This window comes from Streptomyces daliensis (genome assembly GCF_054782395.1).
On record NZ_BAAGSO010000136.1, the window covers coordinates 15965 to 71363 of the forward strand.

44 protein-coding genes and 1 riboswitch are annotated in these 55399 nt (G+C 72.3%); of the genes, 16 read left to right on the forward strand and 28 right to left on the reverse strand.

Annotation, left to right across the window (positions count from 1 at the left end):
- Positions 1-400: 400 nt before the first annotated feature.
- Both ACYVOO_RS38930 and ACYVOO_RS38935 read right to left on the reverse strand, forming a co-directional pair.
- Positions 401-2002, reverse strand: coding sequence for a Na+/H+ antiporter (locus ACYVOO_RS38930; protein WP_461020455.1), 1602 nt, complete (start codon positions 2000-2002; stop codon positions 401-403).
- A gap of 2 nt (positions 2003-2004) precedes the next feature.
- Positions 2005-2946 carry an RluA family pseudouridine synthase gene (locus ACYVOO_RS38935; protein ID WP_461020456.1) on the reverse strand — a complete coding sequence of 314 codons (942 nt, stop codon included), beginning with the start codon at positions 2944-2946 and terminating at the stop codon, positions 2005-2007.
- Positions 2947-3085: 139 nt separating this feature from the next.
- Between ACYVOO_RS38935 and ACYVOO_RS38940 the strand changes: the two genes are divergently transcribed.
- Entirely contained in the window at positions 3086-4411 is a 1326-nt protein-coding gene (locus ACYVOO_RS38940) for a metallopeptidase domain-containing protein (protein WP_461020457.1), read from the forward strand.
- 62 nt (positions 4412-4473) lie between these two features.
- Here ACYVOO_RS38940 and lspA read toward each other — a convergent pair whose 3' ends face one another.
- Both lspA and ACYVOO_RS38950 read right to left on the reverse strand, forming a co-directional pair.
- A complete protein-coding gene (gene lspA / locus ACYVOO_RS38945; RefSeq protein ID WP_453351095.1) occupies positions 4474-5130 on the reverse strand; it encodes a signal peptidase II in 657 nt (218 codons plus the stop codon).
- A gap of 33 nt (positions 5131-5163) precedes the next feature.
- Complete coding sequence (locus tag ACYVOO_RS38950) at positions 5164-6051, reverse strand: TraR/DksA family transcriptional regulator (RefSeq protein ID WP_461020458.1); 888 nt, start codon at positions 6049-6051, stop codon at positions 5164-5166.
- Between the two features lie 464 nt (positions 6052-6515).
- Here ACYVOO_RS38950 and ileS point away from each other — a divergent pair, with 464 nt between their 5' ends.
- Positions 6516-9656, forward strand: a complete 3141-nt coding sequence (gene ileS, locus ACYVOO_RS38955; protein ID WP_461020459.1) for an isoleucine--tRNA ligase — start codon at positions 6516-6518, stop codon at positions 9654-9656.
- A gap of 159 nt (positions 9657-9815) precedes the next feature.
- On the opposite strand, the gene ACYVOO_RS38960 is transcribed toward ileS, so the two are convergent.
- The 16 genes from ACYVOO_RS38960 to rsmH all read right to left on the reverse strand — a co-directional run bounded on the left by ACYVOO_RS38960 (position 9816) and on the right by rsmH (position 28602).
- A complete protein-coding gene (locus ACYVOO_RS38960) occupies positions 9816-11036 on the reverse strand; it encodes a DivIVA domain-containing protein (protein WP_461020460.1) in 1221 nt (406 codons plus the stop codon).
- 52 nt (positions 11037-11088) lie between these two features.
- A complete protein-coding gene (locus tag ACYVOO_RS38965) occupies positions 11089-11373 on the reverse strand; it encodes a YggT family protein (RefSeq protein WP_453346343.1) in 285 nt (94 codons plus the stop codon).
- Between the two features lie 77 nt (positions 11374-11450).
- Entirely contained in the window at positions 11451-12089 is a 639-nt protein-coding gene (locus tag ACYVOO_RS38970) for a cell division protein SepF (protein ID WP_453346344.1), read from the reverse strand.
- Positions 12090-12247: 158 nt separating this feature from the next.
- Entirely contained in the window at positions 12248-12976 is a 729-nt protein-coding gene (locus tag ACYVOO_RS38975) for a YggS family pyridoxal phosphate-dependent enzyme (RefSeq protein ID WP_461020461.1), read from the reverse strand.
- Between the two features lie 3 nt (positions 12977-12979).
- On the reverse strand, positions 12980-13723 hold the full coding sequence (gene pgeF / locus ACYVOO_RS38980) for a peptidoglycan editing factor PgeF (protein ID WP_461020462.1): 744 nt from the start codon (positions 13721-13723) through the stop codon (positions 12980-12982).
- Positions 13720-14958, reverse strand: coding sequence for a cell division protein FtsZ (gene ftsZ, locus ACYVOO_RS38985; RefSeq protein WP_461020463.1), 1239 nt, complete (start codon positions 14956-14958; stop codon positions 13720-13722). Before ftsZ ends, pgeF begins: the two co-directional genes overlap by 4 nt.
- A gap of 390 nt (positions 14959-15348) precedes the next feature.
- Positions 15349-16206: a cell division protein FtsQ/DivIB gene (locus ACYVOO_RS38990; protein ID WP_461020464.1), complete on the reverse strand. Its 858-nt coding sequence runs from the start codon at positions 16204-16206 to the stop codon at positions 15349-15351.
- Positions 16207-16222: 16 nt separating this feature from the next.
- Positions 16223-17317, reverse strand: coding sequence for an undecaprenyldiphospho-muramoylpentapeptide beta-N-acetylglucosaminyltransferase (murG, locus tag ACYVOO_RS38995; protein ID WP_461020465.1), 1095 nt, complete (start codon positions 17315-17317; stop codon positions 16223-16225).
- A gap of 6 nt (positions 17318-17323) precedes the next feature.
- Entirely contained in the window at positions 17324-18961 is a 1638-nt protein-coding gene (gene ftsW / locus ACYVOO_RS39000) for a putative lipid II flippase FtsW (protein ID WP_461020466.1), read from the reverse strand.
- A gap of 50 nt (positions 18962-19011) precedes the next feature.
- Complete coding sequence (gene murD / locus ACYVOO_RS39005) at positions 19012-20448, reverse strand: UDP-N-acetylmuramoyl-L-alanine--D-glutamate ligase (RefSeq protein WP_461020521.1); 1437 nt, start codon at positions 20446-20448, stop codon at positions 19012-19014.
- A 38-nt stretch (positions 20449-20486) separates the two neighbouring features.
- Positions 20487-21551 (reverse strand): phospho-N-acetylmuramoyl-pentapeptide-transferase, encoded by a 1065-nt coding sequence (mraY, locus tag ACYVOO_RS39010; protein WP_461020467.1) that lies wholly within the window; start codon positions 21549-21551, stop codon positions 20487-20489.
- On the reverse strand, positions 21548-22951 hold the full coding sequence (locus ACYVOO_RS39015; protein ID WP_461020468.1) for a UDP-N-acetylmuramoyl-tripeptide--D-alanyl-D-alanine ligase: 1404 nt from the start codon (positions 22949-22951) through the stop codon (positions 21548-21550). Before ACYVOO_RS39015 ends, mraY begins: the two co-directional genes overlap by 4 nt.
- A gap of 5 nt (positions 22952-22956) precedes the next feature.
- Positions 22957-24651, reverse strand: a complete 1695-nt coding sequence (locus tag ACYVOO_RS39020; RefSeq protein ID WP_461020469.1) for a UDP-N-acetylmuramoyl-L-alanyl-D-glutamate--2,6-diaminopimelate ligase — start codon at positions 24649-24651, stop codon at positions 22957-22959.
- A gap of 24 nt (positions 24652-24675) precedes the next feature.
- The gene (locus tag ACYVOO_RS39025) at positions 24676-27117 is read right to left on the reverse strand and encodes a peptidoglycan D,D-transpeptidase FtsI family protein (protein WP_461020470.1); all 2442 of its coding nucleotides are present in this window, start codon (positions 27115-27117) and stop codon (positions 24676-24678) included.
- Positions 27114-27491, reverse strand: a complete 378-nt coding sequence (locus ACYVOO_RS39030) for a septum formation initiator family protein (protein WP_453346354.1) — start codon at positions 27489-27491, stop codon at positions 27114-27116. The genes ACYVOO_RS39025 and ACYVOO_RS39030 overlap by 4 nt, the downstream gene beginning before the upstream one ends.
- A gap of 133 nt (positions 27492-27624) precedes the next feature.
- Complete coding sequence (gene rsmH, locus ACYVOO_RS39035) at positions 27625-28602, reverse strand: 16S rRNA (cytosine(1402)-N(4))-methyltransferase RsmH (RefSeq protein WP_461020471.1); 978 nt, start codon at positions 28600-28602, stop codon at positions 27625-27627.
- 382 nt (positions 28603-28984) lie between these two features.
- On the opposite strand from rsmH, the gene ACYVOO_RS39040 reads away from it, so the two are divergent.
- From ACYVOO_RS39040 to ACYVOO_RS39055, 4 genes are all read left to right on the forward strand, one after another.
- Positions 28985-29590, forward strand: a complete 606-nt coding sequence (locus ACYVOO_RS39040) for a beta-class carbonic anhydrase (RefSeq protein WP_453346356.1) — start codon at positions 28985-28987, stop codon at positions 29588-29590.
- Between the two features lie 88 nt (positions 29591-29678).
- On the forward strand, positions 29679-30776 hold the full coding sequence (locus tag ACYVOO_RS39045) for an AAA family ATPase (protein ID WP_461020472.1): 1098 nt from the start codon (positions 29679-29681) through the stop codon (positions 30774-30776).
- Positions 30776-32173 (forward strand): DUF58 domain-containing protein, encoded by a 1398-nt coding sequence (locus ACYVOO_RS39050; protein WP_461020473.1) that lies wholly within the window; start codon positions 30776-30778, stop codon positions 32171-32173. Before ACYVOO_RS39045 ends, ACYVOO_RS39050 begins: the two co-directional genes overlap by 1 nt.
- Positions 32170-34638: a transglutaminase TgpA family protein gene (locus ACYVOO_RS39055; RefSeq protein WP_461020474.1), complete on the forward strand. Its 2469-nt coding sequence runs from the start codon at positions 32170-32172 to the stop codon at positions 34636-34638. The genes ACYVOO_RS39050 and ACYVOO_RS39055 overlap by 4 nt, the downstream gene beginning before the upstream one ends.
- A gap of 311 nt (positions 34639-34949) precedes the next feature.
- On the opposite strand, the gene ACYVOO_RS39060 is transcribed toward ACYVOO_RS39055, so the two are convergent.
- From ACYVOO_RS39060 to ACYVOO_RS39070, 3 genes are all read right to left on the reverse strand, one after another.
- Entirely contained in the window at positions 34950-35378 is a 429-nt protein-coding gene (locus tag ACYVOO_RS39060) for a DUF3040 domain-containing protein (RefSeq protein WP_461020475.1), read from the reverse strand.
- 279 nt (positions 35379-35657) lie between these two features.
- A complete protein-coding gene (locus ACYVOO_RS39065) occupies positions 35658-36422 on the reverse strand; it encodes a methyltransferase (RefSeq protein WP_453346361.1) in 765 nt (254 codons plus the stop codon).
- Positions 36423-36614: 192 nt separating this feature from the next.
- Positions 36615-37139 (reverse strand): SAV_6107 family HEPN domain-containing protein, encoded by a 525-nt coding sequence (locus ACYVOO_RS39070; protein WP_461020476.1) that lies wholly within the window; start codon positions 37137-37139, stop codon positions 36615-36617.
- Positions 37140-37948: 809 nt separating this feature from the next.
- Here ACYVOO_RS39070 and ACYVOO_RS39075 point away from each other — a divergent pair.
- The 4 genes from ACYVOO_RS39075 to ACYVOO_RS39090 all read left to right on the forward strand — a co-directional run bounded on the left by ACYVOO_RS39075 (position 37949) and on the right by ACYVOO_RS39090 (position 43446).
- A complete protein-coding gene (locus ACYVOO_RS39075; protein WP_461020522.1) occupies positions 37949-38764 on the forward strand; it encodes an ATP-binding cassette domain-containing protein in 816 nt (271 codons plus the stop codon).
- Positions 38736-40832: a YhgE/Pip family protein gene (locus tag ACYVOO_RS39080; RefSeq protein WP_461020477.1), complete on the forward strand. Its 2097-nt coding sequence runs from the start codon at positions 38736-38738 to the stop codon at positions 40830-40832. Before ACYVOO_RS39075 ends, ACYVOO_RS39080 begins: the two co-directional genes overlap by 29 nt.
- 16 nt (positions 40833-40848) lie before the next feature.
- The gene (locus tag ACYVOO_RS39085) at positions 40849-41490 is read left to right on the forward strand and encodes a TetR/AcrR family transcriptional regulator (protein ID WP_461020478.1); all 642 of its coding nucleotides are present in this window, start codon (positions 40849-40851) and stop codon (positions 41488-41490) included.
- A gap of 486 nt (positions 41491-41976) precedes the next feature.
- On the forward strand, positions 41977-43446 hold the full coding sequence (locus ACYVOO_RS39090; RefSeq protein ID WP_461020479.1) for a phytoene desaturase family protein: 1470 nt from the start codon (positions 41977-41979) through the stop codon (positions 43444-43446).
- 25 nt (positions 43447-43471) lie between these two features.
- On the opposite strand, the gene ACYVOO_RS39095 is transcribed toward ACYVOO_RS39090, so the two are convergent.
- The 5 genes from ACYVOO_RS39095 to ACYVOO_RS39115 all read right to left on the reverse strand — a co-directional run bounded on the left by ACYVOO_RS39095 (position 43472) and on the right by ACYVOO_RS39115 (position 48151).
- The gene (locus ACYVOO_RS39095) at positions 43472-44545 is read right to left on the reverse strand and encodes a hypothetical protein (protein ID WP_461020480.1); all 1074 of its coding nucleotides are present in this window, start codon (positions 44543-44545) and stop codon (positions 43472-43474) included.
- 43 nt (positions 44546-44588) lie between these two features.
- Positions 44589-45512, reverse strand: coding sequence for a methylenetetrahydrofolate reductase [NAD(P)H] (gene metF / locus ACYVOO_RS39100; protein ID WP_453346367.1), 924 nt, complete (start codon positions 45510-45512; stop codon positions 44589-44591).
- A gap of 170 nt (positions 45513-45682) precedes the next feature.
- On the reverse strand, positions 45683-46345 hold the full coding sequence (thiE, locus tag ACYVOO_RS39105) for a thiamine phosphate synthase (RefSeq protein ID WP_461020481.1): 663 nt from the start codon (positions 46343-46345) through the stop codon (positions 45683-45685).
- Between the two features lie 140 nt (positions 46346-46485).
- Positions 46486-46851 carry an Rv2175c family DNA-binding protein gene (locus ACYVOO_RS39110; protein ID WP_461020482.1) on the reverse strand — a complete coding sequence of 122 codons (366 nt, stop codon included), beginning with the start codon at positions 46849-46851 and terminating at the stop codon, positions 46486-46488.
- 112 nt (positions 46852-46963) lie between these two features.
- Entirely contained in the window at positions 46964-48151 is a 1188-nt protein-coding gene (locus ACYVOO_RS39115) for an NAD(P)/FAD-dependent oxidoreductase (RefSeq protein WP_461020523.1), read from the reverse strand.
- 189 nt (positions 48152-48340) lie between these two features.
- Positions 48341-48452: riboswitch (TPP riboswitch) on the forward strand.
- Between ACYVOO_RS39115 and thiO the strand changes: the two genes are divergently transcribed.
- The 6 genes from thiO (at position 48450) to ACYVOO_RS39145 (ending at position 55097) form a co-directional block, all read left to right on the forward strand.
- Positions 48450-49664: a glycine oxidase ThiO gene (gene thiO, locus ACYVOO_RS39120; RefSeq protein ID WP_461020483.1), complete on the forward strand. Its 1215-nt coding sequence runs from the start codon at positions 48450-48452 to the stop codon at positions 49662-49664. It overlaps the preceding riboswitch by 3 nt.
- The gene (gene thiS, locus ACYVOO_RS39125) at positions 49661-49906 is read left to right on the forward strand and encodes a sulfur carrier protein ThiS (protein WP_461020484.1); all 246 of its coding nucleotides are present in this window, start codon (positions 49661-49663) and stop codon (positions 49904-49906) included. The genes thiO and thiS overlap by 4 nt, the downstream gene beginning before the upstream one ends.
- Positions 49907-49912: 6 nt before the next feature.
- On the forward strand, positions 49913-50710 hold the full coding sequence (locus ACYVOO_RS39130) for a thiazole synthase (RefSeq protein ID WP_461020485.1): 798 nt from the start codon (positions 49913-49915) through the stop codon (positions 50708-50710).
- A 154-nt stretch (positions 50711-50864) separates the two neighbouring features.
- Positions 50865-53105 carry a Stk1 family PASTA domain-containing Ser/Thr kinase gene (locus tag ACYVOO_RS39135; protein WP_461020486.1) on the forward strand — a complete coding sequence of 747 codons (2241 nt, stop codon included), beginning with the start codon at positions 50865-50867 and terminating at the stop codon, positions 53103-53105.
- Positions 53106-53511: 406 nt separating this feature from the next.
- Positions 53512-54228, forward strand: coding sequence for a transglycosylase SLT domain-containing protein (locus ACYVOO_RS39140; RefSeq protein WP_453346373.1), 717 nt, complete (start codon positions 53512-53514; stop codon positions 54226-54228).
- Between the two features lie 5 nt (positions 54229-54233).
- Positions 54234-55097 carry a deoxyribonuclease IV gene (locus ACYVOO_RS39145; protein WP_461020487.1) on the forward strand — a complete coding sequence of 288 codons (864 nt, stop codon included), beginning with the start codon at positions 54234-54236 and terminating at the stop codon, positions 55095-55097.
- The last annotated feature ends 302 nt before the right edge of the window (positions 55098-55399 follow it).

Sequence of the window (55399 nt, forward strand, 5' to 3'; positions counted from 1 at the left end):
ACGGCACCGACCCCCACCACACACGGGCCCCATATCCACGGTCCGAGCCATGAATCACGCGGCGCCAGCCGCGTCGTACCGGTCCATACGCCGCACCGAAGCCACCGGCCAGGCAGCCGAACACGGCGCCAAGCCACACGACGGCACCCCACCGGGCGACGGCGCCAAAACTGTTGTGGGCAAGCGTCCCGCTCGGCGGGACGGGTGGGCACAACCCGTGCCACCGGCCCGCACCACGCGAACGAAACCCCAAAGGGCACCCACACCAGGCGCACCCCCTGAGGGCGCACGGTCCAGGAGGGGCCCGCCTCGGGAAAGGGTCGCCCCGCAGGGGCTGGGCGCAGCCCCACTAGGCGGAAGGCTGACCCCGAAACGGAAAGGGAACGCCTCAAACGCGGCGTCAGCCGCGAAAGCTGCGGAGGTCCAGTTGATGCAGCACCCGGTCGCAGACCTCGGGGTCAACGCCTGGCTCGCCGCGCGCGGCCAGCACCTCATGCCGCGCCGCCGACAACAGCTCCCCGTTCAACCGGTGCACCTTCTTCATCCGCTTCACGCGCTTGGCGTGCGCCTCCCGCCGCTCGTCGTCGACGATGTCGGGCGAGATCCGCGCCCCCACGTCCCACGCCCGCCGGGCCAGCAGCTCGGAGACCTCTTCGGGAAGTTCCTCGACCTCCTCGATCTCCTTGAGCCGCCGTTTCGCGGCCTTCGCGACGCGGACGGCGAGCTGTCGCTCCAGCTCGCGCTCGGCCGCGCTGTCGGCCTGTACGTTCAGCCGCTTGACCAGCCATGGCAGCGTCAGCCCCTGGAAGACGAGGGTGACGAGGACGACGGCGAAGGCGATGAAGAGGATCGCGGCGCGCTCGGGGAAGGGCCCGCCGCCCGCCGAGGCGTCGACGGTGAGGGGGACGGCGAGGGCCAGCGCGACGGAGGCCACCCCGCGCATTCCTGACCACCAGACGACGAGGGTCTCGCGCCAGTTGACGGGGATGTCCTCGTCCAGGTCCTTGTGCCGGTGCAGCCGCTTGGCCAGCCACGCGGCGGGGAGCAGCCAGGCCAGCCGTACGACCACGACGGCGGCGACCACGGCGACGGCCGCGGGCAGCAGCTCGTTCCAGCGCCCGCTGACGGGTCCGATGACGGCGGCGAGTTCGAGCCCGATGAGGCCGAACGCGATGCCCGTGACGAGGGTGTCGACGATGGACCAGAAGGTCTGTCCGGCGAGCCGCCCCTGCACGTCGTCCGCGTCGACCGCGCGCCCCGAGCCGAGGTAGAGGGCCGTGGTGAGGACGGCGAGCACGCCGGAGCCCATCAGTTCCTCGGCCAGTACGTAGGAGGCGAAGGGCACCAGCAGCGAGAGGCCGGTCTGGAGGGTGGCGTCGCCGAGGTAGACGGCGAGCTTGTTGGCCGCCCAGCCCAGCGCGAGTCCGACGGCCACGGCGACGACGGCGGAGAGGACCAGTTCCCCGGCCGCGCCCGGCCACGAGAAGCTGCCGGTCACGGCGGCGGCGATGGCCACGTGGTAGAGGGTGATCGCGGTGACGTCGTTGAAGAGGCCCTCGCCCTCCAGGATGGAGACGAGCCGTCGCGGCAGCCCGAGCTTGCCCGCGACGGTGGTCGCGGCGACCGGGTCGGGCGGCGCGACGAGGGCGCCGAGCGCGACGGCGCCCGCGATGCCGAGCCCCGGCACCAGCGCGTTGGCGACGAACGCGACGACCGCCGTGGTCACGAAGACCAGGGCGACGGCGAGCAGGAAGATGGGCCGTTTGTTCGCGGCGAACTGCCGCCAGGAGGTGCGCTGGACCGTCGCGTAGAGCAGGGGAGGCAGCACCAGCGGAAGGATGAACTCCGGCGGCACCTGCACGTCGGGCACGAACGGCAGCAGTGCCAGCAGCCCGCCGAAGAGGGTCATGAGCACGGGCGAGGGCAGCCCGAGCCGGTCACCCAGCGGCACCATCACCACGGCAGCGAGCAGCAGGGCGAAGAGCAGGGCGAGCTGGTCCACGCTTACGCACTCTCCGCACGCACCACGTCCAGCGCTCGCTGGAGGTCGTCAGGGTAGCCGCTCTCGTACTCGACCCAGCTTCCGTCGGAGGGGTGCTCGAAGCCGAGCCGGAGCGCGTGGAGCCACTGCCGCTCCAGCTTCAGCCGTTTGGCGAGCGTGGGGTCGGCGCCGTAGGTGAGGTCGCCGACGCAGGGGTGCCGGTGCGCCGACATGTGCACCCGGATCTGGTGGGTGCGCCCTGTCTCCAGCTTGATGTCGAGGAGGCTGGCGGCGCGGAACGCCTCGATGAGGTCGTAGTGGGTGACGGAGGGCTTGCCCTCGGCGGTGACGGCCCACTTGTAGTCGTGCTGCGGGTGGCGTCCGATGGGCGCGTCGATGGTGCCGCTGAGCGGGTCGGGGTGGCCCTGGACGAGCGCGTGGTAGCGCTTGTCGACGGTGCGCTCCTTGAACTGGCGCTTGAGCAGCGTGTAGGCCCGCTCGGACTTGGCGACGACCATCAGGCCCGACGTGCCCACGTCCAGCCGGTGCACGATGCCCTGGCGCTCGGCGGCGCCGGAGGTGGCGATGGTGTAGCCGGCGGCGGCCAGGCCGCCGATCACGGTGGGCCCTGACCAGCCGGGGCTGGGGTGCGCGGCGACGCCGACGGGCTTGACGATCACGACGATGTCCTCGTCGTCGTGGATGATCTCCATTCCCTCGACCGGTTCCGCGACGATCCGCACGGGCGCGGGTGGCGCGGGCATCTCGACCTCGATCCAGGCGCCGCCGTGGACCCGGTCGGACTTTCCGGCCTCCGCCCCGTCCAGCAGGACCTTTCCTTCCGCGGCCAGTTCGGCCGCCTTGGTGCGGGAGAAGCCGAACATCCGGGCCAGGGCGGCGTCTATACGCTCGCCTTCCAGGCCGTCCGGTACGGGCAGGGTGCGGATCTCGGGAAGCGTGCTCACCTGATCGAGTATGCCGGACGTGGCCCGTTCACCCTCACTCGCGCGGACCGCCCCGGGGTGCGACGGCCTCTCCCGCTGGCGACGGTGTCACTACCCACGGGCGCCGACGGCGCTGTGCCGACCTCGCGAGGGAGCACGTATGCGTGGCACGAATCCGGCGTCCGGGAGCCATCCGATACCGGGCCGGGGCACCGGGCGGTCAGCGCGCCCGGGGTCCCGGCGCCCGCGCCGCGGCCCGCACAGCCGCAGTCCGCTCCGTCGCGGCCCGTACAGCCGTCGCGCCGTCACCCTCGCGGGCGCCACGGCCCTGGCCACCGCGGCCCTGGCCCTGATGCCCGTCGACCACGCGGGGGCCTCGGTGATGTCGGGCCCGTGCGCCGTCGTGCCTGGGCCCGGCTTCGACGAGGGCCCGCCTGGGCCCGGCTTCGTCCGGCCGCAGGGCGACCGCAAAGCCGTCATGATCATGGTCGACTTCCCCGACCTCCCGGCGCGCGGCTCCCCCTCCCGCCGCGCGTCCTTCTTCTCGGACTTCACGGACGACTACCTCGCGCAGGCGTCCCACGGCAGGTACCGGCTCGATCTGGAGCCCACGAGCGGCTGGGTGCGGATGCCGCGCGCCTGGGCCTCGTACGGCATCGGACGCGGCGTCCCGACGGCCACCATGCGCGCCTACGTGCAGGACGCGCTGGACGCGGCCGAGCGCCGGGGCACCGACTTCACCGGCACCGAGATGGTCTACGTCGTCGCCGACGACAACGTCCCGGCGCCGCCCACCGTCTCCCAGGCCAACACCTTCACGGGCCTGCGCGCGGGGCAGGGGCTGACGGGCACGTCCATACGGGGGGCCGCGCTCGTCTTCGGCAGGAGCCAGGACGCGGCCGTCTGGCAGCGGGGCAACTTCGTCCACGAGGCCAACCACCTCTACGGGCTGCCCGACCTCTACGACACCGGCGAGGACGCCTCGGTCCGCCACGCGGGCGGCTGGGACACCATGAGCATGGCGGGGATCTCGGACCTCATGGGCTGGCACAAGTGGAAGTTCGGCTGGCTCGACACCGACCAGGTCGGCTGCGTCAGCTCCCCCGGCACCTCGGAGCACGAGCTGCGCCCCGTCGCCTCGCCCGGAGGCGGGAGCATCGCGGTCGTCCGTACGGGCCCGAGCCGCGCCGTCGTCGCCGAGGCCCGCACCAGGACGGGCCTGGACCGGGGCATCTGCGCCGAGGGGGTGCTGCTCTACACCGTGGACTCCCGCGTCCCCACGGGCAGCGGCCCGGTGCGCGTCGTGGACGCCACACCGCGCAGCGGCGGCGGCCCCGCCTGCTCGGGCCGCGACCCCGGCGAACTGGCCGAACTGGCGGACGCGCCGTTCCGGCCCGGCGGGAGCCACACCTTCCCCGACGGCGTCCACGTCCGGGTGACCGGGGTGACGGCCGACGGGTACGCGGTGCGCGTCACCCGAAGGTGATCCGGAGGTGAGGCGTGGGGCGGGTGCCTCCCGGGGAGTCCTCGGAAGGCGGCGAGGAGCCGTCAGTCCCGGTGGACGGTTCCGTCGGGGTCGAGGCCGCGGAAGGAGAGGATGACGATCAGGACACCGCCGCACACGATCGCCGAGTCCGCCAGGTTGAAGACCGCGAAGTGACTGGGCGCGATGAAGTCCACGACCGCGCCCTGGAAGACGCTGGGCGCGCGGAAGATCCGGTCGGTCAGGTTGCCGAAGGCACCGCCCAGCAGCAGCCCGAGCGCGATGGCCCAGGGCGTGCTGTAGAGCTTGCGCGCGATCCGCGCGATGACGACGATCACCGCCGCCGCGATCACGGTGAGGACGATCGTCAGCGCCTCGCCGATCCCGAAGGCGGCGCCCCTGTTGCGGATGACATCGAGCTGGAGCAGCGTGCCGATCACCTGGATCGGCGCGTGGTGCTCCAGCTTGGCGACGACGATCAGCTTGGTGGCGAGGTCCAGCGCGTACGCGAGGAGCGCGACGCCGACGAGCACACCGATGCGCCTGCTCCCGCGGCCCGCCGCGGTCTCGCCCGGTGCTTCGTCGCCGGAACTCTCACCCGGCGTCTCCTCGCCGGGGCGCTCGTCCCGTACGTCCTCGCCGGAACGCCCGCTCCGCGCGTCCTCGTCCGGCTCTTCCGCGGCCCCGTCCGGAGTATCGATGCCCCGCTCCACCTCTGTCACGCAACGAGGGTACGACACCACGGTACGGGGCGTTCAGCGGCGCTCCTGCTTCTGCTTGCACTCGACGCACAGCGTGGCCCGGGGGAACGCCTGCATCCTGGCCTTGCCGATCGGGTTGCCGCAGTTCTCGCAGAGTCCGTACGTCCCGGCGTCGAGCCGTTCCAGGGCCCGCTCGGTCTGGTAGAGCATCTCGCGGGCGTTAGCGGCCAGCGACATCTCGTGCTCGCGGGTGATGTTCTTGGTGCCGGTGTCGGCGTCGTCATCGCCCGCGCCGTCGCCCGAGTCCCGCATCAGGCCGTTCAGCGCCTCCTCGGAGGCCGCGATCTCGCTCTTCAGCCGTTCGGCCTCGGTGCCGAGCCCGGTCCTGGCCTCCTCGACCTCTTCCGGGGTCCACGGGTCCTCGCCCGGCCGTACGGCCAGCTCGCCGGGCGGAACGGGCGTCCCCGACGCCGCACGAGCGGTGGGTACCTTCTCGGCCTTCGCCACCGGAGTCTTCTTCGCAGCCACCGTCTGGGCTCCCGTCGTCTTCGCGGCGTCCGCTTCCGCGGGCGCCGCCTTCTTGGCGGCTTTCTTCGCGGGGGCCTTCTCCGCCTTACGGGCGGTCGGCTCCGCGGCTGCCGCCTCGGCCGGTGCGGCGGCCTTCTTGGCCGCCGCCTTCTTCGTCGTCGCTTTCCTCGCCGGAGATCCGTCGGCGCTCTTCTTGGCCGCCGCCTTCTTTCCAGCCGCGGTCTTCTTCCCCGCGTTCCGCTTGGTCACGCCCTTCTTGGCCGTGGCCTTCGTCGCCTTTTCCCCCGTCACGGCCTCGTCGGCCCTGTTCCCGCCGTCGGCCCCGTCCTCACCCACGGCCTTCCCGGGCGCGGCCTTCTCCGTGGACTCGTCGCCGGCCGCCGTCTTCTTACCGGCAGTCTTTCTCGCCACCATTGGCCGCGGCCCCTTCACATATTGTGATCTTGCTCGCGAAACGTGACCGGAACGATAAATCGACTTCGGGCGCGCGGCAACGGGGCACGCCGGTCTGCAAGCGTTGTGCCCCGCCCGGCCCTGCGAAAACCGCTCGGTCCCCGCACGCGGAGCCCCGTACACTGGGGGGTGGCGACAGGCGATGAAGGGGACGAGTAGCGTCCGTGAGCGGCCAGGAGCGACCCGGGGACGGTGAGAGCCCGGGGGCGAGCGCGAACGTGAAGATCACCCCCGAGCCGCCGGAAGAAAACCCGCTCCTCGCAGCGGGCGAGTAGAACCGGCAGCGCTGCCCCAATGAGGGGACGGTGGGCCCGGCCCGCCGTCAAGGAGGGTGGTACCGCGGGTCCGCTGCCGTCAGGCCGCGCGCTCGTCCCTCCGACGGAAGATGCCTGCTTCTTGTCTGTCCGCCGGAGGAAGTCCCGCCGATGCCATACCGTCAGGTGCCAGCCCAGGTCGACCTGCCCGCCCTTGAGCACGCCGTGCTCGATTTCTGGCGGGAGAACAAGGTCTTTTCGCGCACCCTTGAGCAGTCCGAGGGCCGCCCCGAGTGGGTGTTCTACGAGGGCCCCCCGACCGCCAACGGCATGCCGGGCGCCCATCACATCGAGGCCCGCGTCTTCAAGGACGTCTTCCCCCGCTTCCGCACCATGCGCGGCTACCACGTCGCGCGCAAGGCGGGCTGGGACTGCCACGGGCTGCCGGTCGAGCTGGCCGTCGAGAAGGAGCTGGGCTTCAGCGGCAAGCAGGACATCGAGGACTACGGCATCGCGGCCTTCAACGCCAAGTGCCGCGAGTCCGTGACGCGCCACACGGACGCGTTCGCCGCGCTGACGACCCGCATGGGCTACTGGGTCGACATGGACGACGCCTACCGCACGATGAACCCCGAGTACGTCGAGTCGGTCTGGTGGTCGCTGAAGGAGATCTTCAAGAAGGGCCTCCTCGCCGAGGACCACCGCGTCTCCCCCTGGTGCCCCCGCTGCGGCACGGGGCTCTCGGACCACGAGCTGGCGCAGGGGTACGAGACGGTCGTCGATCCCTCCGTCTACGTCCGCTTCCCCCTCACCTCGGGCCCCCTCGCGGGCGAGGCGGCGATGCTCGTGTGGACGACCACGCCCTGGACCCTCGTGTCCAACACCGCCGTCGCGGCGCACCCCGAGGTCACCTACGTGGTGGCCACCGACGGCCGGGAGAAGCTGGTCGTCGCCGAACCGCTGCTGGAGAAGGCGCTCGGCGAGGGCTGGGAGGCCACCGGGCAGCGCTTCACCGGGGCCGAGATGGAGCGCTGGGCCTACCAGCCGCCCTTCGAGCTGGTGGACGTCCCCGAAGCGCACTTCGTCGTCAACGCCGAGTACGTCACCACCGAGGACGGCACGGGCCTCGTCCACCAGTCCCCCGCCTTCGGCGAGGACGACATGCGGGTGTGCCGCGCGTACGGCCTGCCCGTGGTCAACCCCGTCCGGCCCGACGGCACCTTCGAAGCGGAGTTGCCGCTGGTGGGCGGGCAGTTCTTCAAGAAGGCCGACGAGGACCTCGTCGCCGACCTGGACGCGCGCGGCCTCCTCTTCCGGCACGTGGCCTACGAGCACAGCTATCCGCACTGCTGGCGCTGCCACACCGCGCTGCTCTACTACGCGCAGCCGTCCTGGTACATCCGCACGACGCGGGTCAAGGAGGCGCTGCTGCGGGAGAACGAGCGGACGAACTGGTTCCCCGAGTCCGTCAAGCACGGCCGCTTCGGCGACTGGCTCGACAACAACGTGGACTGGGCGCTCTCCCGCAACCGCTACTGGGGCACCCCGCTGCCCATCTGGCGCTGCGCCGAGGGCCACCTGACCTGCGTCGGCTCGCTGGCCGAGCTGAGCGAGCTGACCGGAACCGACCAGTCGGGCCTGGATCCGCACCGCCCCTACATCGACGAGGTCACCTTCGGCTGCACCGCCGAGGGCTGCTCGCTGGAGGCGGCGCGCGTCCCCGAGGTCATCGACGCCTGGTACGACTCCGGCTCGATGCCCTTCGCGCAGTGGGGCTACCCGTACAAGAACAAGGAGCTGTTCGAGAAGCGCTATCCGGCGCAGTTCATCTCGGAGGCCATCGACCAGACCCGCGGCTGGTTCTACACGCTCATGGCCGTCGGCACCCTCGTCTTCGACAAGTCGAGCTATGAGAACGTCGTCTGCCTCGGCCACATCCTCGCCGAGGACGGCCGCAAGATGTCCAAGCACCTGGGCAACACTCTGGAGCCCATCCCCCTGATGGACCAGCACGGGGCCGACGCGGTGCGCTGGTTCATGGCCGCGGGCGGCTCCCCGTGGGCGGCGCGGCGCGTGGGCCACAACACGATCCAGGAGGTCGTGCGCAAGACCCTGCTGACGTACTGGAACACGGTCGCCTTCCAGGCCCTGTACGCGCGTACGTCGGACTGGGCCCCCAGCGAGGCCGACCCGGCGCCCGCCGATCGCCCGCTGCTGGACCGCTGGCTGCTGAGCGAGCTGCACGCGCTGGTCGATCTCGTCACCATCGCGATGGAGAACTACGACACGCAGCGCGCGGGCAAGCTGCTCTCCACCTTCGTCGACGACCTCTCCAACTGGTACGTGCGCCGCTCGCGCCGCCGCTTCTGGCAGGGCGACGCGGCGGCGCTGCGCACGCTGCACGACGTCGTGGAGACCGTCACCCGGCTCATGGCCCCGCTCGTCCCCTTCATCACGGAGCGGGTCTGGCAGGACCTGGTCGTGCCCGTCACCCCGGGCGCGCCCGACTCGGTGCACCTGGCGTCCTGGCCCGAGGCCGACCTCGGCAAGATCGACCCCGAGCTGTCGCAGGACATGCTGCTGGTGCGCCGCCTCGTCGAGCTGGGGCGCGCCACGCGCGCCGAGTCCGGCGTCAAGACCCGGCAGCCGCTGTCCCGCGCGCTGGTGGGGGCGCAGGGCTTTGAGACGCTCTCCCCCGATCTGCGCACCCAGATCACGGAGGAGCTGAACGTCTCCGACCTCGCCTCGCTCTCCGACGTGGGCGGCTCCCTCGTCGACACCTCGGCGAAGGCCAACTTCCGCGCCCTGGGCCGCCGCTTCGGGAAGGGCACCCAGGCCGTGGCGAAGGCCATCGCCGAGGCGGACGCGGCGGAACTGTCGGCCGCGCTGCGCCTGGGGACGGCCTCGGTGGAGGTCGACGGCGAGACGGTGTCCCTCGCGCCGGAAGAGGTCATCATCACGGAGACCCCGCGCGAGGGCTGGTCCGTCGCCTCCGACTCCGGTGCGACGGTAGCGCTGGACCTGGAGATCACCCCGGAGCTGCGCCGGGTGGGCCTCGCGCGGGACGCGATCCGCCTGATCCAGGAGGCCCGCAAGAACTCCGGGCTCGACGTCGCTGACCGGATCGCCCTGCGGTGGGCTTCCGCGGACGAGGAGGTCGAGCTGGCGCTCACGGAGCACGCCTCGCTGATCGCCGAGGAGGTCCTCGCGTCGGACTTCGCCCTCGTGGACGAGCCCGGCGCGGACGGCTCCTTCGGCGAACCGTTCCGGGACGAGTCCCTCCCCCTGACGTTCACCCTCCGCAAGGTGTAACCGCTTCTCTGCCCTCCGACGCCGAGCCGGGTCCCATGGTGGGGCCCGGCTCGGCGTCGTCACCAGCAGAGCGCAAAAGGGCCGGGCCCGGGAGCTTGTGCTCCCGGGCCCGGCCCTTGTCGTGGCTCACGCAGCCTCAGCCGCGCCCCGTGAGGGGAATCAGTTGTCGTCCTCGTCGATGAGGAAGCCCCGCATCGGCGAAGGCGCCTGCTGCGTCGGCTGGGGCCCGCCCTGGGGACGGACCGGGGCCATGGGCTGGGTCATCGCCGGGGACATCTGCTGCTGGCCGCCGCCGTACGACTGGCCACCGCCCTGCGTGTGACCGCCGTTGGCCGGACCACCGTGACCACCCATGGTGTGGTTGTTGCCACCCATGGACTGGTGGCCGCCACCCATCCCGGCGGAGGCACCCGCACCGGCGGGCGCGCCGGCCGAGGCCATCGAGGGGGACGGCGGCAGCGAGGCCGTGGCGGGAGTACGCGGCGGGGCGAGCGAGTCGTCCGCCTGGTTCTCCAGCTGGCGGAGCTGGCTCTCCAGGTACGACTTCAGACGCGTGCGGTACTCACGCTCGAAGCCGCGCAGGTCCTCGACCTTCCGCTCAAGAGTCGCCCGCGCGGACTCCAGGGAGCCCATCGCGACACGGTGCTTCTCCTGCGCGTCCCGCTCCAGCGCGTCGGCCTTGGCACGGGCGTCCCGCTCCAGACCCTCGGCGCGGCTGCGGGCCTCGCCGACGATCTTGTTGGCCTCGGAACGGGCCTCCGCGATGGCCTGGTCGGCGGTCTGCTGGGCAAGCGACAGGACGCGCGCGGCGCTGTCGTTGTTCTGCCCGCCGCCACCCGGCATCTGGAGCTGTCCACCGGGGCCGCCGGGACCGCCCGGGCCGCCCATGGGGCCGCCCTGCTGCTGGGGACCGGGGCCCTGCGGACCGCCGGGGCCCTGGGGACCGTGACCCATCGGGCCCGGGCCCTGGGGGCCGCCGGGACCGGAGGGAAGCTGCGGCTGGCCGCCGGGCAACTGGGGCGGGCCACCCATGGGACCGCCGGGGCCCTGCGGACCACCGGGGCCGCCCTGCTGCTGGCCGGGCTGTCCGTGCTGGCCGGGCGGCACAGGCTGCGGTCCCGATATGGCGGCGGGGACGGGTGCCCCGCCCTGCCGGTCCTGCGGTTCCTGCTTGCGCATACCGCCCTGCTGCTGGTTCTGCGCGGCGGCACGGGTGGCCGCGGCCAGTTTGGCGCGCAGATCCTCGTTCTCACGCAGCAAGCGCGTCAGTTCGGCTTCGACCTCATCGAGGAAGGCATCGACCTCGTCCTCGTCATAGCCTTCTCGGAGGCGGACGGTCGTGAACTGCTTGTTCCGCACGTCCTCGGGGGTCAGTGGCATCTCTTCACCTCAACGTAAGTCGTCGGCATATCGGCAAGACCATTTCGATCGTTCACAGCCCGGCCACGACGTTGATCAGGATGTAGACGATGATCATGAGCACGAAGAAGGACAGGTCGAGCGCCACGCCCCCGAAGCGCAGCGGCGGGATGAACCGCCGCAGAAGCTTGAGTGGCGGATCGGTGACAGTGTAGGTGGCCTCCAGAACGACCACCATCGCCTTGCCGGGTTGCCATGAGCGGGCGAACTGGAAGACGTAGTCCATCACCAGCCGGAAGATCAGCACGAGCATGAAGCAGTACAGCGCGATTTGGACCACGTCGAATGCGGTTCTCATCTGCGCTGCCCTCTCCCCTTGCCTGTTGGCTCTCGTGCGGCCTCACGGCCCGTTCCCTTGATCCTGCGTCCTGCGTCTCAGCTCTGGTTGAAGAACCCGCCCTCTGCGATGCGGGCCTTGTCCTCCGCCGTGACATCGACGTTAGCAGGAGACAGCAGGAACACCTTCTGCGTCACGCGCTCGATGCTGCCATGCAAACCGAAGACTAGACCGGCCGCGAAGTCGACAAGTCGCTTCGCATCTGTGTCATCCATCTCGGTGAGATTCATGATCACCGGCGTGCCCTCACGGAAGTGTTCCCCGATGGTACGGGCCTCGTTGTAGGTCCGGGGGTGAAGTGTGGTGATCCGGTACGGCTCCCGTTCGGACACGACCTTGGGCATGATCACCGGTGCGCTCTTCTCCAGGTTCTGGCGTTCAGGTGTGATGGATGACACGGGAGCAATTCTCCCGGATCGTCCGCTTTCTGTAGCTGCCGCCGGAGGCGGCGACGGTTCGCGCTCCCGCTGAGCCGGGGGGTGCATGACCCTCACGGACTCGTCGGGCTCGGTCTTTTGCAGGGAGTGATGTGACTGGTGCGGTTCATGCCGCCGACGGTCCCGCTCGGGCTCAGGCTCGGGCTCGAACTCGTCGTCGGGGTCAAACCCCGGGCCGTCGTACCCATCGTCCTCCACGAGGCCGAGGTAGACCGCCATCTTGCGCATAGCGCCGGCCATTCTCTGCGTCCTCCGCTCTGTGGTGGGTCCCAGCCTCCGTCGGGAAAACCCCAGACTCCGTCACCGGTGGCCTTGGATCCACGCGGCCTCTCCGCCCGGTCTGCCGGACCGACGGAAATGACCATATTTTCTGCTGTGGTCCGACTTGCTTCGCGACGTTACCGGAGCCGGGGTCGGTCTCCGAGTACCGCACTGCCGACACGTACATGTGTCGCACCGGCAGCCACCGCCTCTTCGAGATCCGCACTCATCCCTGCTGACACCATGTTCGCAGCAGGATGCGCCGCTCGCAGGCCGCTTGAGATTTCCCTCAGCCGCTCGAAGGCGGCCCCCGGACGGCCCGCGTAGGGCCCCTCCAGGGGCGCCACGGTCATCAGGCCCGCGAGCCGCAGCCCGTCGGCCTCCGCCACGGCATCGGCCAGCCCCTCCACCGCGTCGGGGGCCACACCGCCCCTGCTGCCCAGGGAGCCTGACGGGGCGTCGAGCGCGACCTGGATCAGGCAGCCCAGCTCGCGCCCCGCACGCCCTGCCGCGCCCGCGAGCGAGGTCACAAGACGGGACCTGTCCACGGAGTGGACGAAGTCGGCGTAACCGGCCACGGAACGGGCCTTGTTCGTCTGGAGCTGGCCGACGAAGTGCCACTGGAGCCCGAGACCGGCGCACTCGGCCGCCTTGGGAGCCGCGTCCTGGTCCCGGTTCTCCGCGACGTGCGTGACCCCCAGCTCGGCCAGCAGCCGCACATCGCTCGCGGGGTAGGTCTTGGTGACCACGATCAGTGTGACGTCACCGGGCTCGCGCCCCGCCGCGACACACGCGCCGTTGATGCGCTGCTCCACTCGGGCGAGGTTCTCGGCGAGTTCGGCCTTACGGGCCGTGAGATCCGTCATGGTTCAGCTCGCCTCCCACCACACGTAGCTCGCGAGGCGTCCCGTCGTCTTCTCCCTGCGGTACGAGAAGTGGTCCTCGGACTCCAGCGTGCAAACGGAAGACTGTTCCCATCTTGTGACGCCCAGCGCCGCGAGCTGAGCCCGTACGCCCGCGGGGGTGTCGATCGCGGGAGTGCCCCAGCTCGTGGTGGCGTACGCCTCCGGGACGACGGCGGCGACCTCGTCGCGCATCCGCTCCGGTACCTCGTAGCAGCGCCCGCAGACAGCGGGCCCCGTTCGGGCGAGCATGCGCTCCGGACGGGCACCGAGCCGCGTCATCGCCTCGACGGCGGCGGGGACCACTCCGGCGACCAGCCCTGGCCGCCCGGCGTGCGCGGCGCCGACGACGCCCGCGACGGGGTCGGCCAGCAGCACCGGCGTGCAGTCGGCGGTGAGGACGGCGAGGGCGAGGCCCTCACGGGCCGTCACCACCGCGTCCACGGGGGGCGCTTCCGCGTTCTCCGCCGTCTCCCAGGGGCCTTCGACCTCGGCGACGTCGCGGCCGTGCACCTGGTTCATCCAGACCACGCCGCCCGGGTCAAGACCGAGTTCCTTGGCCGCGCGCTCGCGGTTGGTCCGTACGGCATCCGGGTCGTCGCCGACCGCGCCGCCGAGATTGAGTGCCGCATACGGAACGGCGCTCACCCCGCCCCACCTGTCGGTGAAGGCGAAGTGCGCGCCGCTCGCTGTGTCGTGTCGCGCTATCACTTCAAGAAGTCCGGCACATCCAGCTCCTCGGCCTGGCCGTCGGTGTACGGACGGGCCGGCGGGACCTGCGGGGCGCCGGTCGGGGGCGGCGGGACCTCGCTGACCGGAGAGGGCTCGGGCGCCGGGGCCGGCGGGGGCTCCTCCTCACGGGTGACGGAGCCGAGGCCGCCGAACGTGGGACGCTCGCCGTCGCTCTCGGGCGCGGAGTAGGAGGACGAGGAGGCCGGAGCGGGCTCCTCCCTGCTGCTGTGCGAACCGAGCGCCTTCTCGCGGTTCTTGGACGGGGGCTGCCCGCCGTCGAACCCGGCCGCGATGACGGTGACCCTGACCTCGTCGCCGAGCGCATCGTCGATGACGGCGCCGAAGATGATGTTGGCCTCGGGGTGTGCGGCCTCGCTGACGAGCTGGGCGGCCTCGTTGATCTCGAAGAGACCGAGGTCGGAACCGCCGGAGATGGAGAGCAGCACGCCCCGCGCGCCGTCGATGGACGCCTCCAGGAGTGGCGAGGAGATCGCCATCTCCGCGGCGGCGACGGCGCGGTCGTCCCCGCGTGCCGAGCCGATGCCCATCAGCGCGGAGCCCGCCTCGGACATCACGGACTTGACGTCGGCGAAGTCCAGGTTGATGAGACCCGGGGTGGTGATGAGGTCGGTGATGCCCTGGACGCCGGACAGCAGCACCTGGTCGGCCGACTTGAAGGCGTCGAGCACGCTGACCTGGCGGTCCGAGATGGACAGCAGCCGGTCGTTGGGGATGACGATGAGGGTGTCGACCTCGTCGCGCAGCCCCGCGATGCCGTCCTCCGCCTGGTTGGCGCGGCGGCGGCCCTCGAAGGTGAAGGGGCGGGTCACGACGCCGATCGTCAGGGCGCCGAGCGAGCGGGCGATGTTCGCGACGACGGGGGCGCCACCGGTGCCGGTGCCGCCGCCCTCGCCCGCGGTCACGAAGACCATGTCGGCCCCCTTGAGGACCTCCTCGATCTCCTCACGGTGGTCCTCGGCGGCCTTGCGGCCGACATCGGGGTTGGCGCCCGCGCCGAGGCCGCGAGTCAGCTCGCGGCCCACGTCGAGCTTGACGTCGGCGTCGCTCATCAACAGGGCTTGCGCATCGGTGTTGATCGCGATGAACTCGACGCCCTTGAGACCGACCTCGATCATCCGGTTGATGGCATTCACGCCACCGCCGCCAATGCCGACGACCTTGATGACTGCGAGGTAGTTCTGCGGTGCTGCCACGTCGAAGGCCTCTCGCCTCGAGTTACGTATCCCTGTGGGGCGGTCCGAACGCCGACCCGAACCCTAAGCGTGAAGTTTAGGGTTACCAGTGCCTGTCTTCCTTGGACTCTTAGGAACGGACACTAAGTCGACAAGTGGTGGGTGTTCAACGAACACGCCGAACCTCCCGTTTTTCTTTTCACCCTATGTGATCAGGCCCTGAGCCGGTGATCCAGGGTGCTGGCCTGCGCTGACGTCCGTCAACCGACAAGACCGCACCATACGCGGCTGAGCCGGACCTGTGTGGACCCCCGCCGGGAGTACGGAGGTTATCCCCCAGGTGTACGCACAGTCCCGCGAGAACAGGCCAACCCCTCACCCGTGTCCACCCTGGCCTGCACGGACATCTCCTCAACTCCCGGAAGCCGCGGGCGCGCTGGGAACGCTCACATCGAAGTGCTCGGCCTCTTTCGCGGCTTTCATGAGGGCCGTCAGAGTCTTCGCCTTCGCCTCGCCGCGCTCGGCGCTTCCCCACAGAACGGTGCGTCCGCCCTTCAACTGGAAGGTGATGGCGTCATACGAACGGACGCGGATGACGCGCGTGTCGCGGTGCACGGATTCGGGGAGAGCCGCCGCCACCTTCACGGCTTCCTTGCGGAGCCGGGTCGCTCCGAAGTGCCGCAGTGAGGGTGACTTCGCCACTTCCATGTCCAGAAGCGGAACCCCCTTGGGGGGCTTGGGCACTGTGGCGAATCGCACGCCTTCGGCGTCCACTTCGATGTATTTTCCGGCCTTTTTCAAGGCCAGTTCGGGCTTCCTTTCTGTCACTTTCAGCCCGATCCCGTGCGGCCATGCCCGTACGACGTCCGCCTCGGCGATCCGCGGGAGGTGCTTTTCCAGCCTCCGCTCGACGGCGGACCTGTCGACGGAGATCACGGGCGCGCCGAGGGGCACGTCGGCCGCGGCCCTGACCTGCCGCTCCGTCAGGACCCGCGTGCCGTCCACCCCGACGCGCTCCACCCTGAGCCAACCGGAGCCGTAGAGCGCCCAGACCCCGAAGCCGCTCAGCGCGAGCGCGAGGACGAGCAGCAGGACCAGCGCGCGGCGCCCTGGCAGCCGCAGACGGCGGCCCCCCGGCAGGCGCAGCCGGCGCGGCGCCCGCTGTACGGACGGGGCCCGGCCGGGTTCCGACGGGGGGCGCGCCGGGGGCGCGCCTTCGCCCTCGCGCCGGCGCTGGCGCCGGTCGGCGGTCTTCGTCGGTCCGGCCACGCTTCCCTGCCTTCTCTCAGGCTCCCCGGCGTGCCGCGATTGCCTCGTGCACCATGCCGACGAGCAGCTCGTCCGCGTCCCGGCGGCCGAACTCGGCCGCCGCGCGCGCCATGTCGTGCAGCCGGTGCGGGTCGGCGAGGACCGGGAGCACGTTGCTCTGGATCCACTCCGGGGTCAGCTCGGCGTCGTCGACGAGCAGTCCGCCGCCCGCCTTGACGACCGGCTGGGCGTTCAGCCGCTGTTCGCCGTTGCCGATGGGCAGCGGGACGTAGGCGGCGGGCAGCCCGACGGCCGACAGCTCCGCGACGGTCATCGCGCCCGCGCGGCAGAGCATCATGTCCGCCGCCGCGTACGCGAGGTCCATCCGGTCCACATACGGTACCGGCACATACGGCGGCATTCCGGGCATGTTGTCGATCTGCGGCAGTTCGTTCTTCGGGCCCACCGCGTGCAGGATCTGGATGCTGGCGCGCTGAAGGTGCGGCACGGCCTGCTGCACGACCTCGTTCAGCCGCCGCGCGCCCTGGGAGCCGCCCGTGACGAGCAGCGTCGGCAGGTTGGCGTCGAGCCCGAAGGCGGCCCTCGCCTCCGGCCTGGCAGCGGCGCGGTCCAGGGTGGCGATGTTGCGGCGCAGTGGGATGCCGACGTAGCGCGCGTTGCGCAGCTTGTTGTCCGGGGTGGAGACGGCGACGTGGCGCGTGTAGCGCGAGCCGATCTTGTTGGCCAGCCCCGGCCGGGCATTGGCCTCGTGCACGACGATGGGGACGCCGAGCCGCTTGGCCGCCAGATAGGCGGGGAGGGCGACGTAGCCGCCGAAGCCGACGACGCAGTCCGCCTTGGTGCGCTCCAGTACCTGCTCGGTGGCCTTGATCGTGCCGCGCAGCCGCCCCGGCACGGTGATCAGTTCCGGGGTGGGTTTGCGCGGCAGGGGCACGGCCGGGATCAGCTCCAGCTCGTAGCCGCGCTCGGGCACGAGCCGGGTCTCAAGGCCGCGCTCCGTGCCGAGGGCCGTGATCCCCACGGTCGGGTCCTGCCTGCGCAGGGCGTCCGCGAGGGCGAGCGCGGGCTCGATGTGGCCGGCGGTCCCCCCACCGGCGAGTACGACGTGCACCCTAATTCACCGCTCTCCGGACGGCGGCCTTCCGGCTCGCCGTCTCATCGTTATCCATCTCACCCCTGCCAGCCTTTTCCGCAGAACAGGCTGCCGCATGTCCAGTGCCGCCCGCGCCGCCGGGTCGCTGCGCGCGAAGGCGATCAGCAGCCCGATGGCGAACATCGTCGGCAGCAGGGCCGAGCCTCCGTAGGAGAACAGCGGGAGCGGGACACCGGCGATCGGCAGCAGGCCGAGCACCGCACCGATGTTGACCACGGCCTGCGCCGTGATCCAGGTGGTCACGCCTCCCGCGGCATACCTCACGAAGGGCTCCTCCGTGCGTCCGGCCACGCGGATACCCGCATAGCCTAGAGCCGCGAAGAGGGCGAGCACCGACAGCGTCCCCGCGAGACCGAGTTCCTCCCCTGTCACGGCGAAGATGAAGTCGGTGTGCGGTTCGGGGAGTTGCCCCCATTTTTCCACACTGGCCCCGAGGCCCGAACCGAACCAGCCGCCCGAGGCCAGTGCGTAGATCCCGTGCACCGCCTGCCAGCACTGGTCGCCTGGCCCCGGGTCCGTCGCGCCGATACAGGCCAGGCGCGCCATGCGGTTGGGGCTGGTCCTGATGAGGAGCGCGCCGACGGCCAGCGCCGCCAGCAGCACCCCGGTGAAGAGCCGGGTGGGCGCTCCGGCCAGCCACAGCAGGCCGAAGAGGACGGCCGTGAGAATGATCGCAGTGCCCATGTCGCCGCCGAGCATGATCAGCCCGAGCAGCAGGAAGGTCACCGGTACGAGCGGTACCAGCAGGTGCTTCCACTGGGTCAGCAGCCGCTTGTCGCTCTTGCGGGCCAGCAGGTCGGCGCCCCAGAGCACGAGCGCCAGCTTGGCGAACTCGCTGGGCTGGAGCTGGAAGGGCCCGCCGAGGTAGATCCAGTTCTGGTTGCCGTTCACCGCGCGCCCTATCCCCGGCACCTGGACCAGGCACATCAGGAACACGGAGACGACGAGCAGCGGGTAGGCGAGCGCCCTGTGCAGCTTGAGCGGCATCCGCGAGGCCAGGAGCAGCAGGACCGTGCCGAGTGCGGCGGCGACGAGCTGCTTGCTGAAGAAGTACGTGGAGGAGAGCCCGGACTGGAGCGCCTGGATCTGGGAGGCCGAGAAGACCATGACCAGGCCGAGCACGGTGATGAGGAGGCTGCCGCCGAGGATCAGGTAGTACGCGGTGAGGGGCCGGTCCCAGGCGCGCCTGGCCCGGTCGTAGAGCCGCCGCACTCCGGCGCCGTGCCGGGTGCCGCCCTCGGCGGGGCCGCGGGGCTGCTTGACGCGGGGCGGCTTGCGGGGCGCGGGCGCGGAGGTGCGGGGACGCGACGACGAGCCGCCACCGCCGCGCGAGGAGGAGCCGCCGGAGCGGCTGCCCGAACCGCCAGAGCCGCCCGAACCGCCGGAACGCGGCCCGCTCCCCTTCGCCGGGGCGCCGCCCTTGGCGCGCTGCGCCTCGCGCAGCAGCGGGAACCCACGGCCCGGCGTGCCCGGGAAGGCGGGTGCGCCGCCCGGGACGGCGGGCACGGCGCCCGCCGTCGGCCAGGCGCCCGCGCCCCGTGCCGACGCGGCGAGGAACCGCCGGAGCGGCGTGGGCGCGGTGCCGTCGGGTTCGGACGTCATCTGACGCATCCCCTCCTGGTCCCCTGGCACGGTCCACGGGGACCGGCGGGCTACTCCTCGTTGTCCGTACGGGCGGCGGGCAGTTCGCGCACCGCGGCGGCGAAGGCGTCGCCGCGTGCCTTGTAGTTGACGAACATGTCCATCGACGCGCAGGCGGGTGCCATCAGGACCGTATCGCCCGGCCGGGCCAGGCGGGCCGCTTCCGCGACCGCCGCCGCCATCGCCCCAGTGTCGGTCCGGTCGAGGTCCACCACGGGCACATCCGGGGCGTGTCGCGCCAGGGCTTCCCGGATGAGACGGCGGTCGGCGCCGATGAGGACGGCCGCCCTGAGCCGCTTCGCCGACGCCTTGACGAGGCCGTCGAAGGCGGCGCCCTTCGCCAGGCCGCCCGCGATCCAGACGATGGGGTCGTAGGCGGCCAGCGATGCCTCGGTGGCGTGCGTGTTGGTGGCCTTGGAGTCGTCCACGTAGGCGACGCCGGCCACGTCGGCGACGTGCTCGATGCGGTGCGCGTCGGGCCGGAAGGCGCGCAGCCCGTCCCGTACGGCTGCGGGCGCCACGCCGTAGGCGCGGGCCAGGGCAGCCGCCGCGAGGGCGTTGGCGATGTTGTGGGGTGCGGCGGGCGTGACATCGCCGACCTCGGCCAGCTCCTGCGCCCGCTGCTGCCGGTCCTCGACGAACGCGCGGTCCACGAGGATGCCGTCCACCACGCCCAGTTCCCCTGGACGCGGGCTGGCCAGGGTGAAGCCGATGGCGCGGCAGCCCTCCACGACGTCGGCCTCGCGCACCAGCCGTTCGGTGACCGGGTCGGCCGCGTTGTAGACGCAGGCGACCTGGTTGCCCTCGTAGACGCGGCCCTTGTCGGCGGCGTACGCCTCCATCGAACCGTGCCAGTCCAGGTGGTCGGGCGCGAGGTTGAGGACGGCCGCCGAGTGGGCGCGGACGCTGGGGGCCCAGTGGAGCTGGTAGCTGGACAGCTCGACGGCGAGGACGTCGTACTCCTCGTCGCCGAGTACCGCGTCCACCAGGGAGACGCCGATGTTGCCGACGGCCGCCGTGCGCAGGCCCGCCGCCTCCAGGATGGCGGCGAGCATCTGGACGGTGGTCGTCTTGCCGTTGGTGCCGGTGACCGCCAGCCAGGGCGCCGGGGCGCGCCCCGTGACGCCGCGCAGCCGCCAGGCCAGCTCCACGTCGCCCCACACGGGCACGCCCGCCGCGTCGGCGGCCAGGAAGAGGGGGCTGTCGGGCTTGAAGCCGGGGTTGGTGACGATGAGCTGGGCGCCCTCGGGGAGGATGCGGTCGTCGCCGAGGCGGACCGTGATGCCCAGCTCCTCCAGCTCGGCGGCCTGGGCGCGCGGCCCGTCACCGTCGCCGCCGTTGACGACGGTGACCTTGGCGCCGAAGCGGTGCAGGGCCTTGGCCGCTGGCACGCCGCTGACGCCGAGGCCCGCCACCGTGACGTTACGCCCCGCCAGCTCGTCCCGGATATCAGGGATGTCGGGGATGCCGTGCGTCTCGTCGGTGTTCAATTGGTGGCCGCCCACCCGGCGTAGAAGATGCCGACACCGACGATGGCGCACATGCCCTGGATGATCCAGAACCGGACCACGACAAGGACCTCGGACCACCCCTTCAGCTCGAAGTGGTGCTGGAGCGGCGCCATCTTGAAGACGCGCTTGCCGGTGAGCCGGAAGGAGCCGACCTGGATGACCACGGACATGGTGATCAGCACGAAGAGGCCGCCGAGGACGGCGAGCAGCAGTTCCGTACGGGAGCAGATCGCGAGCCCGGCGAGCGCGCCGCCCAGCGCCAGCGAGCCGGTGTCGCCCATGAAGACCTTGGCGGGCGAGGTGTTCCACCACAGGAAGCCGAAGCAGGCGCCCATGAGCGCGGCGGCGACGACGGCGAGGTCGAGTGGATCGCGTACCTCGTAGCAGCCCGCGCCCGCGGTGAGCGTGTTGGCGCAGGACTCCTGGTACTCCCAGATGCAGATGAAGACGTAGGCGCCGAAGACCATCACCGAGGCGCCGGTGGCGAGGCCGTCGAGGCCGTCGGTGAGGTTCACGCCGTTCGACATCGCCAGGATCATGAACAGCGCCCACACCACGAAGAGCACGGGGCCGATGGACCAGCCGAAGTCCTGGGTGAAGGAGAGCTTCGTGGAGGCGGGGGTCTGGCCCCGCGCGTCGGCGAAGTTCAGCGAGAGCACCGCGAAGGCGATGCCGACGATGAGCTGGCCCGACATCTTCGCCTTGGCGCGGAGGCCGAGGCTGCGCTGCTTGACGATCTTGATGTAGTCGTCGAGGAAGCCGACGAGGCCCATGCCCGCGAAGAGGAAGAGCACCAGCACGCCGGAGAAGGTGGGCTGGTTCCCGGTGAGCAGCTTCGTCAGCGCGTACGCGAGCAGCGTCGCCAGGATGAAGGCGATACCGCCCATCGTGGGCGTGCCGCGCTTGCTGTGGTGGTCCCGGGGGCCGTCGTCGCGGATGAACTGCCCGTAGCCCTTGGTGGCGAGCAGTTTGATCAGCAGCGGGGTCCCGATGAGGGACAGGAAGAGTCCGATGACTCCGGAGAAGAGGATTTGCCTCATCGGGCGGCGACCTCTCCCTCGTCGCTGTCCAGCAGCGCGTTCGCGACGCGCTCCAGACCGACCGAACGGGAAGCCTTCACCAGTACGACATCCCCCGGGCGCAGTTCCGCCCGCAGCAGGTCGACCGCCGCCTCAGCGTCGGACACGTGCACCGACTCCTCACCCCACGAACCCTCGTTCTTGGCACCCATGTCGAGCCAGCCGGCCTCCCGGCCGCCGACCGCCACGAGCTTGCTGACGTTGAGCCGGACGGCCAGCCGTCCGACCGCGTCGTGCTCGGCGAGCGCCTCGTCGCCCAGCTCGGCCATCTCGCCCAGCACCGCCCAGGTGCGCCGCCCCGAGCCCATCGCGGCCAGCGCGCGCAGCGCGGCCCGAGTGGAGTCCGGGTTGGCGTTGTAGGCGTCGTTGACGACCGTGACGCCGTCGGCGCGCTCGGTGACCTCCATGCGCCAGCGGGAGAGCGTGCCCGCCTCGGAGAGCGCTTCCGCGATCTCCCCGGCGGGCATGCCCAGTTCGTGGGCGACGGCGGCAGCGGCGAGCGCGTTCGACACGTGGTGCTCACCGTACAGCCGCATGGTCACGTCACCGCACCCGGTGGGTGTGTGAAGGGTGAAGGCGGGCTGTCCGCTCCCGGTGAGCCGGACGTTCTCGGCGCGTACGGCCGCGTCGGCCGCCTCGCCGAAGAGCACGACGCGGGCGCGGGTGCGCGGTGCCATGGCGCGCACGAGCGGGTCGTCGGCGTTGAGCACGGCGACGCCGTCGGGCGGCAGCACCTCCACCAGCTCGCCCTTGGCCTCGGCGATCTGCTCGCGTCCGCCGAACTCCCCGATGTGCGCGGTGCCGACGTTCAGCACGACGCTGATGCGGGGCGGGGTGAGCCCCGCGAGGTAGCGGATGTGGCCGATGCCGCGGGCGCCCATCTCCAGCACGAGGTGACGGGTGTTCCGGTCGGCGCGCAGCGCGGTGAGCGGCAGCCCGATCTCGTTGTTGAAGGATCCTGGCGGCCAGACCGTGGGACCGATGCGCTCCAGCAGCTGGGCGATGAGGTCCTTGGTGCTGGTCTTGCCCGCCGAGCCCGTGAGCGCCACGACCTCGGTGCCCAGCACCTCCGTGGTGTGCCGGGCGAGGGCGCCGAGGGCCGCGGTCACGTCGTCGACGACGATCGCGGGCACCCCGACGGGGCGGGTGGCGAGCACGGCGGTGGCACCGGCCTCGACGGCGGTGTGCGCGTAGTCGTGGCCGTCGACGCGTTCTCCCGCGAAGGCGGCGAAGAGGCTGCCGGGGGCCACTTCCCTTGAGTCGATGACGACGGGCCCGGTGACCTGGGCTTCAGGATCCGGTATGTCGTACTGCTGTCCGGAGACGACAGCGGCGATGTCGGCGAGTGAGAGGGGGATCATCGGTCTCAGGCGTCTGTCCGGTGGTCAGGGGTACTGTGCGGGCCGTCGCCGAGCCGCTTGTGCTCGATGGCGTCCCGCAGCACCCGCTTGTCGTCGAAGGGGCGTACCACTCCGGCGATGTCCTGGCCCTGCTCGTGGCCCTTGCCCAGGACGAGCACGGTGTCTCCGGGCTCGGCTCGGGCGACGGCCGCTGCGATCGCGGCTGCCCGGTCCTCTTCGACCAGGACGGTGCCGCGTTCGTAGGCGGGCACCTCGGCGGCGCCCGCGAGCATGGTGGCGAGGATCGCGAGGGGGTCCTCGGAGCGGGGGTTGTCTGAGGTCAGCACGGCGGTGTCGGAGAGCCGTGCCAGCGCGGACCCCATGGCGGTGCGTTTGTGCGGATCGCGGTCACCGCCGCAGCCGAGCACGGCGTGCACGCTGCCTTCGGTGACCTTGCGGATGGCGTAGAGGACGGACTCGACGGCGTCGGGCTTGTGCGCGTAGTCGACGACGGCGAGGTAGTCCTGACCTGCGTCGACGCGCTCCAGGCGGCCCGGGACGCCGGGTACGGCCGCGACGCCGTCGGCCGCGGTCTGCGGGTCGATGCCGGCGGAGACCAGGGCCACGATGGCGGCGAGCGCGTTGGCGACGTTGAACGGGCCCGGCAGCGGCGCCGCTGCCCGCACGCTCTCGCCCTTGGGCCCGACGGCGGTGAAGACCGAGCCGAGCGGACCCAGCTCCACGTCCTCGGCGCGCCAGTCGGCGTCGGGGTGCCCCTCGGCCGAGAAGGTGGTGACGGGGACCTCGGACTCGCTGATCAGGCGGTAGCCGTACTCGTCGTCGAAGTTGACGACACCGGCCCGCGAGCGGGCCGTGGTGAAGAGCTGTCGCTTGGCCCGGAAGTAGTCCTCCATGTCCGGGTGGAAGTCCAGGTGCTCGGGGCTGAGGTTGTTGAAGACGGCGATGTCGAAGACACAGCCGTCGACCCGCCCGAGCACCAGCGCGTGGCTGGAGACCTCCATGGCCACCGAGGTGACCCCGCGCTCGCGCATCACGGCGAACAGTGCCTGGAGTTCGGTGGCCTCGGGGGTGGTCCGCTCGGACTTGACGCGCTCGTCGCCGATGCGGGACTCGACGGTGCCGATCAGCCCGGTGAGCCCCCCGTCCTTCTCCTCGGCCTTACGGAGCCCGCCGTCGATCAGATAGGCGGTGGTGGTCTTGCCCGAGGTGCCGGTGATGCCGATCTGGAGGAGGTCCTTGCCCGGCTCGCCGTAGACGGTGGCGGCGAGTGCGCCCATCCGGCCGCGCGGGTCCGGCACGGTCAGCACCGGGAGCCCCGTCGCCGCGGCCCGCTCGGTGCCCGCGGGGTCGGTCAGCACCGCGACGGCGCCCAGGCTCGCGGCCTGGGTGGCGAAGTCGGCGCCGTGGAAGCGGGCGCCGGGGAGCGCGGCGTAGATGTCCCCGGGGCGTACCGCACGCGAGTCGTGGGTGATGCCGGTCGCGGCGGCGTCGCCCCCGGGTGCCTCCGCACCCAACTGCCGGGCCAGCTCCGTGAGCGGAACCGGGCGCACATGTGTGGGGCGGGGCGGACCTGGGTAACTCTGATCAGCTTGTGGCACGGCGGTGAGCGTACCGGGCGGACCGGGCGTGCCGCGAAGCGAGGGGCGCGCCGCGTCTGGATCGTCCTGGTGGTTGCACTGATCGCTAGTGATCGTTCTCACGCGGTTGGCTTCCGTTCACTTCCGTCAGTCGGCGGACCCGGCGAGGACCGGGAGTCTGGCGGGATCGGCGCCGGTCGGCGGGATCTGGAGGGACTTGAGGGCGAACTTCATGACCTGCTTGTAGACGGGGCCGCACACGTCGCTGCCGAAGTAGCTCCCCTTCTTCGGGTTCTGCACGGCGCAGTAGACGGTCACCCGGGGCTTGTCGGCGGGCGCGAAGCCCGCGAAGGAGGACGTGTAGCCGTTGTACCTTCCCGTCTCAGGGTCCACCCGGTTGGCCGTGCCGGTCTTTCCCCCGACCCGGTAACCGGGGATCTTCGCGACGATGCCGGTGCCCTCCATGTCGTCGACGACGGATTCGAGCATCCGGGCGAGCGTCCTGGCCGTCTTCTCGCTGACGACGCGGGTCTTCTTCGCCTCCGGCGCCGCCGAGTAGCGGCCGTCGGGCCCGGTCTGTCCGCGCACGAGGCTGGGCTCGGTACGGACGCCGCCGTTGGCGATCGTGGAGTAGATGGAGGCCGCCTGGACGGCGTTGAGGGACAGGCCCTGGCCGAAGGGGATCGTGTACTGCTGCGACGCGCTCCACTTGTCCGGCTTCGCCAGCAGCCCGTCGGTCTCGCCTGGGAGGCCGAGCCCGGTGGGGCTGCCCATGCCGAACTTCCGCAGATAGCCGTAGAGGACCTCGTTGGCCTCCTGCTGCGTCTTGCCGAGCTGCTCGGTGGCGAGGATGGTGCCGATGTTGCTGGACTTGGCGAGCACCCCGTTGAGCGTGAGGTGCCAGGTGGGGTGGTCGACGTCGTCGGCGAAGGAGCGGTCGGCGCGCTTGAGCCGGTTGGGCACGGTCACCGCGGTGGCCGGGGTGGCCTTGCCCTCCTCCAGCACGGCGGCCATCGACATCAGCTTGCTGGTGGAGCCGGGCTCGAACGCGTCCTGGACGGCGGCGTTGCCCAGCGCGTCCCCGTCGGCGCCTGACAGGTCGTTGGGGTCAAACCCGGGCGCGTTGGCCATCGCCAGCAGCTCGCCCGTACGGGTGTCCTGGACGATGACGTAGCCGCGGTCGGCCTTGGACTTCTCGACCTGCTCGGTGATGGCCTGCTGCGCCGACCACTGGATGTCGCGGTCGAGAGTGAGGTCTATGTCGGAGCCCGGCTTGGCCGGGTGCTCCTGGACCCCGGCCGTGGGGACCTGACGGCCGCCCGACTGCGCGTAGGTGATCTTGCCGTCGCGGCCCGCCAGCTCCTTGTCCAGCTTGGCCTCGATGCCCGCGCCGCCCTTGCCCTCGGAGTTGACGAAGCCGAGCACGGAGGAGGCCAGCTCCTTGTTGGGGTAGACGCGCTTGGCGTGCTTCTCCTGGTAGACCCCGGCGAGCACGTTCGCGCCCTCCTTCTGGGCCGCCTTGTCGGCGAGGGTGGCCTTCAGCTCCTTGATCTTCCGCCATGCCTGGGGGGTCTGCTGGCGGGCGAGCAGGACGTAGCGGGTCTTCTTCCGCTCCAGCTTCGCGGTCAGCTCCGCCTCGTCCTCGCCGACGATCGGCGCGAGGAGCGCCGCCGCCTTGGCGGGGGCGTCCTTGACGCCGGTCTGCTTGGGGGTGAAGAGGTAGGGGTCGGCGGTGATGTCGTACGCGTCGACGGTCGTGGCCAGCGCCGTGCCGTCCCGCGAGGAGACGGTGCCGCGCTCGGCCGCGAGCGGGACGGTGAGGTAGCGGTTGACCGCCGCCTTGCCCGCGAACGTGTCGGCGTCGACCGCCTGCACCTGGAGCAGCCGCACCGTGAAGGCCAGCACGACCAGGGTGAGGCCGACCGCGACCAGGCGGAGCCGGGCGCGCGGGTTCGCGAGCCGGATGGTTCCGGGCTGTGCGCCGGTGCGCTGGGGCCTGGACCGGGTCTTCGACGCGGGCTTGGGCGGGGCCTTGGAGGCGCCCTTGGCCGCGGGCCGGGGTGCGCTCTTGTCCGAGGGCTGCCGGGTACGGGCGCCGGACCCGGAACCAGAACCGGAACCGGAACCGGACCGCGAGCCGGAAGCGGACCGGGACCCCGAGCCGGAAACGGAACCGGACCGCGAGCCGGATCCGGCGCCCGAACCCGACCGGGAGCCCGAACCCGAACCCGAGCCCGGCGAGGGGCGGGCCGTGCGCCGGGGCCCGCCCGTACGGTCGGCGCGCTCCGTGCCCGCGGGACGCGGCACCCGGCGGGAGTCCGCGCCCTTGGCACGGTCGCCCTCGCGGGAGCGGTCGCGGACCCGGTCGCCCTCGCGGGAGCGGTCGCGGGCCCGATCGCCCTCGCGGGAGCGGTCGCGGGCCCGATCGCCCTCGCGGGAGCGGTCGCGGGCCCGATCACCCTCGCGGGAGCGGTCGCGGGCCCGGTCGCCGTCGCCGGACCCCGAGGGGCCACGCGCCCGCCCTCGTTCCGGCCCCCGGTCCCGTCCCCTGTCCCGTCCTCGGTCTCCGTCTCGGGAGCGCTCGCTCACGGCTGCTCCTGTCCCGGCTCGCTGGTGGCAGGTTCGGGGCTGCCCTTGACGCTGCCGTCAGGGGCGAGGAAGGCGGGGTTGCCGCCGGGGACGAGGCCCAGCTTCCTGGCGCGCTCCTCCAGCTTCCCCGGCGCCGAGTAGGAGTCGACCTCCTGTTCCAGCGCCTGCTGCTCGTCCGTCAGCTCCTCGGTCTGCTTCTCCAGCTTGCTCAGCTTGAACGAACCCTGGTTGAGCGACGCGTTGAGCAGCAGCAGCGTCAGCAGCCCGGAGCCGAGGATCAGCACGACGAGCAGGACGAACGGCGCACGGGCCGCCGACGAGGTGCCCGTGGACACCATCCCCGCGAGCCGGGCCAGCCGCTGCTGTGCGGTCACGACGACCTCCCCTGTCCAGGCGTTCCGCGCGTTCGACGCGACCCGCACGCGGGACCGGCGGCACCCGTGGTGCCCGCGTGCGCGGCGCCTCCGACGGCCGCTGCCGCGCCCGTCGCCTCCCGCACATCATCCGTCACGTGGCCTCCCTGACGCGCTTCGCCCCGCGCAGCCGGGCGGGTGCCGCGCGCCGGTTCTCCGCGATCTCTTCCTCGGTGGGAAGTTCGGCACCTCGGGTGAGCAGCTTGAGACGCGGCTGGTACTGCTCCGGCACGACGGGCAGCCCGGCGGGCGCCGTGCTGGCCGCGCCCGCCGCGAGCACCTGCTTGACGAGGCGGTCCTCCAGCGAGTGGTACGAGAGCACCGCGATCCGGCCGCCCACGGCGAGCGCGTCCACCGCCGCCGGCACGGCGCGCTCCAGGACGGACAGTTCGCCGTTGACCTCGATGCGCAGGGCCTGGAACGTGCGCTTGGCCGGGTTGCCGCCGGTGCGCTTGGCCGCCTGCGGCAGCGCGTCGCGGATGACCTCCACGAGGCGGGCGCTGCGGTCGAAGGGCTCCTTGGCGCGCTCCCTCACGACCGCCTCGACGATCCGCTTCGCCTGCTTCTCCTCCCCGTAGGCGCGCAGCAGCCGCACCAGGTCGCCCGGCGCGTAGGTGTTGAGGACGTCGGCGGCGCTGATGCCCCGCGTCTGGTCCATCCGCATGTCCAGGGGCGCGTCCTGCGCGTAGGCGAAGCCGCGGTCGGCCTCGTCGAGCTGCATGGAGGAGACGCCGAGGTCGAACAGGACGCCCTGGACGCGCGGGGTGCCGAGCCGGTCCAGGACCTCGGGCAGCTCGTCGTAGACCGCGTGCACGAGGGTGGCGCGGTTCGCGTACGGGGCGAGCCGCTCCCCCGCCAGCCGCAGCGCCTCCGTATCGCGGTCGAGGCCGATGAGCCGGGCCGAGGGGAAGGTGGACAGCAGCGCCTCGCTGTGGCCGCCGAGACCGAGGGTGCAGTCGACGACGGTCGCCCCCGGCTCGGCGAGCGCGGGCGCGAGCAGATCCAGGCACCGGCGCAGCATCACGGGGTTGTGCCGGTCGCCGATGGGCCGCTGCTGCTCGTTCGTCGTCATGTGCCCTCTCAAGTCTGGCGGGCACTGCGCACATGCTTCTTGGTCCCCGCCCGCTCGAAGGGGAAGCGTCCGCCGACGCCGGGGAAGAGGCACCGGACGGCCGGGAGCGGGAGGAGGCCGAGCCGCACGTGCGCATCCGCGCACGCGAGGGGTTTCGGGGTCCGAGGGGAGTGGCACGCCTCCCACTTCGCGTCACTTTAGTGCACTCGTCCCCTCGGTCAACCAACTGGTCAGGCGCGTCTCCGCAGGTCCCGGCCGGCCCGGTCGGGGTACCCCGGGAGCCGCCCCGGCCACTGTGGGTTACCTCACAACACGCCGTGTTGACCGTTTCGCCCCTCCCCACGGCAGGCCGTAACGGTGTCCGCCCCTTACCGTCGTATGCATGCCTATATCCGCGCCGCAGCCGCTTCCCGAGCCCCACACCAACGGTGACCGCCGCGAGGGCAGCGTCACCGACCGCCTCGTCGAGGCGAACCAGCGGTACGCCGCCGGTTTCACCGACCCGGGCATGGACGCCAGGCCCGTGCTCAAGGTCGCCGTCGTCGCCTGCATGGACGCACGGCTCGACCTGCACGAGGCGCTCGGCCTCCAGCTCGGTGACTGCCACACCATCCGCAACGCGGGCGGCGTCGTCACCGACGACATCATCCGCTCGCTCACCATCAGCCAGCGCGCGCTGGGCACGCGCTCGGTCGTGCTCATCCACCACACCGGCTGCGGGCTGCTCAACCTCACCGAGGACTTCCGGCACGAGCTGGAGCTGGAGGTCGGCCAGCGCCCGTCGTGGGCCGTGGAGTCCTTCAAGGACCTGGACCAGGACGTGCGCCAGTCGATGGAGCGCGTACGGACGTCGCCGTTCCTGCCGCACACCGACGATGTGCGGGGCTTCGTCTTCGACGTGACGAGCGGGCTGCTGCGCGAGATCGACCCGGACTCAGCGCCGGAGTCCGTACCCGGGTCAGCGCCCGAGATCGCTCCGGAATCGTGACGCGAGGGCCCGTCGGCGTGAAGAATGCCTGTGGGGGCACCAATTGGGGGCGCCGACCGAACGACGGGGACGGGCCGAGGAGGGCCGGGTGACGACCTATGACGATCGAGCGAACCTCAGTGATCTGAGCACCACAGCGGAGCGGGTGCGCCGCTCGGTGGAGTCCGTGATCGAGGGAAAGCCCGAGGTCGTACGGCTCTCTCTGACCGTGCTGCTGGCGGAGGGGCATCTGCTGATCGAGGACGTGCCGGGGGTGGGCAAGACGATGCTGGCCAAGGCCCTGGCCAGATCCATCGACTGCTCGGTCCGGCGCATCCAGTTCACGCCGGACCTCCTGCCGTCGGACATCACGGGCGTGAGCGTCTTCGACCAGCAGCGCAAGGACTTCGAGTTCAAGCCGGGCGCGATCTTCGCGCAGATCGTGATCGGCGACGAGATCAACCGCGCCTCGCCCAAGACCCAGTCCGCGCTGCTGGAGTCGATGGAGGAGCGCCAGGTCACCATCGACGGGCAGACCTACACGCTGCCCGACCCCTTCATGGTCGTCGCCACCCAGAACCCGGTCGAGATGGAGGGCACCTACCCCCTCCCCGAGGCCCAGCGCGACCGCTTCATGGCGCGCGTCTCCATCGGCTATCCCAGCCCGGCGGCCGAGCTGGAGATGCTCGACGTGCACGGCGGCGCATCGCCGCTGGACGACCTCCAGCCGGTGGCGCACGCCCACGAGATCACCAAGCTGATCGACGCGGTGCGCCATGTCCACGTCGCGGACCCGGTCAGGCGCTACGCGGTGGAGCTGGTCTCCGCCACCCGTTCGCACCCCGATCTGCGGCTGGGCGCCTCGCCGCGCGCCACGCTCCACCTGGTGCGGGCCGCGCGGGCCTCCGCCGCGCTCTCGGCCCGTGAGTACGCGCTGCCCGACGACGTACAGGCCCTCGCCGTGCCCGTGCTGGCGCACCGCCTGCTGCCCACAGCGCAGGCGCAGTTGAACCGGCGGACGGCCGAGCAGGTGGTCGCGGAGATCGTGCAGCGGGTGCCGGTGCCCCCGGCAGCCGCGCCCGGGCCGGGGCCTGGCGTCGCGTCCGGCGGCCCGCCGCCCCAGGCCGTCGCGCCGGGCGGGGCGCCCGGTGCCGCGATCCCCGCGCCCCCGGACGGCTACCGTCAGCAGCAGCCCCGGAGCTACTGATGTCCGGCGGGCCCGCCGCGAGCGGCGGGACGGGGGAGGCCCGGGACGAGAACAGGGGCTCGCTGCGCACGGCGCTCGGCGGGCTCACCACCCGCGGCAGGTCCTTCCTGGCCGCGGGGGTCGCCGCCGCGGTCTGCGCGTATGTGCTGGGCCAGTCCGATCTGCTGCGGGTCGGCATGCTGCTGGCCGCGCTGCCGCTGGTGTGCGTGCTGGTGCTGTACCGCACCCGCTACCGCGTCGCGGGCTCGCGCAGGCTGAACCCCGCCCGTGTACCCGCGCGCACCGAAGCCCGCGTCCACCTGCGGATCGACAACGTCTCCCGGCTGCCCACGGGCCTGCTGATGCTCCAGGACCGGGTGCCCTACGTGCTGGGCCCGCGCCCCCGCTTCGTGCTGGACCGGGTCGAGCCGGGCGGGCGCCGCGAGGTGTCCTACCGCGTCCGCTCCGACCTGCGCGGACGCTATCCGCTGGGGCCGCTCCAGCTGCGCCTGACCGACCCGTTCGGGATGTGCGAGCTGACGCGGTCCTTCAGCGCGTTCGACACCCTCACCGTCGTCCCGCCCGTCGAGTCGCTGCCGCCCGTGCGGCTCTCCGGCGAGACGACGGGCTACGGCGACGGACGCCAGCGCTCCCTCGCGCTCGCGGGCGAGGACGACGTGATCCCCCGCGGCTACCGCCACGGCGACGACCTGCGCCGCGTCCACTGGCGCTCCACCGCGCGCTACGGAGAGCTGATGGTGCGCCGCGAGGAGCAGCCGCAGAAGGCGCGCTGCACGGTACTGCTGGACACCAGGCGCTCCGCCTACGCGGGTTCCGGGCCCGACTCCCCCTTCGAGTGGGCCGTCTCCGGCGCCGCCTCGGTCTGCCTCCACCTGCTGGAGCGGGGCTACGCGGTACGCCTGCTCACCGACACGGGCGCGATGACGCCGGGCCCCGAGGGCGCCTCCTTCGCGGGGGACTCCTCGGACACGGCGGGGCTGCTGCTGGACACGCTGGCCATGGTGGAGCACTCGTCCGACGCGGGGCTCTCCCGCGCCTACGACATGCTGCGCGGCGGGACGGGCGGGCCCGAGGGGCTGCTGATCGCCTTCCTCGGCCGCCTCGACGAGGACCAGGCGATCACGGTGGGCCGGATGCGGCAGCGCACGAACCGCGCGGTGGCCTTCGTCTCCGGTGCCTCGGGTTCCGGCGCGTCCGGTTCCGGTTCTGCGGTGGACGTCGACGACAACCCGGGGCCCGTGGACGCGGGCACGGTAGCGGGCGCGGGCTCCGACGACGAGGCGCTGCGCCTGCTGCGCGAGGCGGGCTGGAGCGCGCTGCCCGGCGGCCCCGGCACACCGCTCGCGGGGCTGTGGCAGGAGGCCGACAAGGCGACGTTGAAGGGACTGGACCGATGAGTGGACGGGGACGGCTCGCCTTCTGCTCGGCGCTCGCCACCCTCGCCGCCGCGTGCGCGCTGCTGCCCCTGGTGGACCCTGCGACGTGGCTGCTCCAGGCCGCGCTGGTGGTCGCGGTGCAGAGCTGCGTGGGCGCGGCGACGCGCCGGGTGCCGCTGGCGCGCCCGGTGACCATCGCCGTGCAGGCGGCCGTGTCACTGGCGCTGCTGACGCTGTTCTTCGCCCGCGAGCAGGCCCTCGCGGGACTGCTGCCAGGGCCCGAGGTCTTCGTACGGTTCGGGGAACTGCTGAACGCGGGCGCCCAGGACGTGGGCCGCTTCGCCATCCCGGCCCCTGTGACCGAGGGCATACGGCTCATGCTCGTCGGCGGCGTCCTGGTGATCGGGCTGCTCGTGGACGCGCTGGCGGTGACGTACCGCAGTGCCGCGCCCGCCGGGCTGCCGCTGCTCGCGCTGTACTCCGTGGCCGCCGGGCTCGCCCAGGAGGGCGCGCGCTGGCTGTGGTTCCTGTGCGCTGCGGGCGGCTATCTGCTGCTGCTCCTGGCCGAGGGCAGGGAACGGCTCTCCCAGTGGGGCCGGATCTTCAGTGACCGCGGCAGACCGGGCACCCCCTCGTACCAGCCGGGCGCGGTGGACGGGCCCGCCGTGGCGCCCGTCCGCACGGGGCGGCGGATCGGGGCGCTGACGCTGGGCATCGCGCTGGTGGTGCCCGCGGCGATGCCGTCGCTGGGCGGCGGTCTGCTGGACGCGGCACGGGGCGGGGCCGGGGGCGCCGGCCAGAACAGCGGCGGCACCGTGTCGGCCGTGAACCCGCTGGTCGCCCTCCAGGACAGCCTCAACCAGCCCGAGGACCGCACGGCCCTCACCTACACCACCGACACCAAGAGCACGCAGGAGATGTATCTGCGCATCGTCGCCCTCGACCAGTTCGACGGCGCCGCGTGGAAGCCGTCGGAGCGGCGGATCAGCGAGGTGCCCAGCCCGCTGCCGACCCCGAAGGGGCTGGGGGCCGGGGTGGAGACGCAGCGGGTACGCAGCTCGGTGAAGGCGGCCGACTGGTACGCGCAGAACTGGCTGCCCCTCCCCTATCCGGCCAGCCAGGTGAACATCGACGGGCGCTGGCGCTTCGAGCCCGAGGGCCGCACCCTCGTCGGCGACCGCGGCCAGACGACCCGGGGTGTGCGCTACGACGTGGACAGCCTCCTCGTCCAGCCCACGGCGCGCCAGCTCGCGGAGGCGCCGAGCCCGTCGCGTTCGCTGACCCGCGAGTACACCGAGGTCCCGGACTCGCTGCCCTCCGTGGTGCACCAGACGGCCCTGCGGGTCACGCAGGACTCGGCCAACGACTACGAGCGCGCGGTGAAGCTCCAGGACTGGTTCGCCTCGGACGGCGGCTTCACGTACGACACCCAGGTGCGCGCGGGCAGCGGCTCGGCCGCGATCGTGAACTTCCTGGAGCAGAAGGAGGGCTTCTGCGTCCACTTCGCCTTCTCGATGGCGGCGATGGCCCGCACCCTCGGCATCCCGGCGCGGGTCGCGGTCGGCTTCACGCCCGGCACGGCGCAGGGCGACGGCAAGATGGCCGTCGGGCTCAAGGACGCGCACGCCTGGCCCGAGCTGTACTTCGAGGGGGTCGGCTGGACGCGCTTCGAGCCGACGCCGACGCGCGGCAGCGCCCCCGCGTACGCGCAGCCCGACTCCCCGGACCCCAGCGAGAACCCGGGCGAGGCCCTGCCCGAGCCGGGCCGGAGCACCCAGCCGACGCCCTCTCCGTCGCAGTCGGAGTCCTGCACGGCCGAGGAGAAGCGCCTCGACCCCGAGTGCGGCCAGGCCGCTCCGGCCCAGGGCGGCGACCGCGGAGGCGACGGCTTCCCGCTCGGCACTGTGGCCTGGATCTCGGGCGCCGCGCTGCTGTTGCTGGGCCTGCCGCTGCTGCCGCTGCTGTGGCGGGTACGGGTCAGATCGAGACGCCTCGGTACCAGGGGCGGTGCCAAGGACAGGTCAGGGGCCGGGTCCGGGGCCGGGGCCGGGGCCGGGGCTGCGGGCGGCGAGGGTGCGGGAGTGCCCGGTGCCGCCGTCCTGGACGCCTGGCGCGAACTCATCGACTCCGGCTGGGACTACGGCGTCGTCCCGGACGACTCGGCGACCCCGCGTAAGACCGCGGCCCGCATCGCGCGCATCGGCGAGCTGGGCCCGGAGGCGGCCGAGGCCGCGCACCGGGTCTCCCTCTCCGTCGAACAGGTCCTCTACGCGCCCAGGCCGCGCCCGGGCGCGGGCGTCGTGGACGACGTCCACCTGGTACGCGCCGGGCTGCGGGACGCGGCACCGCGCGGGCTGCGGCTGCGCGCACTGCTGCTGCCCCGGTCGGCTGTCCGGGTGACCTGGGGCGTCTCGCGGCGCTGGTCGGCGCTGCGGAACCGGGGGGCGGGGGCGCTGAGGGGTCTGAGGGTGCGCTTCGCGAAGTAGGCGCCGGCCGGGGCCCGGCCCGTCGGCGTGGGGTCGGCCGGGGGGCTGCTCCGTACCGGGCGGCCGGAATGCCATGGGCCGCCCGCGCACGACGGGAAGGGCCCGGGCGCACTCGTGGGCGTGGGGCGGGGCCCTGTTCGGGGCCACCGCCCCACGCCCACGAGGCGGAGACGTACAGCAGAAGGACGCGCGAAGACAGCGAAGACCGCTGACGTGCGTGCGGAACCGCAGGACCGCCGCGCTCCGGAGAGGCGGCGGTCAGAAGACGGAACCGGCGGGACCGGCCGAACCGGCAGACGGGGGCGCGGTGCCTACTGGCCGCCCTCGTCGCGACGGCGCTGCCAGCGCTCCTCGATACGGTTCATCATCGAGCGGCGGGACTTGGACGACTGACGGCGCACCTGGGGCGCGCTGCCGCTGTTGCCCCCCTGGGCCGCCTCGCCCTGTCCGCCCTGTTGCTCGCCGCTCTTGGGGGCCTTGCGCCAGCCGGTGACCGCGAGCACGGCGCATCCGAGCATGACGAGGAAACCCACGACGCTGATCCAGATCTGCTGCGCGACCATACCGGCCATGAGCAGGGCGATGCCCACCAGAAAGCCTACGACCGCCTGGTACACCCGCTTGCGGGTGTACGTGCGGAGCTCACTTCCCTCAAGCGCTGTCGCGAACTTGGGATCTTCGGCGTACAGCGCTCGCTCCATCTGCTCGAGCATCCGCTGCTCGTGCTCAGAGAGCGGCACGGAGTCCTCCTACTCGTCGGTCGCGGGGGCGACCGGATGCGACCCTTCAAGGATAGGCAGGGAATCGCCCCCGTGAAACCCGCCCCTCTACGCCAATTCCTCCCACCAGGACCGAGATGCCGGACAGTGGGACGGGACAGTGCATTGGCTGCATTCCCTCACCACCTTTCCGCCATGCCGGACGGCGCTCCCTCGATCATACGGCGGGTCGCCGGTGATCGGGCGGGCTCGGGCCCACCGCGTTACCGCGGGGTCACCTCGGCCCCATCTGGCGGCTCATCACTGGTCACGCTGCTCATGAGCCTCAGCGAGCACATGCAACTGACTGGCGACGGACTGGAAGGCGGGCAGCTCCGAGGCGGCGGCCTCCAGCCGGGCGAGCGCGTCCAGGGCGTCGGGCTCGGTGTCGACCAGCGCTCCGGGCACCAGATCGGCGAAGACCCGCACGCCGTGCACCGCCTCGATCGTAAGGCCCGTGCCGCCGACCAGCTCCGTGAGCTGCTCGGCGGTGAAGCGCCGGGGCATCGGGTCGCCCTCGCCCCAGCGGCCGTCGGGTGCGGTGAGCGCGTGCCGCGCCTCCGTGAAGTGCCCGGCCAGCGCCCGCCCGAGCACCGCGCCGCCCAGCCCGGCGGCGAGCAGGCTGAGGGTGCCGCCCTCGGGGCGCAGCGCGGCCACGGCGTTGCGCAGCCCGTCGGCCGGATCGTCCACGTACTCCAGCACGCCGTGGCACAGGACCGCGTCATAGCCGCCGCGCTCGATGACGTCGAAGAGGCCGTGTGCGTCGCCCTGCACACCGCGCACCCGCTCCGCCACCCCGGCCTCGGCGGCCCGGCGCTCCAGCGCGAACAGGGCGTTGGGGCTCGGATCGACGACGGTGACCTGATGGCCGAGCCGCGCGACGGGCACGGCGAAGTTGCCCGTGCCGCCTCCGGTGTCGAGGACGTCCAGCCGCTCGCGGCCCGCGGACTTTACCCGCCGTTCGAGAGCGCCGTGCAGCACCTCCCAGACCACGGCGGTACGAAGTGATGCGCTGGGGCGGGACATGGCGGGTGCTCCTCGCGGCTCAGGTGCTGGCTGGGCCCACCCTATTGCCTCGGGCTCCCCGGCGATCCAGGCCGGGCCCACCGCGCCGCGCGCCCCCTCCCCGGGCCGCCCGGCACCGCACCCCGCGCGTCACGGGAACCCCACCCGGCTCCCCGCACCGCACCCTTGCCGCGCCTGCGCCGCACCGGGGCCTCACCCTGCCCGGGGCCCTGACCACAGCGCCGGGTCACGCGCGTGGGCCCGTGGAGCCAGGCTCTCGTCGGCCGGGGCTATGCGGGGCTGTGGCAGCGCGGGCTGCGAGACGAGCATCCGCTCGACGAGGCGCAGGAAGACCTCCGCGTCACGGACGAGATCGTCCGCGTCCCGCCAGCTCGCCGCGCCCTGGATACCCGCCTCGGCGCGTGCCCTGCGCGGGGCGCCGGAGGCGAAGAGGGCGCTCCACTCGGAGAGTTCGGGCGCGGCCTCGGGCAGGACCTCCCAGGCGCTGCGGATGCGCTGCCTGCGCCGTGCGGTGGCCTCCGGCCTGCCGCGCACGGCGAGCACCGCGGCCGCCGTGCGGAGCGCGGCGAGGTGGGCCGTGGCATACCGCTCGTTGGGCGTCTCCATCGCCATGGCCTCGTCCAGACCATGCTGGGCCTGCGCCAGCAGATCGAGGGCGGCGGGCGGGGCCGCGGCACGGCGGAGGACGGGATGGACATCGTTCGGGGGCCCGTTCATGAGAACCAACCTCCTGTCGTCGTGTGACGGTTCCGATGAATCGGCCGTATGTGCACATCGTGGCGCATGCCACTGACAATCCCGCTGACCTGCGCAAACACCTCACGGAGGGGGCGTGTGCCGAGGTGGCGGCACATGCTGCATACTTTGGACTGACCGGTCAGTTCAAAGAACGGGAGCGACGAGTGGGAGGGGTCATGGGCGACGCGCGCGACGACGCCGGTACGGGAGCCGCCGATACGGTGTCCGCCGATACGGCGGGCACCGGCACCCCGGCCGAGGCCGCCGCCGGACCGGCGGCCGGGGCCCAGGAGCGGCCGGGGGCCGGGCAGGAGCCGGGGCCCGAGGCCGGGCCCGGCAGCGGGACGCCGACGGAAGCGGAAGCGGACGCCGTGCAACCCGGCGGCGAGGACACCACGGCACCCGACGACGCCACCGCACCCCCGGTAGACGCACCCCGCACACGGCGCACCAGAGCACCCCGGCGCAAGGCGGCCACACACACGGCCCCGGACGGCGAGGACACGACGGCACCGGACGACGCCACCGCACCCCGCACCGGAGCACCCCGGCGCCGCAAAACCGCCGCCGCACGGCGCAAGGGGGCCACACGCACAGCCCCGGACCAGGGCACGGCCCCGGACGCCGAGCAGCCCGGCACGGGCAGCGGCGAAGGCGCGGCGCCCCCGGTGGACGCACCCCGCACACGGCGCACCAGAGGACCCCGGCGCAAGGGCGCCACCCGCACGGCCCCGGACCCGGGCGCGGGCACGAGCCCGGACCCGGACCCCACGTCGACGGCCCCCCGTATCGGCGCGGCCGTCTCGGCCGAGGGCTTCGGGCTGGACGGGCCGCGTGGCCCCGTGTTCCAGGGGATCACCTTCGACGCGGAGCCCAACGCGCTGATCGCCGTCGAGGGCCCCTCCGGATCGGGCCGTACATGCCTGTTGCTGGCCCTCACCGGGCGGATGAAGGCCGGGCGCGGGCACGCGCGGGTCGGCCGGTACCGGCTGCCGAAGCAACTGGCAGCGGTGCGCGGGATCAGCGCGCTCGGGCCTGTGCCCGGGGTGACCGATCTCGACCCGGCGCTGACCGTCACCGAGCATCTGCGCGAGCGCGTGCTGCTCCAGCGGCGCTTCGGCGGCTCGCTCCGGGCCCTGTTCCGTCCGCGCCGTGAGCGCGCCGCGGCCAGCCGCGCCCGCCTTGAGGCTGCCCTGACGGCGGCCGGGCTCGACCTGGACGCGCTGCCCAAGGGCCCGCGTACCCACGTCAGAAGCCTGGAGCGGCCGGACGCGCTGCGGCTGTCCCTCGCGCTCGCGCTCCTCGGGGAGCCCCGGCTGCTCGCCGTCGACGACACCGATCTGAAGCTCTCCGAGGAGGAGCGCGGCCAGGTGTGGGCGACGCTGCGCGCGGTCGCGGAGTCCGGGACGACCGTGCTGGCCGTGTGCAGCCAGGCGCCCGAGGGCGCGGTGGTCGTCCGTACGGACGCGGCACGCGACGACAAGGCGGCCACCGGCGAGGACCACGACAGCGACAGCGACGACGGCGAGGGCCGCCGGGCGAAGACGAACACGAAGCAGAAGGGAGAGGCCGCCGATGCGCTCGCCGAGGCTAGCCGCGCTTGAGCTGAAGCGGTTCGGAAGGGGCAGGCTGCCGCGCGCCGCGATGGCCGCGATGCTGCTGCTTCCGCTGCTCTACGGGGCGCTGTACCTGTGGTCCTTCTGGGACCCGTACGACCGTCTCGACAAGATCCCCGTGGCCCTGGTCAACGAGGACAAGGGGGCGCAGGCCGACGGCGAGAAGGTCGCCGCGGGCGACTCCATCGTCGAGGGCCTCCACGACAGCGACACCTTCGACTGGCGGGAGACCGACGCGGCCGACGCACGCAAAGGCGTCGAGGACGGGCGCTACTACCTGTCCCTGACCGTGCCCTCGGACTTCAGCAAGCGGGTCGCGTCCAGCTCGGGCGACAGTCCGGAGACCGGCGCGCTCAAGGTCCGCGCGAACGACGCGAACAACTACATCGTCGGGCAGATCTCGCGCACCGTCTTCTCCGAGGTCAGGTCCGCCGCATCCACCAAGGCGTCGCGCGGCTTCTACGACAAGATCTTCGTCTCCTTCTCCACTCTCCACGGTCAGACGGCGAAGGCCGCCAAGGGCGCCGACGACCTCGGCGACGGCATCGGCAAGGCGAAGAAGGGCGCGGGCGAGCTGAAGGACGGGCTCGGCGACGCCAAGGACGGCAGCGGCGAGCTGAAGAGCGGCACCGCGAAGCTGCACGAGGGCTCGGGGAAGCTGAAGAAGGGCTCGGGGCAGGTCGCCGACGGGACGCAGCGACTGGCCGACAAGGTCAACGGCGCTGCGGGCAAGATCCGCCCGTTCCTCAAGGACCACGGCGACGAGATCGGCACCGCCGCCCGCGACGTCGCCCGTACGAGCAAGACCCTCAAGGACAACCTCGACAAGCTGCCCGGAGCGGCCCAGGAGGCACAGACCGACTCACGGCGGGCCGCCGACACCCTCTCCACGATCTACGAAGCGCGCTGCGAGGGCGCGGTCAAGATCGATCCGGCCGCGTCCTGCCCGGAGCTGAAGAAGGCGGTCGACGCGTCGGAGACGGCGGCCGGGGTCGCCAAGGACGTCAACGGCATCGTCAAGAACCAGAAGAACCAGAAGGATCGAGCCGAGCTGGGCGACGGGCTCGACGACCTGAGGACGAAGGCGAACGACCTCGCCGAGCGCGCCCCGCACCTGGACGACGACCTGGACTCGGCCGTCAAGCAGATCAACAAGCTCAACAAGGGCGCGCACCAGGTCTCCAAGGGCGCGGGGCAGTTGCACACAGGGCTGACCAGTGCCAAGAGCGGCGCCGCCGAGCTGGACACCGGGCTCGGCAAGCTCGACAAGGGTGCGGGCACGCTCAACGGCGGCATGTTCAAGCTCGCCGACGGCTCCAGCAAGCTCGCGGGCGGGCTGCACGACGGCGCCGGGAAGATCCCGGACTACGACAAGAAGGAGCGCGAGGACCGCACGGGCGTGATGGCCGACCCCGTGGACCTCGCCTCCGGCAAGGCGCACGCGGCACCGAACTACGGGACGGGCTTCGCCCCGTACTTCATCCCGCTCTCGCTCTGGGTCGGCGCGATGGTCGCCTACATGCTGCTCCAGCCGCTCAACAAGCGCGCGCTGGCGGCCGGGGCACCGGCCTGGCGGATCGCGCTGGCGGGGTGGCTGCCCGTCGCCGCCATCGGGGTGGCCCAGGTGGGCGCGCTGATGGGCGTGCTGCACTGGGCGCTCGGGCTCGAAATGGCGCGGGGCCTGGGCACGGTGGGCTTCCTGCTGCTGGTGACGGCGTGCTTCACGTCGATCGTCCAGTTCCTCAACGCCCGCTTCGGCCCGGCCGGGCGCATCCTCGTCCTGGCGATGCTGATGCTCCAGCTCACCTCGGCCGGGGGCACGTACCCGATCCAGACCAGTCCGGGCTTCTTCAACGCCCTGCACCCGTTCCTGCCCATGAGCTACGTGGTCGAGGGGCTGCGGCACCTCATCACGGGCGGCGAGCTGTGGCCGGTGTGGCGGGCGTGCGCGGTGCTGGCGGCCTTCACGGTGGGCGCCCTGGCGCTGACGGCCGTCAGCGCGCGCCGCAAGCAGGTGTGGTCCCTGGACCGGCTGCACCCGGAGATCTCGCTGTGAGCGGAGAATGGGGACCATGAAGACCGGGACCGGGCCGCGCGCCCGCCGCAGCAGCAGGGACGCCACCCGCCAGAAGCTCTTCCAGGCCGCCGTCACCCTGATCGCGGAACAGGGCTTCTCCTCGACGACCGTCGAGGAGATCGCGGAGCGGGCGGGTGTGGCGAAGGGCACGGTCTACTACAACTTCGCCAGCAAGACCGTGCTCTTCGAAGAGCTGCTGCGGCACGGTGTGGAGCTGCTCACGGCCGATCTGCGGCAGGCCGCCGACACGGCCACGGAGGCGGGCGGCAGCCGGGTCGACGCGCTGGACGCGATGATCCGGGCCGGGCTGGTCTTCATCGACCGCTATCCCGCCTTCACCCAGCTCTACGTAGCCGAGCTGTGGCGCACCAACAGGGCCTGGAACTCCACCTTGATGGTGGTACGCCAGGAGGCCGTGGCGGTGGTCGAGACGGTGCTGCGGGAGGGCGTCGCGGAGGGCGAGCTGAGCGACGAAATCGACATCCCGCTGACGGCCGCTGCGCTGGTGGGGATGGTGCTGGTGGCGGCGCTGGACTGGAAGGCGTTCCAGCCCGAGCGGTCGCTGGACGATGTGCACGGCGCGCTGTCGCTGCTGCTCCAGGGGCGCGTGGGCGGCCGACACAGGCCCTCCGCTTAGCGCCCCCGGGGAGGCCGGAGCGCACATCGCGCACATGGAGAAGGCCGTGCCCTCGGGCACGGCCTTCTCCGTCGCACGCAGGAGCGGCCGTACGCAGTCCCGGTGGCCTCGGCCGAAGTGCCGTGGCCATGGTCGCCGGTGCCGCGTACGGCCGCTCCCGTATTTCCCCCGTGGAACCCCCGTTTTTCCCCCGTTGGTCCCCCGTTGTTCCCCCGATTCCCCCGTAGGCGCCCCCCGGACGCCCCGGTCCCTATCCCTTCGGAAGAGGCCACCGCGCCGTTCCGCCGCCCCGTGTCGGCGGTGCGCCGCGGCGCCTTTTCCTTGGGCATTACTCTGCCGTTCCTCCAGGTCGGGGCCCATCCGCTGTGCTACTCAACCCGCGATCTAGGTAGCCGTACCTAGGACTGCGCCCCCGTGCCCACGGAGCGACGGCTTCCGGCTGGGTGGTGAGGCCCACGTACTCGCCGGTCGCTAGAGTCCCTGGTCATGGCACGTATTGCGGTGATCGGCGCGGGCATGGGCGCGATGGCGGCGGCGGCGCGGCTGGCCGTCGCGGGGCACAAGGTGACGGTGTACGAGCGGACGGACACGTACGGGGGCGCGCTGCGACGCTTCGTGAGGGACGGCTTCGCCTTCGACACGGGCCCTGGGCTGCTGCATCTGCCCGCCGTCTACCGCGACCTGTTCGTCAAAACGGGCAAGGAGCCGCTGGAGGCGTGCGTCGACCTCGTGCAGGTCGATCCCGCCGTCCGGCACGTGTTCGCCGACGGCACCGCCGTCTCCCTGCCGAACGCCTCCCGCGCCGGAACCGTCGACGCGCTGGACGCGGCGCTGGGCCAGGGCGCAGGGGAGCGCTGGGCCGACCTCCTGGGCCGCGCCCGCGAGGTGTGGGAGGCGACCCGGCGCCCGCTCCTGGAGGAACCGCTGGCGGGCGAGGGCACCCCCGCGCGTGCGGCCCTCGACAAGGACGCCTACCCGGCGCTGCGTGGCAAGGGCCTGCTGCGGCGCAGGCGGCCCACGCTCGCGGAGGCGGCGGCCGACGAGCTGCGCGACCCCCGGCTGGTCGCCCTGCTGGAGAGCCACGTGCGCGCCTACGGCCTGGACCCCGCGACGAGCCCGGCGAGCGCGACCGTGCTGCCGTACGTGGAGCACACCTTCGGCACCTGGTACGTACGCGGCGGGATGCGCACTCTCGCCGACGCGCTGTACGCGCGCTGTGCGGCGCGCGGGGTGGAGTTCCGCTTCGGGGCCGAGGTGCGGCGAGTCCGGGAGGAAGGGGGGCGCGCTGTGGGGCTGGTGCTCGGCCCTGACGGGGGCGAGGGGGGCTACGAGGTGGACGCCGACGCCGTGGTCTCGGGCGGGCGGCTGCCGGAGGGTATGCCCGGGGGCGTACCGGGGGGCGAGGGCGCCCAGGTCGCCGCGTCCGGTGCGGCCCGGCTCACCGTCCTCCTCGCGCTGCGCGGGGCACGCGCCGAGGGGACCGCGCACCGCACCGTCGTACACCGCGCCGACGAGCCCGCGCGGCCCCTGACGGTGCTGCGGCCCGACGATCCGGCGCTGCGGCCCGACGAGGAGCACGAGGCCGCCGTGCTGTCCGTGCCGGTTGCCCCGGCGGAGGTGCCCGACGCGGAGCGTGCGGGTGCGCTGGCCGACCGGCTGGTGGGCGCGGCCGATGCGGCCGGGCTCGGGCTGGGGTCGCGTGTGCTGTGGCGCGAGGTGCGTACGCCCCGCGACAACGAGGCGGAGACCCACGCGCCGGGCGGCCTCGTCCCCGCGCCCGCCCTGTGCGGCGCGGGCGGCGCCCTGCTCCACGCGTCGAACACCGCGCCGCTCGCGGGCCTCTACCGGGTGGGCGGCTGGTCGCACCCCGGCGGCGGGCTGCCGCACGCCGGTATGTCGGGCGCGCTGGTGGCGGGGCTGATCGTGGAGGGCGAGCACTGGCGCGGCTCGCGGTAGGGGGCATCTCCCAGCGGTTGAGCGGCTAGTAGCCGCCGCGCTGTCCGTCGTAGTAGTAGCCGCCCGGCTGCTGGCCGTTGCCGTGGTTGCCCTGGTTGTCGTACCCCTCGTACCCCTCGTAGCCGTTCGGGTACGGCTGGGGCTGGTAGGGGTCGTAGGGCTGCGGCTCGGCGGGGTCGCGCTGCTGGGGGACCCAGAGGCCGCCGGGCGGGGTCTCGGAGTAGTACGGCTGCTGGGGCTGCTGGGGCTGCTGCGCGTAATCGCCGTACTGGGCGTCGTAGCCGCCCGGGTCGGGCGCGTAGGGCTGCTGTTCGCCGATGTAGCCCTGGGGGTCGAAGCTGACGCCGCCGCCGTAGGAGTCGTGCGAGGGGTAGCCGGTGTAGGGGTCCGTGTAGGACGCGTACTGCTGCTGTTGCTGTGCGTCGTAGCCGTATGCCTGGTCCTGGTATATCCCCTGGCGGGGCCCGGACTCGAAGGAGGCGGCGTAGGTGTCGTACGTGCCGTACTCGCCCGTGTCGTCGGGCAGCGGCGCCGGCTGGTAGACGGGTGGTTCGGCGGGCTGGAAGACGGAGCCGGGAGCGTCGTTGCCGTAGCCGTACGTGTCGGTGCCGTACGTGTCGGCGGCGTAGGAGTCCGTGGCGTAGGAGTCCGTGGCGTAGGCGTCGGGGCTGTACGTGTCGGCGCCGTAGCCGTTCGTGCCGTAGCCCTGGGAGGCGTAGTCCTCGGTGGCGTCGCTGCCGGTCTGCGCTTCGGGGACGGGGTCGTACGCCTCCAGGCCCGAGACCTGGAGCGTCGGCTCCGCCTCGGCCGGGGGGCCCTCGCGGCGGCGCCTGCTGGAGCCGGGCGTGCCGCCGAGGGCCCAGCCGGTGGAGAAGCCGCGGCGGTAGGAGAGGGTCACGAAGGTCTGGCCGGTGGCGAAGGCGGCGATGCCCAGCCCGATCACGATGACCGAGGGGATCAGCGCCCCCACCACCACGCACAGAAAGCCGCCGAAGGCCAGCAGACGCCAGCGGAGCCGCGCCTTGTACTGCAACAGCACCTCGCCGAGCAGCCACAACGCGACGATGCCGAACGCGATGTAGAGGACTGTCCAGCCCATGTACGCCCCCTCTTCGAGCCGCTGCCTCGGCTGGCCAGCTCTCTCAGCTCAGGGACCGCTCGTGGAGTCCCAGATTCTCGTGGATTTCCAGCGTTGCCGTGGAGTGGTTGAGCGTAATGAAGTGGAGTCCGGGGACATCCTCAGCCATCAGTCTCGCGCACAGCTCCGTGGCGTATTCGATCCCGACCGAGCGTACAGCCGCCGGGTCGTGTTCGACGGCCCGGAGCCTGTCGGCCATCTCCTTCGGGATTGTCGCATTGCTGAGCTGTGCGAACCGCTCGATCTGCTGCACGTTGGTGACCGGCATGATCTCCGGGATGATCGGAGTTTCGCAACCGGCCGCCACCGCGCTGTCGCGCAGCCGAAGATAGTCCTCCGCGCGGAAGAACATCTGCGTGACGGCGTAGTCGGCTCCCGCCTTGCACTTGTTGACGAAGTGGCGGATGTCCGTGTTCCAGTCGGAGGAGCGCGGGTGCATCTCGGGGAACGCCGCGACGCCGACGCAGAAGTCGCCGGACTCCTTGATCAGCTCCACGAGTTCCGAGGCGTAGGTGAGCCCCTGCGGGTGCGTCACCCACTCGCCCATCGGGTCGCCGGGGGGATCGCCGCGGATCGCGAGGACGTTCCGGATGCCCGCGTCGGCGTACTGCCCGATCACGTTGCGCAGCTCGGCCCGCGAGTGGTTGACCGCGGTGAGGTGCGCGACGGGGGTGAGCGTCGTCTCGTTGGCGATGCGCTCGGTGTTGCGCACCGTGCCCTCGCGCGAGGAGCCGCCCGCGCCGTAGGTCACCGACACGAAGGTCGGAGAGACCGCCTCGATGCGCCGCAGCGCGTTCCACAGGGTCCGTTCGCCCTTCGCGGTCTTCGGTGCGAAGAACTCGAAGGAGTACGACTTCTCTCCGGAAGCGAGCAGATCACGGACGGTCGGCGGGCGGTCTGTCCTGGTAGCTGAGATACCAATGGCCATATGGGAAGGCTATCGGCCTTGTCCATGGGGCGGGTGGTGAGCAGGGCGTTACGTCCGGTCCGTCCCGTCTTCGCGAGGCCCTGTGTCCACGGAGTGGACGGCCGGTGCGGGACGCCCAAAGGGCTCGACGGCCAGCCCGCGACCGCCTCCCGACCGGCCTCCCGACCGGCTCAGCCGTCGGCCCGTACCCGCTCGCGCAGCCGTCCGGCCAGCGCTGACGCGGCGGCGGCCGGGTCCTCGGCGTCCGTGATCGCGCGGACGACGACCACCCGGCGTGCTCCGGCGTCGAGCACCTCGTCGAGACGGGACTCGTCGATCCCGCCGATCGCGAACCAGGGGCGCTCGGGGGCGAGCTTCGCGGCGTACCGCACGAGGGGCAGGCCCGGTGCGTGGCGCCCCGGCTTGGTGGGGGTCGGCCAGCAGGGTCCTGTGCAGAAATAGTCCACGCCGGGCTCGGTGACGGCCGCGTCCACCTCGGCCTCGGCGTGTGTGGAGCGGCCGATGAGCGGCCCTTCGCCGAGGACCGCGCGGGCCGCGGGAACGGGGAGGTCGCCCTGGCCGAGGTGCAGCACGTCGGCTCCGGCGGCGTGCGCGACGTCCGCGCGGTCGTTGACGGCCAGGAGCTTGCCGTGGCGGCGGCAGGCGTCGGCGAGGACGGCGAGGTGGTCCAGTTCCTCGGCGGCCTCCATGCCCTTGTCGCGCAACTGCACGATGTCCACGCCGCCCGACAGGGCCGCGTCCAGGAACTCCGGGAGGTCCCCCTGCTCCTTGCGCGCGTCCGTGCACAGATACAGGCGTGCGTCAGCGAGCCGCTGACGTGCGGTGACGCTCATGGTGCGGGCGTTCCCCCCATGCGGGGGCGTACGGACCGGGGCGCCCCCGCACGAGGGAGCCCCGGGCCGTACGCCCGGTGGATGTGGTGTGGTGATGCGGTTCGGTGTGGTGGTGCGGTGTCGCTCGGCTGTCCGTCGGCTCAGACGGCGAGGGCCTGAGCGCGGCGCTTCACTTCCGTCCCACGGTTCTCGCGCAGGGCCTGGGCCGGGGTGCCCGGCAGGCTCTCATCCTCGGTGAACAGCCACTCCAGCATCTCCTCGTCGCTGAAACCGTCGTCCTTGAGGAGCGTGATGGTACCCACGAGGCCCTTCACGACCTTGCCCTCGCCGATGAAATCGGCGGGGACCTGGAGGACCCGGTTCTCTCCCCTGCGCACCGCGATGAGCTGGCCTTCCTTGACGAGCTGCCGGACGCGGGTCACTTCGACGTCGAGCTTTTCTGCGACATCGGGGAGGGTGAGCCAGGCGGGGACGAGAGCATCGGTCTTTGCGTCAATCTCGGTCACGCTCTCCAGCCTGCCATCCCCCGCTGACAGTCACTACCGCTCCCCACCCGGGAAAGCGGTACGAAGCACTCCGGCACGTCCTCACGAGGCCCATCGGGTAACTCGGCGTAACTCAGCGCACCGCCTGTTTCAGCGCCACCGACGCGTCCGCCACCCGCTCAGGGTCCAGCGGCACCCCCTGCTGGATCAGCTTCCTGCCCTGCGCCATGTCGCGCGGGCGCCCCACAGCCAGCAGCGCGGTCAGCGCCCCGTCCCGCAGCCAGCACGCGGACCAGGAGACGCCCGTCGGATCGCCGCGCGGCACCAGCAGATCGCCGGACGCGTGATGGCCGACGTACTGCACGAAGCGCCCGAACTGCTCCGACCAGAAGTAGGGAACCGGGTCGTAGACGGCCGCCTCCGCCTCCCCGCCGTCCGCGAGGCCCTCGGCCACGATGTTGGCTGCGACGGCCATGGGGCCCTGGAGCGCGTTGTCCCAGTGGTGCACCAGCAGCCGTTCGCCGTAGCGCGCTGAGGGGAAGGAGGCGCAGTCGCCGACCGCGTAGACGCCCTCGGCCGAGGTGCGCAGCCGCTCGTCGGCGCGGATCGCGCCGTCCTCGTCGAGGGCGAGCCCCGAGCCCGCGAGCCACCCCGTGGCCGGGCGGGCGCCGATGCCGACGACGACGGCGTCCGCGCGCAGCCGCGTCCCGTCGGCCAGCACGACGGCCCCCCGCTCGACCGAGGCGACGGCCACGCCCGTGCGCAGGGCGGCGCCCGCGGCCTCGTACCAGGCGCGCATGGGCTCCGTCAGCTCGGCGGGCAGCGCCCCTGGCAGCGGACGGGGCGCCGCCTCGACGACCGTGACCGCGCAGCCCGCCTCGCGCGCGGCCGTCGCGAACTCGGCGCCGATCCAGCCGGCGCCGACGACCACGATGTCGCCCTTCGCGGCGAGCACGGGCCGCAGCCGCGCCGCGTCGTCCAGGGTGCGCAGCAGATGGACGCCGGGCACGCCCTCGCTCCCGGGCAGCGCGACGGGCTCGGCGCCGGTCGCGATGACCAGCCTGTCGTACGCGACGGGCCCCGCCTCGGTGTCCAGCAGCCTCTCGTGCGGGCGCAGCCCGGTGACGGTCCTGCCCAGTTCCAGGTCGACGCCGAGCGCCTCGAAGTCCACGTCGAACGCGGAGCCTTCGGCCTTGCCGAGGAGCACCGCTTTGGAGAGCGGGGGGCGGTCGTAGGGCTGGTGCGGCTCGGCGCCGATGATCCTGACCGCGCCGGGCCAGCCCTCCTCGCGCAGATGGACGGCGGTCTGCACGCCCGCCATGCCCGCGCCCACGATGACGACCCGCTGCCGTTCCTGACTCTCGCTCACCAGGTCACTCTAGGACGCCCGGGACGCCGAGGGTCGCGGCGAGGCCCCTGGACGCCCCTCACCCGCCCTTACCCGCGCCGAGGGGGCCGCAGTAGGCTGGATCGCGAGCGCGACAACGGCGTACGACGCCACGGCATACGCGAAGGCATACGCGGGAGCCCGGACGCACCGGGCTGAGAGGGAGGCTGGCGGCCTCCGACCGTACGAACCTGATCCGGGTCATACCGGCGAAGGGAGGAGCGGCATTCTCATGCGCACCACCACGGCAGCCTCCACGGACGGCATGGAGGGGGCCACTTCGGGGGCCACTTCCGACGTGCTCGTCGTCGGCGGCGGGATCATCGGTCTCGTCACCGCCTGGCGCGCGGCGCAGCGCGGGATGAGCACCACCGTCGTCGATCCGGCCCCCGGCGGGGGCGCCGCGCGGGTGGCGGCCGGGATGCTCGCGGCCGTCACGGAGCTGCACTACGGCGAGGAGACCCTGCTCTCCCTCAATCTCGCCTCGGCGGCGCGCTATCCGTCGTTCGCCGCCGAGCTGGCGGAGGCGAGCGGGCAGGAGATCGGCTACCGCGCCTGCGGCACCCTCGCCGTAGCGCTGGACGCCGACGACCGCGCCCACCTGCGCGAACTGCACGCGCTGCAACGGCGCTGCGGACTGGACCCGGAGTGGCTGACGGGCCGCGAGTGCCGCCGTCTCGAACCTATGCTGGCCCCTTCCGTACGGGGCGGGCTGCGCGTGGACGGCGACCACCAGGCCGATCCGCGCCGCCTGGCCACCGCGCTGCTGGTGGCCTGCGAACGGGCCGGGGTCCGCTTCGCCCGGGAGCGGGTGGCGCGGCTGGCCCTGGCGACAGCCGCGGACGAGCGGGTCACGGGCGTCGTCCTGGACGACGGCCGCGAGCTGTCGGCGGGGCAGACGGTGCTGGCCACGGGCGCGCACGGCCTCGACGGGGCGGGCCTGCCGCCCGGCGTGCTGCCCCCGGTGCGCCCCGTCAAGGGCCAGGTGCTGCGGCTGCGCGTGCCGCCCGCCTACGCGCCGTTCCTCTCCAGGACCGTCCGGGCCGTCGTGCGCGGCGGGCACGTGTATCTCGTGCCGCGTACCAACGGCGAGCTGGTGATCGGCGCCACCAGCGAGGAGATGGGCTGGGACACGACGGTCACCGCTGGCGGCGTCTACGAGCTGCTGCGGGACGCGCACGAGCTGGTCCCCGGGCTCACCGAGCTGCCGCTGACCGAGACCTGCGCCGGGCTGCGCCCCGGCTCGCCCGACAACGCCCCGCTGCTGGGGCCCACCCGGCTGGCGGGCCTCCACCTGGCCACGGGCCACTACCGCAACGGCGTGCTGCTCACCCCCGTCACCGGCGACGCCATGGGCGAGCTGCTGGCGACCGGTGAACTGCCCGAGCAGGCGCGACCCTTCACCCCGCGGCGTTTCACGCGACGGCTACAGGAGCAGCCAGCATGACGACTCCCCGCATACCTCACCCCCCGCGTTCTCCGCGCGCCCTCACCGTGTCCGTGAACGGCGAGCCCCGCGAGGTCGCGGAGGGGCTCACCCTCGAAGCGCTCGTCGCGACGCTCACCACGGCGCCCTCCGGGGTGGCGGCGGCCGTCAACGAGGCCGTCGTGCCGCGCGGCCAGTGGGGCTCGCTGCCGCTGGCCGAGGGCGACCGCGTAGAGGTACTCACCGCAGTCCAGGGAGGCTGACCCGACATGGCCGACGACGCACTCACCATCGGTGACACCACCTTCACCTCCCGCCTGATCATGGGCACGGGCGGAGCGCCGAGCCTCGACATCATGGAGCGCTCGCTCCTCGCGTCCGGCACGGAGCTGACGACGGTCGCGATGCGCCGCCTCGACCCGACGGTGCAGGGCTCGGTCCTGTCCGTGCTGAAGGAGCACGGCATCCGCGTCCTGCCGAACACGGCGGGCTGCTACACGGCGGGCGAGGCCGTCCTCACGGCGCGCCTCGCGCGCGAGGCCCTGGGGACCGACTGGGTCAAGCTGGAGGTCATCGCGGACGAGCGCACCCTGCTCCCCGACCCCGTCGAGCTGCTCGACGCGGCCGAGACGCTGGTCGACGACGGCTTCACCGTCCTCCCGTACACGAACGACGACCCCGTGCTGGCCAGGAAGCTGGAGGACGTGGGGTGCGCGGCCGTCATGCCGCTGGGCTCCCCCATCGGCTCCGGGCTCGGCATCCGCAACCCGCACAACTTCCAGTTGATCACCGAGCGCGCCTCCGTCCCCGTCGTCCTCGACGCGGGAGCGGGCATCGCCTCGGACGTCGCGCTCGCCATGGAGCTGGGGTGCGCGGCCGTGATGCTGGCCTCGGCCGTGACGCGCGCGCAGGAGCCGGTGCTGATGGCCGAGGCGATGCGGCACGCGGTGGAGGCCGGGCGGCTGGCGTACCGCGCGGGGCGCATCCCGCGCCGCCACTTCGCCGAGGCGTCGTCGCCGACGGAGGGCGTCGCGGAGTTCGACCCGGAGCGGCCCGCGTTCCGGTGACGCCCAGGGGGCCGTCTCTCCGGGGCAGGTTCTGGGGGCCGACTCTGGGGGCCATCCTTCCGGTGACGGGCGTGTCACCGTTCGGCTTCAGTCCCCGCGCTCTTCCCGCTCCCCGGATTCCCCTGTCGGTACCGGCTCGTAGACTCGTCGCGATATGGATACGACCCTTCAGGATCCTTCCCCTGGCCAGGGCCGGGGAGACCCCCTCGTGGGGCAGGTGCTAGACGGCCGGTACCGCATCGATTCGCGTATCGCCGTCGGCGGCATGGCCACGGTCTACCGCGCCCTCGACACCCGCCTGGACCGCGAGCTGGCCCTGAAGGTCATGCATCCTTCCCTCGCCGTCGACAGCACCTTCGTGGACCGCTTCATCCGCGAGGCCAAGTCCGTGGCGCGCCTCGCCCACCCCAATGTGGTGGGGGTCTTCGACCAGGGCACGGACAGCGGCTACGTCTATCTGGCGATGGAGTACGTCTCGGGCTGCACCCTCCGCGACGTCCTGCGCGACCGCGGCGCACTCCAGCCCCGTGCGGCCCTGGACGTCATGGAGCCGATGCTCGCCGCGCTCGGCGCGGCGCACCGCGCGGGGCTCGTGCACCGGGACATGAAGCCCGAGAACGTCCTCATCGGGGACGACGGCCGGGTCAAGGTCGCCGATTTCGGCCTCGTGCGGACCGTGGACAGCCAGACCTCGGCCACCACGGACTCCATCCTCGGCACGGTCTCGTATCTCGCCCCCGAGCAGATCGAGGAGGGCCAGGCCGACACCCGCACGGACCTCTACGCGTGCGGCGTGATGCTCTACGAGATGCTGACGGGCGCCAAGCCGCACTCGGGCAGCACCCCGGCCCAGGTGCTCTATCTGCATCTGCACGAGGGGATACCCGCCCCGTCGGCGGTGGTGCCGGGGCTGGCGCCCGGTATGGACGCGCTGGTGGCGCGCGCGTGCGCCCGTGACCCTCGGGACCGGCCCGACGACGCGGTGGCGCTGCTGTCCGAGACGCGTACGGCCCGCGCCGGGCTCACGGACGCCGAGCTGGACGCGGTGCCCCCGATGGCCGTCGGCGCCACGGCGGCGCCCGTACAGCGGGGCGACGAGACGCAGGACGCGCCGCACCACGGCACACCCGCGCCGGGGCCGGACCCGGACGACGCGCCCGCGCGGGCCCTCGCGCACGGCGAGGGCGGCCAGGACGGCGCCGGGCACGCGGCAGAGCACCCGGCAGGGGACGAACCCGTGACGGGGTACGGGGACAGCGCCGTCTCCGGGTACGGCAGCGGTCCCGGCGGCGTCGACGGCGTCGAAGGCGCGGGCTCAGAGGACCGCACGAGCGTCCTCCCCCGCGTCACTCCCACCCCCTCGCCCACGGTCACCATGGACAGGCCCGCGGCCCCGGCGGACGGCGGCGTCCTGGACCGCACCACCCGGCTGGCCTCGCCCGCGCTCGCGGCGCCGCAGACCGCGCCGGAGGGGCCCGGCGGCCCGGACTCCCCTGGCAGCCACCGGCGCCGGCGCGGGGGCGGCTCGCAGCGCTGGGTGGTCGTCACCCTGGCCGTCGTGCTGTTGGCCCTGATCGGCACGGGGGTCTGGTACGTCACGACGGGCCAGTTCACGCAGACCCCCGCCGTGCTGGACAAGACGGAGACCGAGGCCACCAAGACGCTGGAGAGCGCGGGCCTGGACGTCAAGGTCACCCGCGACTACAGCGAGCGCATCGAGCGCGGCCACGTCATCGACTCCGATCCGGCGCCCGGCTCCCGCATCCGCAACACGGGCACGGTCACCCTGACCGTCTCGCGCGGCCCGCAGATCGTGAAGGTGCCGGACCTCTCGGGCACCCCGCTGTCCGACGCCAAGCGCGAGCTGCGCGAAGCCGGGCTCAAGGCGGGCGACGTGAAGCGGGCCTTCGACGAGGAGACAGCGCAGGGCTCCGTCGTCAGCACCGACCCCGGCGCTGGCACCAAGAAGCGGCCCGGCGCGGCCGTCGCGCTCACCGTCTCCAAGGGCGCTCCCCTTGAGGTGCCGGACGTCGTCGGCGAGGACGAGGGCTCGGCGCAGCAGGAACTCCGCGAGGCCGGGTTCAAGGTCCGCGTGGCCGAGAAGCGGGTCTTCTCCGAGGAGGACGAGGGCACTGTGGCCCGCCAGTCCCCCGCCGACGGCGCCACGGGGGCCAAGGGCGACACCGTGACGCTGACGGTGTCCAAGGGCCAGGACATGGTCGAGGTGCCGGACGTCGAGGACCTCGCTCAGGACGAGGCCCGCGAGAAGCTGGAGGCAGCGGGCTTCACCGTGGACGTGCGCAGGCTCTTCATCGGCGACACCGTCTTCAACCAGTCGCCGGGCGGCGGCGAGGAGGCCCCCCGCGGCTCCGAGGTCACCCTCTGGATCCGCTGACCGCCTGACGCGTCGGCCCGCCGGGACCGCCGAACCCCTCATTCGAGGGCTTCGGCGGTCCTTTTCACGCCGTCACAGCGCGTGCGTCCACACCGTCACGGACCGCGCACACGGTGAAACGCACCGCGTTTAAACCCCCCACAATTTGTGACGCCGCCCACGGGACGCAGATCACTTACGAAGGGGATTAGTGGCCCCGTAATGGTCAATGGGCGCCAAATTCGGGCACCGCAGGCACGAGCGGGCCACCCCTTCTCCACGAAACGGGATAGTACGTCACATTCTTGATTCCCGTATTTCCAGCCTTTACAAATGCTGACGTCGCACGGCGCCGGGAATCGGAACTCGGCGTTCTACGCCTCCTTCCGGCCTCTGTGACGTAAAGCAAAGGAAAGGTTCGCTCGCAATGCCCACCATTCCCGGCTACACCCGTATGACCAAGATCCAGCGTTACTCCGCCGCGGGCATCACCGCGGCAGGCGCCGCGGCGCTCGCCCTGACCGTCGTCCCCGGCTCGGCGGACGCGGGCGACGCCAGCCAGTCGACCGCCAACAAGTCGATCAGCGCAGAGCCCGTCTCCTTCAGCGCCCAGTCCTCCACCGTCCCCACTCAGCGCGAGGGCATCGGCGACCAGATGGACGTCGCCGAGCAGCGCGCCAAGGCGGAGGCCGCGGCACAGAAGCGCGCTGCCGAGGCCAAGCAGGACGAGGCCCAGAAGAAGGCCGCCGCCGACGCCAAGAAGGAGCGCGAGGCCAAGGCCGCCGCGAACCGCTCCTCGCAGCGTGCCGCGGTCAAGAGCTACCCGAACAACCTCGACGGATGGATCCGCGAGGCCCGGGACATCATGAAGAAGCACAACATCCCCGGCTCCTACGAGGGCATCAAGCGGAACATCATCCGCGAGTCCGGCGGCGACCCCAACGTCGTCAACGACTGGGACATCAACGCCAAGAACGGCGTGCCCTCCAAGGGCCTCCTCCAGGTGATCCAGCCCACCTTCGACGCCTACCACGTCGACGGCACGAAGGACAGCCTGACCGACCCCGTCGCGAACATCGTGGCCGCCTGCAACTACGCGGCCGACAGGTACGGTTCGATGGACAACGTGAACTCGGCATACTGAGTCGTGTGACGACGAACAGACAGCGCAATCCGGTTGGCGGCCATGTCCCCGTAGCAGGGGGCCTGGCCGCCACCGGCATTTCTTATGCGGCGGAAATCGCGGCGGAGACCGTGCAGGTTTTCGTCGCCAATCCACGCGGCTGGGCGACCCCGCCCGGGTCGCCCCGACAGGACGAGGAATTCCGCGCCGCGTGCGCGGAGAAAAACATCCCCCCGTATATCCACGCGCCCTATCTCATCAATTTCGGCTCGGACAACGAGACCACGGCCGACAAGTCCGTCCACTCGATGCGCCATTCGCTGCGGCGCGGCCGTGAGATCGGCGCGCTCGGTGTCGTCGTCCACACGGGTTCCGCGACGGGCGGGAGGGAGCGCGGGGTCGCGCTCGCGCAGGCGCGGGAGCTGATGCTGCCGCTGCTGGACGAGCTGACGCACGACGACGACCCCTGGCTGCTGCTGGAGCCGACGGCGGGGCAGGGTGCGTCGCTCTGCTCCCAAGTCCAGGACCTCGGCCCGTACTTCGACGTTCTCGACCGGCACCCCAGGCTGGGCGTCTGCCTCGATACCTGCCACGTCTTCGCCGCCGGGCACGATCTGGCGGCGCCCGGCGGGGTGAAGCGCACGCTGGACGAGCTGGTGGAGGTGACGGGGCCTGGGCGGCTCAGGCTGATCCACGCGAACGACTCCAAGGACGTCGCGGGGGCGCACAAGGACCGCCACGAGAACATCGGCTCGGGCCACATCGGCGTAGAGCCCTTCGGCGAGCTGCTGGCGCACCCCGTGACGGAGGGGGTACCCCTAGTGATCGAAACGCCGGGCGGCAAGGAGGGCCACGCGGCGGACGTCGCCCGGCTCAAGGGGTTGAGGTAGCGCTGCGCTGGGCTGTTCGGCGTTTCACGGGGGTGTTGCGCGGGACGGGTCGCCGGTGTGGTGGGCACTGTAGGGTCCCGCGCTGATTTTTGTGACCCTGTCCGGGGGTGCGGTCGTGTGGCGGGGCGTCGTGTTCGGGTGCGGGTGGGTGGCTTCGGCGCGGCGTGTGGTTGCGGTGTGTTGCGGCTGGCGCCGCGTGGTTCTTGGCTCGGGTCGTGGTTGTGGGGTGCGTGTGTGGTGGGGGTCGGTGCCGTGCCGGGGTGTCTCCTCGGGCGGCGACAAGTGCGGGTCGGCTTTTCGGC

Bases quoted from the DNA above. Each gene is read 5' to 3' on its own strand.
- ACYVOO_RS39115 (WP_461020523.1), bottom strand. From the start codon at position 48,151: ATGGCGGGCGTGCAGACCGCCGTCCATCTGCGCGAGGAGGGCTGGCCC.
- ACYVOO_RS39135 (WP_461020486.1), top strand. From the start codon at position 50,865: ATGGATACGACCCTTCAGGATCCTTCCCCTGGCCAGGGCCGGGGAGAC.
- ACYVOO_RS39080 (WP_461020477.1), top strand. From the start codon at position 38,736: ATGCGCTCGCCGAGGCTAGCCGCGCTTGAGCTGAAGCGGTTCGGAAGG.
- ACYVOO_RS39130 (WP_461020485.1), top strand. From the start codon at position 49,913: ATGGCCGACGACGCACTCACCATCGGTGACACCACCTTCACCTCCCGC.
- ileS (WP_461020459.1), top strand. From the start codon at position 6,516: ATGCCATACCGTCAGGTGCCAGCCCAGGTCGACCTGCCCGCCCTTGAG.
- ACYVOO_RS39040 (WP_453346356.1), top strand. From the start codon at position 28,985: ATGCCTATATCCGCGCCGCAGCCGCTTCCCGAGCCCCACACCAACGGT.
- ACYVOO_RS39015 (WP_461020468.1), bottom strand. From the start codon at position 22,951: ATGATCCCCCTCTCACTCGCCGACATCGCCGCTGTCGTCTCCGGACAG.
- ACYVOO_RS39065 (WP_453346361.1), bottom strand. From the start codon at position 36,422: ATGTCCCGCCCCAGCGCATCACTTCGTACCGCCGTGGTCTGGGAGGTG.
- metF (WP_453346367.1), bottom strand. From the start codon at position 45,512: ATGGCCATTGGTATCTCAGCTACCAGGACAGACCGCCCGCCGACCGTC.
- ACYVOO_RS38950 (WP_461020458.1), bottom strand. From the start codon at position 6,051: ATGGTGGCGAGAAAGACTGCCGGTAAGAAGACGGCGGCCGGCGACGAG.
- ACYVOO_RS39090 (WP_461020479.1), top strand. From the start codon at position 41,977: ATGGCACGTATTGCGGTGATCGGCGCGGGCATGGGCGCGATGGCGGCG.
- ACYVOO_RS39070 (WP_461020476.1), bottom strand. From the start codon at position 37,139: ATGAACGGGCCCCCGAACGATGTCCATCCCGTCCTCCGCCGTGCCGCG.
- ACYVOO_RS39095 (WP_461020480.1), bottom strand. From the start codon at position 44,545: ATGGGCTGGACAGTCCTCTACATCGCGTTCGGCATCGTCGCGTTGTGG.
- ACYVOO_RS39085 (WP_461020478.1), top strand. From the start codon at position 40,849: ATGAAGACCGGGACCGGGCCGCGCGCCCGCCGCAGCAGCAGGGACGCC.
- thiE (WP_461020481.1), bottom strand. From the start codon at position 46,345: ATGAGCGTCACCGCACGTCAGCGGCTCGCTGACGCACGCCTGTATCTG.
- ACYVOO_RS39050 (WP_461020473.1), top strand. From the start codon at position 30,776: ATGTCCGGCGGGCCCGCCGCGAGCGGCGGGACGGGGGAGGCCCGGGAC.
- ACYVOO_RS38960 (WP_461020460.1), bottom strand. From the start codon at position 11,036: ATGCCACTGACCCCCGAGGACGTGCGGAACAAGCAGTTCACGACCGTC.
- ACYVOO_RS39140 (WP_453346373.1), top strand. From the start codon at position 53,512: ATGCCCACCATTCCCGGCTACACCCGTATGACCAAGATCCAGCGTTAC.
- rsmH (WP_461020471.1), bottom strand. From the start codon at position 28,602: ATGACGACGAACGAGCAGCAGCGGCCCATCGGCGACCGGCACAACCCC.
- ACYVOO_RS38975 (WP_461020461.1), bottom strand. From the start codon at position 12,976: ATGACGGATCTCACGGCCCGTAAGGCCGAACTCGCCGAGAACCTCGCC.
- mraY (WP_461020467.1), bottom strand. From the start codon at position 21,551: ATGAGGCAAATCCTCTTCTCCGGAGTCATCGGACTCTTCCTGTCCCTC.
- thiO (WP_461020483.1), top strand. From the start codon at position 48,450: ATGCGCACCACCACGGCAGCCTCCACGGACGGCATGGAGGGGGCCACT.
- ftsW (WP_461020466.1), bottom strand. From the start codon at position 18,961: ATGACGTCCGAACCCGACGGCACCGCGCCCACGCCGCTCCGGCGGTTC.
- ACYVOO_RS38940 (WP_461020457.1), top strand. From the start codon at position 3,086: ATGCGTGGCACGAATCCGGCGTCCGGGAGCCATCCGATACCGGGCCGG.
- thiS (WP_461020484.1), top strand. From the start codon at position 49,661: ATGACGACTCCCCGCATACCTCACCCCCCGCGTTCTCCGCGCGCCCTC.
- ACYVOO_RS39055 (WP_461020474.1), top strand. From the start codon at position 32,170: ATGAGTGGACGGGGACGGCTCGCCTTCTGCTCGGCGCTCGCCACCCTC.
- ACYVOO_RS38970 (WP_453346344.1), bottom strand. From the start codon at position 12,089: ATGGCCGGCGCTATGCGCAAGATGGCGGTCTACCTCGGCCTCGTGGAG.
- ACYVOO_RS38965 (WP_453346343.1), bottom strand. From the start codon at position 11,373: ATGAGAACCGCATTCGACGTGGTCCAAATCGCGCTGTACTGCTTCATG.